The organism is Psychromonas aquimarina ATCC BAA-1526, assembly GCF_000428725.1.
Taxonomy (GTDB): Bacteria; Pseudomonadota; Gammaproteobacteria; order Enterobacterales; family Psychromonadaceae; genus Psychromonas; species Psychromonas aquimarina.
The window spans coordinates 342,590-400,260 of the sequence record NZ_KE386792.1; the positions used below are offsets into that span (position 1 = coordinate 342,590).

47 protein-coding genes (1 of these 47 cut by a window edge) are annotated in these 57,671 nt (G+C 43.7%); 24 read left to right on the forward strand and 23 right to left on the reverse strand.

Annotation, left to right across the window (positions count from 1 at the left end; translation table 11 throughout):
* The 4 genes from sigZ to G337_RS0123095 all read left to right on the forward strand — a co-directional run.
* On the forward strand, positions 1 to 268 hold the final stretch of the coding sequence (gene sigZ, locus G337_RS0123080; protein WP_028865943.1) for an RNA polymerase sigma factor SigZ. Its footprint begins 275 nt before the window's first position; only the last 268 of its 543 coding nucleotides appear in the window; its start codon lies beyond the left edge, outside the window; it ends in the stop codon at positions 266 to 268.
* A gap of 629 nt (positions 269 to 897) precedes the next feature.
* A complete protein-coding gene (locus G337_RS0123085) occupies positions 898 to 2,472 on the forward strand; it encodes an alpha-amylase (protein WP_028865944.1) in 1,575 nt (524 codons plus the stop codon).
* A 743-nt stretch (positions 2,473 to 3,215) separates the two neighbouring features.
* Complete coding sequence (locus tag G337_RS0123090) at positions 3,216 to 4,799, forward strand: alpha-amylase (protein WP_028865945.1); 1,584 nt, start codon at positions 3,216 to 3,218, stop codon at positions 4,797 to 4,799.
* Positions 4,800 to 5,026: 227 nt separating this feature from the next.
* The gene (locus G337_RS0123095; protein WP_028865946.1) at positions 5,027 to 5,917 is read left to right on the forward strand and encodes a YvcK family protein; all 891 of its coding nucleotides are present in this window, start codon (positions 5,027 to 5,029) and stop codon (positions 5,915 to 5,917) included.
* A 141-nt stretch (positions 5,918 to 6,058) separates the two neighbouring features.
* On the opposite strand, the gene G337_RS0123100 is transcribed toward G337_RS0123095, so the two are convergent.
* The 4 genes from G337_RS0123100 to G337_RS0123120 all read right to left on the reverse strand — a co-directional run bounded on the left by G337_RS0123100 (position 6,059) and on the right by G337_RS0123120 (position 9,783).
* A complete protein-coding gene (locus tag G337_RS0123100) occupies positions 6,059 to 6,811 on the reverse strand; it encodes a substrate-binding periplasmic protein (RefSeq protein ID WP_028865947.1) in 753 nt (250 codons plus the stop codon).
* Between the two features lie 77 nt (positions 6,812 to 6,888).
* The gene (locus G337_RS0123105) at positions 6,889 to 7,458 is read right to left on the reverse strand and encodes a VOC family protein (RefSeq protein WP_028865948.1); all 570 of its coding nucleotides are present in this window, start codon (positions 7,456 to 7,458) and stop codon (positions 6,889 to 6,891) included.
* A gap of 159 nt (positions 7,459 to 7,617) precedes the next feature.
* Complete coding sequence (locus tag G337_RS28995; protein ID WP_169719656.1) at positions 7,618 to 8,211, reverse strand: GGDEF domain-containing protein; 594 nt, start codon at positions 8,209 to 8,211, stop codon at positions 7,618 to 7,620.
* 1,314 nt (positions 8,212 to 9,525) lie between these two features.
* Positions 9,526 to 9,783, reverse strand: a complete 258-nt coding sequence (locus G337_RS0123120; protein ID WP_028865949.1) for a DUF2999 domain-containing protein — start codon at positions 9,781 to 9,783, stop codon at positions 9,526 to 9,528.
* A gap of 558 nt (positions 9,784 to 10,341) precedes the next feature.
* Here G337_RS0123120 and G337_RS0123125 point away from each other — a divergent pair.
* The 3 genes from G337_RS0123125 (at position 10,342) to G337_RS0123135 (ending at position 14,470) form a co-directional block, all read left to right on the forward strand.
* On the forward strand, positions 10,342 to 10,875 hold the full coding sequence (locus tag G337_RS0123125; protein WP_028865950.1) for a hypothetical protein: 534 nt from the start codon (positions 10,342 to 10,344) through the stop codon (positions 10,873 to 10,875).
* A 504-nt stretch (positions 10,876 to 11,379) separates the two neighbouring features.
* The gene (locus G337_RS0123130) at positions 11,380 to 13,899 is read left to right on the forward strand and encodes an efflux RND transporter permease subunit (protein ID WP_028865951.1); all 2,520 of its coding nucleotides are present in this window, start codon (positions 11,380 to 11,382) and stop codon (positions 13,897 to 13,899) included.
* A 277-nt stretch (positions 13,900 to 14,176) separates the two neighbouring features.
* Complete coding sequence (locus tag G337_RS0123135; protein WP_028865952.1) at positions 14,177 to 14,470, forward strand: PTS sugar transporter subunit IIB; 294 nt, start codon at positions 14,177 to 14,179, stop codon at positions 14,468 to 14,470.
* 44 nt (positions 14,471 to 14,514) lie between these two features.
* Here the strand turns inward: G337_RS0123135 and G337_RS0123140 are convergent, their stop codons facing one another.
* From G337_RS0123140 to G337_RS0123150, 3 genes are read right to left on the reverse strand one after another with little or no spacing between them, the layout of a single operon-like run.
* Positions 14,515 to 15,156: an HAD family hydrolase gene (locus tag G337_RS0123140; protein WP_028865953.1), complete on the reverse strand. Its 642-nt coding sequence runs from the start codon at positions 15,154 to 15,156 to the stop codon at positions 14,515 to 14,517.
* Positions 15,157 to 15,212: 56 nt separating this feature from the next.
* Positions 15,213 to 15,653 (reverse strand): hypothetical protein, encoded by a 441-nt coding sequence (locus G337_RS0123145; protein ID WP_028865954.1) that lies wholly within the window; start codon positions 15,651 to 15,653, stop codon positions 15,213 to 15,215.
* A gap of 3 nt (positions 15,654 to 15,656) precedes the next feature.
* Positions 15,657 to 15,983: a MafI2 family immunity protein gene (locus tag G337_RS0123150; RefSeq protein ID WP_028865955.1), complete on the reverse strand. Its 327-nt coding sequence runs from the start codon at positions 15,981 to 15,983 to the stop codon at positions 15,657 to 15,659.
* Positions 15,984 to 16,287: 304 nt separating this feature from the next.
* On the opposite strand from G337_RS0123150, the gene G337_RS0123155 reads away from it, so the two are divergent.
* Positions 16,288 to 17,622, forward strand: coding sequence for an ankyrin repeat domain-containing protein (locus G337_RS0123155; protein WP_028865956.1), 1,335 nt, complete (start codon positions 16,288 to 16,290; stop codon positions 17,620 to 17,622).
* A 184-nt stretch (positions 17,623 to 17,806) separates the two neighbouring features.
* On the forward strand, positions 17,807 to 18,154 hold the full coding sequence (locus tag G337_RS0123160) for a hypothetical protein (protein WP_028865957.1): 348 nt from the start codon (positions 17,807 to 17,809) through the stop codon (positions 18,152 to 18,154).
* Between the two features lie 32 nt (positions 18,155 to 18,186).
* Here G337_RS0123160 and G337_RS0123165 read toward each other — a convergent pair whose 3' ends face one another.
* The gene (locus G337_RS0123165) at positions 18,187 to 18,462 is read right to left on the reverse strand and encodes a hypothetical protein (protein WP_028865958.1); all 276 of its coding nucleotides are present in this window, start codon (positions 18,460 to 18,462) and stop codon (positions 18,187 to 18,189) included.
* 400 nt (positions 18,463 to 18,862) lie between these two features.
* Between G337_RS0123165 and G337_RS0123170 the strand changes: the two genes are divergently transcribed.
* Positions 18,863 to 20,224 (forward strand): cation:proton antiporter, encoded by a 1,362-nt coding sequence (locus tag G337_RS0123170; RefSeq protein WP_028865959.1) that lies wholly within the window; start codon positions 18,863 to 18,865, stop codon positions 20,222 to 20,224.
* Between the two features lie 289 nt (positions 20,225 to 20,513).
* Here the strand turns inward: G337_RS0123170 and G337_RS0123175 are convergent, their stop codons facing one another.
* Together G337_RS0123175 and G337_RS0123180 are read right to left on the reverse strand one after the other, a co-directional pair.
* Positions 20,514 to 21,374 carry an SDR family oxidoreductase gene (locus G337_RS0123175; protein WP_028865960.1) on the reverse strand — a complete coding sequence of 287 codons (861 nt, stop codon included), beginning with the start codon at positions 21,372 to 21,374 and terminating at the stop codon, positions 20,514 to 20,516.
* Positions 21,367 to 22,005 carry a hypothetical protein gene (locus G337_RS0123180; protein WP_028865961.1) on the reverse strand — a complete coding sequence of 213 codons (639 nt, stop codon included), beginning with the start codon at positions 22,003 to 22,005 and terminating at the stop codon, positions 21,367 to 21,369. The genes G337_RS0123175 and G337_RS0123180 overlap by 8 nt, the downstream gene beginning before the upstream one ends.
* Positions 22,006 to 22,250: 245 nt before the next feature.
* On the opposite strand from G337_RS0123180, the gene G337_RS0123185 reads away from it, so the two are divergent.
* Entirely contained in the window at positions 22,251 to 22,793 is a 543-nt protein-coding gene (locus G337_RS0123185) for a TetR/AcrR family transcriptional regulator (protein ID WP_028865962.1), read from the forward strand.
* 212 nt (positions 22,794 to 23,005) lie between these two features.
* Here the strand turns inward: G337_RS0123185 and G337_RS0123190 are convergent, their stop codons facing one another.
* Positions 23,006 to 23,482 (reverse strand): Lrp/AsnC family transcriptional regulator, encoded by a 477-nt coding sequence (locus tag G337_RS0123190; protein ID WP_019614232.1) that lies wholly within the window; start codon positions 23,480 to 23,482, stop codon positions 23,006 to 23,008.
* A 247-nt stretch (positions 23,483 to 23,729) separates the two neighbouring features.
* Here G337_RS0123190 and leuA point away from each other — a divergent pair, with 247 nt between their 5' ends.
* Positions 23,730 to 25,469 (forward strand): 2-isopropylmalate synthase, encoded by a 1,740-nt coding sequence (leuA, locus tag G337_RS0123195; RefSeq protein WP_028865963.1) that lies wholly within the window; start codon positions 23,730 to 23,732, stop codon positions 25,467 to 25,469.
* Between the two features lie 71 nt (positions 25,470 to 25,540).
* Here the strand turns inward: leuA and G337_RS27230 are convergent, their stop codons facing one another.
* From G337_RS27230 to rssA, 5 genes are all read right to left on the reverse strand, one after another.
* The gene (locus G337_RS27230; RefSeq protein WP_211235837.1) at positions 25,541 to 26,074 is read right to left on the reverse strand and encodes a hypothetical protein; all 534 of its coding nucleotides are present in this window, start codon (positions 26,072 to 26,074) and stop codon (positions 25,541 to 25,543) included.
* A 442-nt stretch (positions 26,075 to 26,516) separates the two neighbouring features.
* Positions 26,517 to 27,644: a linear amide C-N hydrolase gene (locus G337_RS0123205; RefSeq protein ID WP_051303561.1), complete on the reverse strand. Its 1,128-nt coding sequence runs from the start codon at positions 27,642 to 27,644 to the stop codon at positions 26,517 to 26,519.
* Positions 27,645 to 28,300: 656 nt separating this feature from the next.
* Positions 28,301 to 29,185, reverse strand: a complete 885-nt coding sequence (locus G337_RS0123215) for a LysR family transcriptional regulator (protein WP_028865966.1) — start codon at positions 29,183 to 29,185, stop codon at positions 28,301 to 28,303.
* 281 nt (positions 29,186 to 29,466) lie between these two features.
* Positions 29,467 to 30,408 (reverse strand): hypothetical protein, encoded by a 942-nt coding sequence (locus G337_RS0123220; RefSeq protein WP_028865967.1) that lies wholly within the window; start codon positions 30,406 to 30,408, stop codon positions 29,467 to 29,469.
* Positions 30,409 to 30,647: 239 nt separating this feature from the next.
* Positions 30,648 to 31,553, reverse strand: coding sequence for a patatin-like phospholipase RssA (gene rssA, locus G337_RS0123225; RefSeq protein ID WP_028865968.1), 906 nt, complete (start codon positions 31,551 to 31,553; stop codon positions 30,648 to 30,650).
* A gap of 370 nt (positions 31,554 to 31,923) precedes the next feature.
* Here rssA and dcuC point away from each other — a divergent pair, with 370 nt between their 5' ends.
* Positions 31,924 to 33,291 carry an anaerobic C4-dicarboxylate transporter DcuC gene (dcuC, locus tag G337_RS0123230; protein WP_028865969.1) on the forward strand — a complete coding sequence of 456 codons (1,368 nt, stop codon included), beginning with the start codon at positions 31,924 to 31,926 and terminating at the stop codon, positions 33,289 to 33,291.
* A gap of 85 nt (positions 33,292 to 33,376) precedes the next feature.
* Here dcuC and G337_RS0123235 read toward each other — a convergent pair whose 3' ends face one another.
* A complete protein-coding gene (locus G337_RS0123235) occupies positions 33,377 to 34,210 on the reverse strand; it encodes a substrate-binding periplasmic protein (RefSeq protein ID WP_028865970.1) in 834 nt (277 codons plus the stop codon).
* Positions 34,211 to 34,730: 520 nt separating this feature from the next.
* Between G337_RS0123235 and G337_RS27235 the strand changes: the two genes are divergently transcribed.
* The 3 genes from G337_RS27235 (at position 34,731) to G337_RS0123250 (ending at position 40,003) form a co-directional block, all read left to right on the forward strand.
* Complete coding sequence (locus G337_RS27235; protein WP_051303563.1) at positions 34,731 to 37,244, forward strand: TIM-barrel domain-containing protein; 2,514 nt, start codon at positions 34,731 to 34,733, stop codon at positions 37,242 to 37,244.
* 170 nt (positions 37,245 to 37,414) lie between these two features.
* The gene (locus G337_RS0123245; RefSeq protein ID WP_028865971.1) at positions 37,415 to 38,080 is read left to right on the forward strand and encodes a methylamine utilization protein; all 666 of its coding nucleotides are present in this window, start codon (positions 37,415 to 37,417) and stop codon (positions 38,078 to 38,080) included.
* Positions 38,081 to 38,095: 15 nt separating this feature from the next.
* Entirely contained in the window at positions 38,096 to 40,003 is a 1,908-nt protein-coding gene (locus G337_RS0123250; protein ID WP_028865972.1) for an adenylate/guanylate cyclase domain-containing protein, read from the forward strand.
* A gap of 101 nt (positions 40,004 to 40,104) precedes the next feature.
* Here the strand turns inward: G337_RS0123250 and G337_RS0123255 are convergent, their stop codons facing one another.
* Positions 40,105 to 41,052, reverse strand: a complete 948-nt coding sequence (locus G337_RS0123255; RefSeq protein ID WP_028865973.1) for a DUF535 family protein — start codon at positions 41,050 to 41,052, stop codon at positions 40,105 to 40,107.
* Between the two features lie 549 nt (positions 41,053 to 41,601).
* On the opposite strand from G337_RS0123255, the gene G337_RS0123260 reads away from it, so the two are divergent.
* The 7 genes from G337_RS0123260 to G337_RS0123295 all read left to right on the forward strand — a co-directional run bounded on the left by G337_RS0123260 (position 41,602) and on the right by G337_RS0123295 (position 50,427).
* Complete coding sequence (locus G337_RS0123260) at positions 41,602 to 42,957, forward strand: NCS2 family permease (protein ID WP_037028475.1); 1,356 nt, start codon at positions 41,602 to 41,604, stop codon at positions 42,955 to 42,957.
* Between the two features lie 467 nt (positions 42,958 to 43,424).
* Complete coding sequence (locus G337_RS27240) at positions 43,425 to 45,629, forward strand: bifunctional metallophosphatase/5'-nucleotidase (RefSeq protein WP_051303565.1); 2,205 nt, start codon at positions 43,425 to 43,427, stop codon at positions 45,627 to 45,629.
* 116 nt (positions 45,630 to 45,745) lie between these two features.
* Positions 45,746 to 46,912, forward strand: coding sequence for a YibE/F family protein (locus G337_RS0123270; RefSeq protein ID WP_028865975.1), 1,167 nt, complete (start codon positions 45,746 to 45,748; stop codon positions 46,910 to 46,912).
* 250 nt (positions 46,913 to 47,162) lie between these two features.
* On the forward strand, positions 47,163 to 48,044 hold the full coding sequence (locus tag G337_RS0123275; RefSeq protein WP_028865976.1) for a DUF2167 domain-containing protein: 882 nt from the start codon (positions 47,163 to 47,165) through the stop codon (positions 48,042 to 48,044).
* 193 nt (positions 48,045 to 48,237) lie between these two features.
* The gene (locus G337_RS0123280) at positions 48,238 to 49,095 is read left to right on the forward strand and encodes an aminotransferase class IV (RefSeq protein WP_028865977.1); all 858 of its coding nucleotides are present in this window, start codon (positions 48,238 to 48,240) and stop codon (positions 49,093 to 49,095) included.
* 100 nt (positions 49,096 to 49,195) lie between these two features.
* A complete protein-coding gene (locus G337_RS0123290; protein WP_028865978.1) occupies positions 49,196 to 49,825 on the forward strand; it encodes a LysE family translocator in 630 nt (209 codons plus the stop codon).
* 68 nt (positions 49,826 to 49,893) lie between these two features.
* On the forward strand, positions 49,894 to 50,427 hold the full coding sequence (locus G337_RS0123295) for a dihydrofolate reductase family protein (protein WP_028865979.1): 534 nt from the start codon (positions 49,894 to 49,896) through the stop codon (positions 50,425 to 50,427).
* 23 nt (positions 50,428 to 50,450) lie between these two features.
* Here the strand turns inward: G337_RS0123295 and G337_RS0123300 are convergent, their stop codons facing one another.
* From G337_RS0123300 to G337_RS0123320, 5 genes are all read right to left on the reverse strand, one after another.
* Positions 50,451 to 51,419, reverse strand: coding sequence for an ABC transporter substrate-binding protein (locus G337_RS0123300; RefSeq protein ID WP_028865980.1), 969 nt, complete (start codon positions 51,417 to 51,419; stop codon positions 50,451 to 50,453).
* A gap of 200 nt (positions 51,420 to 51,619) precedes the next feature.
* Complete coding sequence (locus G337_RS0123305) at positions 51,620 to 51,916, reverse strand: hypothetical protein (protein WP_028865981.1); 297 nt, start codon at positions 51,914 to 51,916, stop codon at positions 51,620 to 51,622.
* Positions 51,917 to 52,010: 94 nt separating this feature from the next.
* Positions 52,011 to 52,778, reverse strand: a complete 768-nt coding sequence (locus G337_RS0123310) for a substrate-binding periplasmic protein (RefSeq protein ID WP_028865982.1) — start codon at positions 52,776 to 52,778, stop codon at positions 52,011 to 52,013.
* Positions 52,779 to 53,136: 358 nt separating this feature from the next.
* The gene (locus G337_RS0123315; RefSeq protein ID WP_028865983.1) at positions 53,137 to 54,747 is read right to left on the reverse strand and encodes a glycoside hydrolase family 32 protein; all 1,611 of its coding nucleotides are present in this window, start codon (positions 54,745 to 54,747) and stop codon (positions 53,137 to 53,139) included.
* A 148-nt stretch (positions 54,748 to 54,895) separates the two neighbouring features.
* The gene (locus G337_RS0123320; protein ID WP_028865984.1) at positions 54,896 to 55,885 is read right to left on the reverse strand and encodes a LacI family DNA-binding transcriptional regulator; all 990 of its coding nucleotides are present in this window, start codon (positions 55,883 to 55,885) and stop codon (positions 54,896 to 54,898) included.
* A gap of 245 nt (positions 55,886 to 56,130) precedes the next feature.
* Between G337_RS0123320 and G337_RS0123325 the strand changes: the two genes are divergently transcribed.
* The gene (locus tag G337_RS0123325) at positions 56,131 to 57,588 is read left to right on the forward strand and encodes a sucrose-specific PTS transporter subunit IIBC (RefSeq protein ID WP_037028478.1); all 1,458 of its coding nucleotides are present in this window, start codon (positions 56,131 to 56,133) and stop codon (positions 57,586 to 57,588) included.
* The last annotated feature ends 83 nt before the right edge of the window (positions 57,589 to 57,671 follow it).

Consider the following 57,671-nt stretch of genomic DNA (forward strand, 5'->3'; position numbering starts at 1 on the left):
CCAGCAGCTGTCACTATGCATACTTCCTTTTATAAACGCCCTGCCCGAAGAAGAGGCAAAGCTGCTGACTGCTGTCGAGATCGACGGCCTGTCACAAAAAGCATATGCTGAAAAAATTGGAGTGAAATATTCAACACTCAAATCAAGGGTGCAGAAAAGCCGCCAGATGCTTTATGGGCTGTTCAGCGACTGTTGTGAGTTATCTATTGACCATAAAGGGAATTTGATGGACTTTCAGGCAAAAAGAAAAAACTGCTCCAGTTGTTAACTTTCTACAGCCCCTCCAATAAAGAGATAAATAACCATCTTTAGTAACTGCACTTCCACTTATCTATCTTAAAAAGGCATAAGCTCTGATGCAGTGAATTTCATATAAGCACTAAATCTTCAGCTGCCTAACCCCGTAAGTCAGTGATATTGGTTTTACTTAGAATAAGAGTCTGCCGTTAACTGCACACTTGGAGGCAGAAAAATAGAGCATTCCTGTTGATTACTTTGTCTGCAGTTCATAGGAATGGTTAAGGTATTGTTTGCAAACGAATTAATAGTGGCACGTCCAACAGACGGTTATTTTTCAAGCAGATGTATAGTTTATTAACAAATCAGCAGCAGTTAAAGCCAGCCATGTTATTGAAAAACAAATACAATCTTCCGTCCAGTGCTTTTGACTTCAGCGCAATGTAAACGTTTCCAGCAACAGCCCGCACAAAACACTCGTAAGAGACTGATTATGTTACATTATTTTTCCCGCCACGATCAATGGAAAGATCGAATATTAAGCAGACACCGCTCACATAATAGCCATTCCGATATTGTCTGTCAGTTAGTTTTTGTTCATGATTATTTCGCCGGCTCGTTAATGACAAGTAAAAATTATTCGTAACTTAAGGAAAAGCAATGAAAAAGTTAAACGTCAAAGGAAAATGGATTAAACCGACCATTTTAGCTGCCTTAATCTCAGTATCTGCACCAGCGTTAGCAGCCACAAACGGCACTATGATGCAGTATTTCCACTGGTATAACAGCCAGTCAGACAACCTGTGGACTAAAGTTTCCAGCGAGGCACAGAACCTTTCTGATGTTGGTATTACCGCACTATGGCTGCCGCCGGCATACAAAGCTCATACTGGTGCATCTGATGTAGGTTACGGCGTTTATGATCTCTACGATTTAGGGGAGTTTAACCAGAAAGGGTCTGTGCGTACTAAATACGGTACTAAAGACCAGTACCTGGCGGCTATTAACAGTGCTCATGCTGCGGGCGTACAAATCTACGCTGACGTGGTGCTCAACCATATGATGGGGGCCGATGCGACTGAGTCTGTTCTTTCGGTCAGAGTTGACGGGAGTAACCGCAATACCGAATACTGGAGCGATCTCTATATCGACGCCTGGACTCAGTTTGATTTTAGTGCGCGTAATAATAAATATTCCAGCTTTAAATGGCGCTGGTTCCACTTTGACGGCGTCGACTGGGATGACAACAGCAAAGAGAGCGGGCGAGTCTATAAATTCCGCGGTACAGGCAAAGCATGGGACAGTCAGGTCTCCAGCGAAAACGGCAACTACGACTACCTGATGGGTGCGGACTTGGATATGGATCACCCGGATGTAGTCAACGAGCTGAAAAGCTGGGGCAGATGGTATGCTGACTTCACCGGTGTTGACGGTTTCCGTGTTGATGCTGTGAAACATATTAAGGCAGGCTTCTCCAGAGACTGGATTAACACTGTACGCGCTCATACCGGTAAAGATATGTTTACCGTTGCCGAATACTGGGACTATGATCGAGGTACACTGCAGGGCTACCTGGCAGATTCAGGCTATACCATGTCACTGTTTGATGCGCCGCTGCATATGAACTTCCACACAGCTTCCAAATCGAACGGTAATTACGATATGGGCAGCCTTATGAACGGCACTCTGATGCAGTCTAACCCGACGCATGCAGTTACCCTGGTTGAGAACCACGATACCCAGCCGCTGCAGGCACTGGAGTCTCCGGTTGCAGACTGGTTCAAGCCTCTGGCTTATTCCTTTATCCTGCTGCGTCAGGAAGGTTACCCGAACGTATTCTACCCTGATTACTACGGCGCAACTTATACTGATAAGGGCGGCGACGGTAACAGCTATACTGTTAACCTGAAGTCACACAAAACAACGCTGGATATCCTGCTGAAAGCACGCAGAGACTACGCTTACGGTGTACAGAACAGCTACCTGGATCATTCCGACGTCATCGGCTTTACTCGTGAAGGTGATACTGAACACAATAAAGGTCTGGCTGTGTTGATGAGCGACAACAGCTACGAAGGTTACAAGTGGATGAAAGCCGGCGACGCACATAAAAATGCCTGCTTCACAGACATTACCGGCAGCTACGCTTCATCTGACAAAGTCTGTACTAACAACGACGGCTGGGGTAATTTCAAGACCAAGCCGGGCAGCGTATCAGTCTGGGTTAAAGACTAGTTAACAGCAATAAATAAAAATAATAATAAATAAAAAACTCGGGTGTAACAGCCCGAGTTTTTTTATTTATGCATAAAAATAAGTCTGCTGATAAAGGCTGGAGTAATACCAATCTGGAAAAGTAAATGATCTAAAATTGCGTAGGAAAAATTAATAAGAGCGAGGCGTTTGATTGAGCAATAGCTGGCTATTGGGATTGAAACGACTAAGTCTGTAGTTCTCTATACCCGTTATAAATCAAAATAAGAAGATGTTATTAACGACAGGAAAAGCGCTTACAGGAGTTTCTGATTAAGGCAAACCGCTGCTCATGATGATCCCTGTTTTCCCTGAAACATAACCGGCCTGCAGATTTTTTCGCCTGAAACCTAATAAAAATCACACATAAAAAGTTAAATAGTAACACGTTCAACGGAATAACAAATCAGAGACAGATACTTCGACCTTCATACTAATAATAGAAAACAGGCAGATTATTGAAAAGTAAATATTATTTCCTGCCCTGCATTTTCACTCCAAGATCGTGTAAACGTTTCCAGCAACATCCCGCGCAAAACACTCGTAAGAGGCTGATTATGTTACATTATCCACCTTGTCACGATCAATGAAAAAGATCGATTATTAAGCAGATCCCGCTCACATAACAGCCGTTCCAATATTGTTTGTAAGTTAGTTTTTGTTCATGATTATTTTGCCGGCTCGTTAATGATAAGTTAAAATTATTCGCAACTTAAGGAAAAGCAATGAAAAAGTTAAACATCAAAGGAAAATGGATTAAACCAACCATTTTAGCTACCTTAATCTCAGTATCTGCGCCGGCATTAGCCGCCACGAACGGCACTATGATGCAGTATTTCCACTGGTATAACAGCCAGTCAGATAACCTGTGGACTAAAGTTTCCAGCGAAGCACAGAACCTTTCTGATGTTGGTATTACCGCACTGTGGCTGCCGCCGGCATACAAAGGTCAAGCTGGTGCATGGGACGTAGGTTATGGTGTTTATGATCTCTACGATTTAGGCGAGTTTAACCAGAAAGGTACAATACGTACTAAATACGGCACTAAAGACCAGTACCTGGCGGCCGTTAACAGTGCTCACAATGCGGGTGTAAACATCTACGCTGACGTAGTGCTCAACCATATGATGGGTGCCGATGCTACTGAGTCTGTTACAGCGGTCAGGGTCGATCCGAACAACCGCAACCAGGAGTACTGGGGCGATATCAATATCGACGCCTGGACAGAATTTAACTTTACTGCCCGTAACAATAAATACTCTGATTTTAAATGGCGCTGGTTCCACTTTGACGGCGTGGACTGGGATGACAATACTAAAGAGAACTGCGGCGGAACCTGTGTTTATAAATTCCGCGGCACAGGTAAAGCATGGGATACCCAGGTTGCCAGCGAAAAAGGCAACTACGACTACCTGATGGGCGCAGATCTGGATATGGATCACCAGGATGTGGTCAACGAGCTGAAAAACTGGGGAAGATGGTATGCGGATTTCACCGGTGTTGACGGTTTCCGTGTGGATGCAGTGAAACATATCAAGGCAAGTTTCTCTAAAGACTGGATCAACACAGTGCGTGCTCATACCGGCAAAGAGATGTTTACCGTTGCCGAATACTGGGAGTACGACGTGAACACGCTGAAGGGCTACCTGGCTGATACCGAGTATACCATGTCGCTGTTCGATGCGCCGCTGCATATGAACTTTCATACCGCTTCCAAATCAAACGGTAACTATGATATGGGCAGCCTGATGAACGGCACCCTGATGCAGTCTAACCCGATGAATGCGGTTACTCTGGTTGAGAACCACGATACCCAGCCGCTGCAGGCACTGGAGTCTCCAGTTGCAGACTGGTTCAAACCTCTGGCTTATTCCTTTATCCTGCTGCGTCAGGAAGGTTACCCGAACGTATTCTACGCGGATTACTACGGCGCGACTTATACAGATAAAGGCGGTGACGGCAATGACTACACTATCAACCTGAAATCGCATAAACCGATTCTAGATATCCTGCTGAAGGCACGTAGAGACTATGCTTATGGTGCGCAGAACAGCTACCTGGATAATTCCGACGTAATCGGCTTTACCCGCGAAGGTGATGCTGAACACTGGAAAGGTCTGGCAGTACTGATGACCGACAACAGCTATGAAGGTTACAAATGGATGAAGGCCGGCGACGCACATAAAAATGCCTGCTTTACAGACATTACCGGCAGCTACGCTTCGACTGACAAAGTCTGCACCAACAACGACGGCTGGGGTAATTTCAAGACCAAGCCGGGCAGCGTATCAGTCTGGGTTAAAGACTAGTTAACAGCTAAAATAAGTAAAAATAAAAAGCTCGGGTATAACTGCCCGAGTTTTTATTTGTGTATAAAAAATCAGCCTATCAAGCTCAATGTTACCTCCTCCCAAAAAAATGTGTATCCGCTTGTTTGATAAAAGCCCCAATGTCAGAAAAAACTGCTAGACAAAACCTCTGAAAACAACACTATTGCCCTATAAATTACAGAACTGCGTATTAATAAGAAATCGATATGAATGCATATAAAGATAAAAAAATAGTCGCTGTCGGCGGCGGCCACGGTTTAGGACGAATATTAGCGGCTTTAAAAGGATTCGGCGGCAATGCTACCGGCATTGTCACCACCACAGATAACGGCGGCTCGACAGGACGCATTCGTCACTGTCAGGGCGGCATTGCCTGGGGAGACACACGCAACTGTATTAATCAGCTGATCACTGAGCCGTCGGTTCAGTCAATGATGTTTGAATATCGATTTAAGGGAACAGGCGAGCTTGACGGTCATAATCTCGGCAATCTCATGCTCACTGCGTTAGATAATTTATCGGTTAGGCCCATGGAAGCGATCCAGCTGATCCGCGATATGTTAAAAGTTGAAGTGAATATTGTCCCTATGTCTGAACACCCGTCGGATCTAAAAGCACTTTCATGTGACGGAAACTGGGTGCATGGCGAAACCAGTGTAGATGAAATGCAGCAGGATCTGCAGCGCCTGGATCTCGAGCCGGAGGTGCCTGCAACCAGTGAAGCTATCACTGCGATTAACCAGGCCGACTGCATTGTACTGGGACCGGGCAGTTTCCTAACCAGTATTATGCCGCCGCTGCTGCTGCCTGAAATAGGCCACGCAATACTCAATAACCCGGATGCAAAACTGATTTTTATTGAAAACCTTTCCCCTGAATACGGCCCCGCCGGCAGAATGGATATTAAACAGAAACTTGAATGGTGTGAAAGAGCCTGCCGCGGGCGAAAAATTGACGTGATAATTGGTGACACAGCTCACCCTGAGCTTGAGTCAGAATGGAATTTCTTTAAGGCCGATTTAGCCTCGCCGAATAGAGACTGGCGCCACGATAGAGACAAGCTGATGAGAGCGATTGTCGAGCAGTTTGATAGCTAGGCTTCAGCCGGGCAGCTTACAAATAATTATTGATCTGCGCAGCCCCAAACCAGGGTATGATCCGCTCTACCCTGCTGTTTCTACATTATTAACTGATACCGTTAATCTAGATAATATATTTCACCATTTCAAAGGCGCATTTTAATTAGAGGAGTTAGTGCCGAGATACTTTTGATAGATCTTCTGCAAAGTTCCATCCTCACGCATTTTTCGAATAGCCGCATCAAACTCAGGTAAGAGATAGGTATAGGCAGAATTTTTACCTACGCATAAATGAAACCGGACCGGTTCAAACGGCACAGGAATAGACAGCAAACTGCCCTCATAATCAAATTTATCAATGTAAGAATTGATAGCGTATGTGGCTTCAACAAACAAATCGTAGCGGTTATTTTCCATCAGCTGCAGTACCCGCTCAATGTTAGCCACCCAGTAAATATCCATTTGCCCAAGATTCTGTTTAGCCCAGCCGTTGCCGAGATAAGATACCTGCCTGAAGGGCTCCAGATCGGACAGCTTTTTAATCTGCTGCATCTTTTTCAATTGAGTGTTGTCTTTATGTATCAGTAAAGAAAAATTTACCGGCAGCACGGTTTCCTTACTTATCAGCGTATATTCATGCCGTTCAGTCGTCGGCACGGTAATAAATGCATCTTCACGCAGCTGTCTTACACGCTGCTGAGCACGCGCCCAGGGGAAGCCCTGATGAACAACTTCAATCCCCATCCGCTTGTTAAGTGCTTCAGCTGCAATATCAACAAAAATACCTTTCATGACTCCCTTCTCATTCCAGGAATAAGGCGGGTAACTGTCAAAATAATTTATTTTCATGACTTCTTTAGCAGACACCTGTAGTGGAATCAGTAATATGATTATCAGCAGCAAACCTTTCATCAATCCCCCCTCCAATACAAGTTTTGTCTTTACAGTATAAAGTCGCTCTTAAATTTTTTCATTTGTCTTTTTAAAATTCAAAAATCCTTCTGTTCTTTCTCACTCGCTATCACGGCTTTAATGTCTGCGCCGTGTACTTTGATACAGATATTATCCAGCTTAAATGCAATGGTCGGGTTCGCCAGTCTCTCACCGGCGGCCTGCGGGGAAGAGCGTTTTACCTTAATCGCAGGATTAGCCGCCAGTACAGCTGCAATACTAGGGTTAATTGTATCCAGCGCCTGTTCTAATTCAGTTATCGTTGTCGCATTACCCGGCAGTACTAATTCAATATGTTCCCAGCCCTGCTGCGGGTAAGGTTTGCCGGGAAAAGGCAGTTCAACGCAGTCGATCTGCCAGTCACCAAGCGGCAGGGGGTCATGCAGCGCGATGATATAAATAGGCCGGCCGTTAATAATACTGTCTGAGATAACTTCCCCCTGCTCTTTCCACTGCGCCAGCAGCGCCTGGGCTGCCGCCGCCTCATTCACCCGCAAAGCGGCATGATCACAGACTAACGGCAGGTCTGTTAATCCTAACTGCTGTGCAAAATTTAACACTGCTTCGGAGAAGTCTGGCCACTGAGATTTAAGCTCTTGATACTGCATAGTAATTCCTTGGTGTTATTATTTGCATAATATTAACATAAGCCGACCGGCAAATAAGCGTTTAACAGTAGTTCAGTAATTTACACCATTTAAATCTGAACACTTCGAAATCGAAGACCTGTTAATGATCAGAAGCACCAGAAATGTAACTGAATGCATCTACACATATAACTCATAACGATTCCGTCCATTGTCTTTTGCTGTATATAGTGCGGTATCTGCATTGCGAATAACGGATTCATAGGATGATGTTTCAGTATATTCAGCAACACCAATACTGATTGAAATATTGACAGTTTCATCACCAACATCAAGCTTTTTAAGGTTAACTGATTTAACCAGCTTATCTGCAGCGGCAACGGCATTTTTCAGACTGGTGTTAGGCAGTACGATTATGAATTCTTCACCGCCCCAGCGCCCTACTGTATCGCATTTACGCGTGTTTTTATGCAGAATGTCAGTCACATGAATAAGTCCTTTATCACCAATATCATGCCCATAGGTATCATTGAAATACTTAAAATTATCAATATCAGCTAAAAGAATATGCAGTGAGCGCCTGTCTCGAGAATTCCTGTCTATTTCATGCTGTATAACCTCTTCAATTTTTCGCCTATTGAAAGCCCTGGTCAACGGGTCTGTAACGGCAAGACTTTCAACCTGTAAATAAAGCTTTTTATTAATCATAAGCTGCAGAGAAAAAGTCAGCAGTATGGTACAGAGAATACTTAATACGACTAAAAGATTATCCATTTTGGCTGAATCAAAATAATTCGTCAGGCCGCTCTCTGCTGCTGCGTAACAAAATCTTAATGCCGTTAAAATGGAAAACAGAACAAAAGCGAAACCTGTGCTTAAAGCATGCTTTCTATGTTCAGGCCTTGAAGCAAAGAAAATCAAGTATAAAACATGAAGAAACACGGGGAGCAGCATTCCGTTAAAAATCAGAATGCGAATACGGAAAAAAGGCAGCGAGTATATGCTGAAAACATATAAGCTGCTAAAAATACAAAGGTAAATACAATAAAAAACGCGGTTCAATTTCAAGTCAAGAAATCGTGCTATGCCAAAAAGAAAAAGTACAGCACCTGAAAACATCAGAATATTGGCAGCAGCAACAGATAAAAATACAGGTAAAACACCATAGAAAACTGCTAATGTCATTCCAGCGGACTGAAATACAAAATCGCAGAGCATTAATGACAGGCCTTTAAATCTGCTTTTATTTTGAAACCATGTTAAAGCGAGCATATATGCACATATGTAATTGACGAAAACATAAATCGTAACTGTTGTTGTCATGTCCAGTGCAAGCATACAGAGCCTCATTTTAAGAAATGGTCGAACACAGCTAAAGCTTTCTTACCTTCACAAAGGTACTTTTATAAAAAAACTAATAATTCCAAACAGTACATCGGCTCACTCTTAATATTTGTGATTGACATTAACTTTACAGAAAAGAGTGTGGATTTTTCGATAAAAAAATGCCCTTCATGGAGATCAAGTTGTTGTTAAAATGAAAGTACAATAATGGAAAAGCGATCCATTGTTACGCTAGATTATTGAATGCCTATAAATCACAAAACCACGCCCAACTTATAGATTATTGGCACAGCTTATGCTCGGGTTATAACAAGCACAAAATACTGACGCTCAAATAGCAGGCTTATAAACCTGGGAGGGGACCATGTTGAAATTTGAAATTCTGAAGAAACTAGCGATAGAGTCAAACTTCATTATTATCAAGAGCGGTGCGGCCATCCGAGTCGGAAACTTGAAGACAAAGAAAATCACCTGCTGCAGCAGCATTGAGCAGGTTATCGCTCTTATTGACAGGCAGCACAGGTTATGACGGCTTTCTGAGTACAGGGAATAAAAGCCCTTTACCCAAAAAATGTTAATTTAAACAGAGTGTTTTATGCCTATTTCTAGCGGATTGCCAGGACTGCAGCAGCACAGTTTCTAGAAGAAGAATAAAATGCTCAAAGACACTTTGTGCCTGAAGCGAGGTGACTTTAAGAAAAAAGCCTCAACACAGCGTTGAGACTTTTTAGTCTTTATAAACAGTTAGTTGCTCTCTTGTAGTTTAGCTTTGGCGGCTTCTACTTTTGAAAAATCTAACTTTAACTCTTCAACGGCTTGTTTGATCAAATCCGGGTTGGTCATAACCATCATCATCAGCGGCTGCAGTTTCTCTTGAGGAATACCTAAGCTTTGAATGATGGTCATTGCAGCTAACGGATTCTCCGTTAAGGCTTGAAATACTTCCGTTATTTTCTCATCACTTACATTGTGATCTTTCAGGGTTTGAATAATTGGGTTCATTAGAATTTCTCTTTAATATTGATGCGCTACAATTTACCTTATTCTCACACTGATTGCGATATTATCCCCCGATAAGTTGATGTCACTGCAATGAGAAGTTAGCCTGTAAGGTTATAAAACCTGCAGTATTTGCTCTGTGCTTAGTCGTGATTTTGACAGAGGCTGATTAATCGGAAGCAAGAAGACAGCGGCCTTCATCGCTAACAACATTTTTCTGTTTGATATTTATTTAAGAAGCGCTTTTGGATTCAGCACCCAGCCCCAATTTGTTTACATTAAGAACGTTCTCAATGCACCAGTCAGGAAAACAATTACCGGCATAACACCGAGAGCTGTATTGCAAGGTCATTGATTTTATATTAATGTCGAGTGCATGAGCAAGTTGTTGAAATTTTTGATCTATAAGCAGGCAAATGTACAGAAAAGTTTAAGAACTATTTTTTGTGATAAATTGCCGGTTGAGCTTGTTAATCGTTAGCTGCTGTTAAAATTTTTAGGTCTGGTTAAGTGAGTTTATTAGTCTGCTGACTGGGCGGTGCTGAATATTGGATGTGTTAAATGTTAGAGATTATTGCGTATTTTGTAATACCCGTTTTAGTTATACTTATCGTTGCCTATTTTTATGTAGAAACACAGAGAAGAAAGGTCGAAGAAGAAAATAAGAAAGCCGTTATTTTACGTGTCGCTGCAATGAAAGATAATTTTAAGGCTGATATGAAACGGCTAGTCGAACAAGAAATATTAACCATAAGAGAACAGGAACTAGTCTATCGCATCGCCAATAATTTTTTTGTTTTTCAACCAGTTACTGTTAACAGTCTAGATTATTGTGAACAGCTGCTTAAGAACGTTATCAACGCGATGCCGACTGATGGTCCCGATAGTATTAACTTCGAGCTTGTACAAGGACAAGTTAGCTTATTTGTACGCTCATTACCTGCCTCCGCGAGCGGCCATAACGCGGCCTTTTACCGCAATGAACTTCCTGAGTTAATTAAGCAGCTGGCTGATTCTCAAGAAGGTATGTACGAAACTGAGAGCGAAAATAGTAACGAAGAATCACAGGACCATGTGTCTGCGACAGCAGCTTAGCGAGATGATGACGCCTTTCCCTCAAGAGGTTTACCGCTACTAACCTCAGGCTTAAACGAGCTAGAAAGCTAAGCCGCAAACGCCTTATAAACCACAAGTTTGCGGCTAATATAACTTAGCCGCTACAATGCCCTGTTACGAGTCAGCAAGGTAAACTCACAGTATACTTGGGCCTTTACTAGAAAAACGAAATACTTGAACTCCACCACAACTAATACTATTTAATTAGAAAAACGCTCATGCTCTACTAGGCTGGTATTAAGTAGTCGGGCTGCGTTCGTTTAGTTACGAAACAAAGTAAACTTAACGCCTCATACTAACAAAAAATACTGAGCACAGTGTTTTTTACCTGCGCTGTTTTGACAAATCCAAAGAAATGAGAGAGCAGCGGTGTACTGCTTACTCAAATCAAAAAGAGGGTTTATTCTTTTTATATTTACTCCAAGTCTCCTGTGGACCAAGGAGAGTGATTTCTTATGTTAACCAGGCAGAAGGATCAAATGCATGTTGCTTTCACCGTCAGATAGTTATGATCGTCTGCTGCTTAGCAGGCCCTGGCTGTCCCTATTGATTATCGGCCTGATCGTTGCCTTCTTCGGCTTCCATGCGGGCAAGTTCCGGCTGGACGCCTCCGCCGATTCTCTGGTGCTGGAAAATGATCAAACACTGCAATATTACCACGCGATCAAGGCCCGCTATGGTTCGGACGACTTTCTAATCGTCACCTATACGCCGAATAAGAAGCTGTTCGATAAGACGGTGCTCGCCGATCTGCAGAAATTAAGGGACGGCCTGGGAGCGCTGCCTGGAGTGGACTCTGTGATCAGTATTCTGGATGTACCGCTGATTGACAGCCCGCCGGTGACACTGGACGAACTACGCGATTCAATCCGCACTCTGGAAAAACCGGATACCGACAAAAACCTTGCCCGGCGTGAACTGCTCTCCAGTCCTTTGTATTCTAACCTGTTGATCAGTCCGGACGGCGGGACAACCGCACTGCAGATAAACATGCATTACGATCAGACTTACTATGAACTGCGTGACCGCCGTAACCGGCTGCGTGAAATGCATATTTACGGCGAGCTAAGCGCAGAGCAGTATGATGAACTCGCCTTGGTCAGCCGGCAGTTTAGCGACTACAACAGCGCATCACTCGAACAGCAGAGCAGCTTGATCGCCGCTGTGCGGCATACCATGGCCGAGCACCGCAAAGGGGCGAAGCTGCATTTAGGCGGAGTGCCGATGATCACAGTCGACTCCATTGATTTTATCCGCCACGATCTGTTTACTTTCGGCCTCGGCGTGTTCGTCTTTCTGATCCTGCTGCTCGCCGTGACCTTCGGCAAACTACGCTGGGTGCTGCTGCCGCTGCTTACCTGCTTCTCTTCCGGGGTAGTAATGATCGGCTTTCTCGGATTGAACAACTGGCCGGTGACAGTCGTGTCTGCCAATTTTATTTCGCTGCTGCTGATCATCACATTATCGCTCACCATCCACCTGATTGTCCGCTATCAGGAGCTGCATGCACAGCGGCCGGAAGCCTCGCAGCATAGCCTGGTACTAGAAACAGTGAAGAAAAAAGTGCTGCCCTGCTTTTATACCTCTGCAACAACTATGGTTGCGTTTGCCTCGCTGCTGGTCAGCGATATACGCCCGGTAATCGACTTCGGCTGGATGATGACCATCGGCATGGCAGCCGCCTTTGTGACCGCCTTTACCCTGTTTCCCGCTTCCCTAGTGCTGCTCAAGCCGGGGCGCCCGAGCAGACAGAAAAATATTACCGGCGCGCTCACCGCTTTTCTCGCCGGACGGATCGAGTCCCATGGGAAAATGGTTCTAACGGCCTTTGCCGTATTATTTCTACTTAGCGGCATTGGCATCAGTCTGTTAACCGTGGAAAACCGCTTTATCGATTACTACAAAAAATCGACCGAGATTTATCAGGGTATGGAACTGATCGACCGCAAACTGGGCGGCACCACCCCGCTGGATATAGTGATCGATGCCCCTGCTTCTCTTCCTGAGCAGAATGAACTGCAGCTGGGAGTCGAAGATGCTGCTCTGCTGGAGGAGGTGGATTTTGATATCGAAGATCTGCAAGCGGATCTGCAGGAGGAGACCAGTATCACCGCTCGCAGCTACTGGTTCAATACCGCAAAGCTGAAGGAGATCGCGGCAATCCATAATTATCTCGACGAACTGCCGGAATCCGGCAAGGTAATTTCTCTCGCCACCAGCATGGAAATATTAGAAACTCTGGATTCGACCTCAGCGGCGGACAACTTCTTTCTGTCGGTTCTCTACAAAAGTCTGCCGGATGAGCTCAAGCAGATCATGATTACCCCCTATTTCTCGGAAGACGGAGACCAGATCCGGTTCAGCATGCGCGTATTTGAGTCAGATGCTTCTCTGCAGCGCAACGAACTGTTAAAGAAAATCCGCAGACACCTTACCGGCCAGCTGGGGCTGAGCAATGAGCAAGTGCATCTGACCGGCATGGTAGTACTGTTCAACAACATGCTGCAGAGCCTGTTTCGCTCGCAGATCCTGACCATCGGGGTAGTATTTCTGGCGATCTTCAGCATGTTTATACTGCTGTTCAGGGACCTGAAGATCGCGGCAATTACTCTGGTTCCCAACCTGGCCGCAGCGGCTATGGTGCTGGGCCTGATGGGCTGGTTCGGAATCCCGCTGGATTTGATGACCATCACCATAGCGGCAATATGCATCGGCATCGCGGTGGATGACGCCATTCACTACGTGCATCGTTTTATTGATGAATACCGCAGCCATGGGGACTACTGGACCGCCGTCCGTAACTGTCACGGAAGTATCGGACGCGCCATCTATTACACCTCTATCACTGTGATACTAGGTTTTTCAATTCTTGCGCTGTCCAATTTTATCCCGACGATCTATTTCGGCCTGTTGACCGGCTTTTCGATGCTGGTCGCGCTGCTGGCCAACCTGACACTGCTGCCGCTGCTTCTGGTCAGGTTCAAGCCGCTGGGTCAAGGTTAATCCGCAGGACAAATTGCAGTAAAGATGCGAGAGTTTTGTCTATAGGCGAGCCGTTCTGTATGCCGGAGAACGGCTCCTAGCGGCAGATATTGAAAATCAAGTTCCTATCTTGTGCTCTAAACGTTTTAAGTCACCTATCATTACTGCTCAGCCGCTTATCATTTTCATTCATACAATTTATTAATTGATCATTGTCACAATCTAATTCTTTAACTTATTAGACCGCCGCTGAGATCAAATGCTAATGTGCTCTGTAATTATTTTTAAGGGCGGCGCTATGCTGAAATCACTGATACAAATATTTAAGGGTTTAACCAAAGTAAACGAAAACTTACCTGAGGAGGTGGATAATATTCTCCTTGCTATAGGCGGATTAGAAAATATCACTGATGCTGGAGCCTGTGCTACAAGACTAAGATTAACTTTACTTGACGCCGAAATAGTCAACACAGCAGCGTTGAAAAGAAACGGGGCGATCGAGGTCGTACCCGTCGATAAGAATCACATTCAGATTATCTATGGAATGAAAGCCAACAGTTATTATCAACTGATCGATCAACGCTTAAACTAGTATCGTTCAAGCAGACTGCGATTACTTTACTAGAGCGCTCTTTGTTAAAGGAACTTCTCAACCTCCGCCAGACTGGCGACTACAGCTCTTGCCCGCTCCGCGACATCTGCATCCGGCGGCAGCAGATCAGGAATCATAACAGCATAACAGCCGGCATCCAGCCCGGCCCGCATTCCGTTATTGGAATCTTCCAGCACCAGGCACTCAGCGGCGGCAGTATCGAGCTGTTCGCAGGCCATAGAATAACAGTCCGGAGCCGGTTTGCCGTTTTCTACTTTTTCAGCAGTAATAAGCGCATCAAACAGAGATAAATAACCGCTGCCGGAAAAGTGATGCTCAACCTGCGGCAGAGCAGAGGAGGTAACCAGGGCACATTTAAACTCTCTGCTTTTAAGTCCGGCAAACAATTCTTCGAACCCAGTTTTATAAGCAATACCCTTCTCTATTTCAGCCTCTAACATGACATCCCGCACCAGCCTGAAACGCGCCATATCAAGCTGCTCAGCAAATTTCATCTGCAGCAGACGTTCGCACTCAGCGTCCTGTACACCGATAAACTTTTTATAATACTCATCGGTCAGCTCTAAACCTTGTTCGCTGACTGCATGCTGCCAGCTCTTTTTGTACAGGCCTTCCGTATCAAATATCAGGCCGTCCATATCGAATAGTACTGCTTTAATGTCCATCATATCTCCATTGTTAATAAACTGAATAACATAACTGCTGATAATTGAACTGAATTTTATAGTTTTTTAATGGTCATCTGATATTCACCGTAAGGGTGAGCATAAACTGCGATGCTGAAAAAAGTTTCCATCGCTTCTATTTCAACGATCTGTTCATTATTTTCAGCCGTGCCGGATACCTTGATTCCATGCCCTGAAACAGCAAAACTCGGGTGATCCTCTTTCTCGATCAAAGAAACTGAATATCTGTCACCTGTAAATCCAAGTACATTGATAAAGGTCTGGTGCTCGCCGCCGATTATCCCCTGCAGGCGGCAAGGCTGCGGGTTTCGAGAAAACTCAAGATAGGTATAGTCGCGGCTGACTTCCTCATAACGATGAATAATATGAGAGCGGCAGCCGGGTTCAAACGAAACAAGATCAGACGCCCCCGCAGCAGCTGTCCATAACAAAGCTGCGGCGGTAAATGTAGATAACAAGCTGTTTATTTTATTCATTATTTATACCTCTCGGCGCAGAAACAACAAACGTCCAAGATGCGCCATCTCCTCTTCCTTAGACATAACCAGGTACTCCCCGTCGACCCTTGCATGCCAGTAGAAAATCCCCTGCAGCCTGCTCTCGATCACCTCAAGCGGAGGCCTGTCCTGCTTCATCGCCTGATAACTTTCAAAAATGCAGCGCCAGCGTACCCGCTCGCCCTGCACCTCAGTCGATACGGCTCTCACACCCGGCCCGATTGCCCCGATTAAAAGCTCATCAGCAAAACGAACCAGATCGCCAGGATCCACGAAGCGTCGATGGGGGTTATTCTCTCTGTTTATCATGATGCTTAATTCCGGCCAGACGGTCTGTTCATAAAAAGAAAAAGCATATCAGCTTCAAACGCAGCCGTCCTGTTAAACGTAAGAAATTGAGAAGCGGCAGCAGACCGCAAAGCCGCACTTGTATTGAATTTTAGAGTTTATCACGGCAAATCTTGCAGTCACTTATACCCGTTAATCAAGTCATCAACACATTAAATGACTACAACACAACATTATGATTAATTAGAAAAATTGAATATTGCTTGTACCGGGTGATTAGGCTTTAATAAGAGTTTAAAGTCTAATCAAATCCATAGGACTGCTCATGTCAGAAAACCTTATTGTTGCCTATCACCTGTCTCATTCTGAAGTTCCAGCCGCAGACTCACAGGGACTATTTAAAGCGTTAACGGCAGAGTTTGTTTTTAACCACTGGCAGCCCGGGCAAGTGTATCTGCATCAGGTTAGCTATCCGCAGGGGGCGATAGTTGATTATCGCGAAGACGGCCATCACGACGGTATTTCCAGTTTCAGCTGGGATGAGTTTGTAATGGTTGATAATTTAACTAGTCGACAGTTTTGGCAGCTTGATAATAGAGAGTCATTGTTTTCTCTACTGGAATCTGAGTTTATGACAGATCTGGGCTCATCTATTTTCTGCAGTCGAGATACTCTGCACCGCACTATATTAACCCTTGCTGATATCGAGCTGGCTGTAGACTATATTCGCCGTGCTCAGTTAGATGTGCAAGAGCTGCAGAACTGCCTGACAGAAGAGCACACCCAGCTGCTGAAGGAACTGCTGAAGTCCGGCTTATTCAGTGAAGAGGACTTCTGCCGCGTCCGTCTTGCAGGTATAAACTGGAAAAAACTGACGACAGAGAAAGACAGTTTCAGCGGAGTGACCTTAGAGAGCCAGCTTGGATTAAGTGATACATTCGAGGCACTGCTGCGGAATATTTACCTCGACTCCCCTCCGCCTAAAACAGAGAAGCTAAGGGCAGTTATGGTTTCCTTGTCTCTAATAAAAGGGCTTCCCTGGCTGCATTATATAACAGCGGCTGAAAGAGTTATTTTACCCTGCGGGATAGTACTTATGTTATTACGTCAAAAACAATCAACGAGTATCGAAGCTATCTTCCAGCATCCTGATATTGAGCTTGAGTATGGTAACGCTGAAAATAGTTGTGACTCTTTGATCGATCGTCTGGCTGTTTATCAGCATTTTGATCTGCTCAAATCTCTGCACAACAAACTAGGCGGATTCGATAAGCAGCAGTCTATCCGATGCGCCTCCAGTCTATCGGCAACAGGTTCAAGTAAATTTCAAGTGGCGACTTTTAACATAGTAGAAGATCAGGAAGTCTTGAAGCGGCAGCTGCAGAGCTCTGACAGTTCACTTGAGGATGCAGCCGGCTGCGGCTATCTGCTTTTATGTAAAAAATTACTGGATAGTGAAACCATCAGCCAAGCGGAACTGGATTCAGCCCTATTGTCGGCGGCGGAGCAGGGTTACTGTGAAATTGTAAAGCTTCTGCATAAGCACGGCGGCTCTCTGGAAGCCGGCGGACGCTGGCCTATTAGATACGCCAATAAATTTGGCTATCAGCAGCTGAAAACCTATCTGCTTGAGCAGGGCCAGGAAGACCTTCGTTTTTAGCCCGGCCTGGTTGAGGCTGTATTATCGTAATTACATCTGCCTCTAGTTCAGCGGCTAAAGCAGCGGAAATTCAATGACGAGGCCCTTTACCAATAAAATAAACATTTTTTTGGTAAAGGGCTTTTATTCTTCTTATACTCTCTGTACATACGTTCTAGGTTCGCATTAATTAAGGAGAGCAGGCATGAGCATCCTTTTTACAATTGGACTTGTCGTCACAATTACCTACTTCTTAATTCAGTTTGTCCGACAAGAGGCTGTCGAAGAGTTTTATCAAGCAGCCATTATTGATATTGAAGGCCGCCTGGACTGGGCTCACACCCGCTCATCTTATCCATTTGGTATGAAAGCTCAAATTGATGTATCCAACAAACTTTTACATCAAGCTAAAACATTATGGCGCGGTAACAAATACCATCAGGCCTATCGAGTTGCCCGTCAGTCCCAGGAGGCTATTGACAAAGCGCAGAACATCTACATCTCGGCAGGCGCAAAACGGCGGCTGTCTGCTGATAACACTAACGCAGAATAAAACAGGCAGGATCGACAACTCAGTCATTACATTCAGATTACCTTGATCTGTACTACCTTCATGATATCCACTTCAAAGCCGGCGATAACTTCCACTGCGGGATAATAGGAGAGATCAACTCGTTTACCTTTGAGGTTTCGGTACTTATATTCGCGGCAGTATTTAAACGGGCAGTCGTATCCATCCATCATCAGGGTATTGAGCATACATTCACCGTTAAAGCGCTGAACATGAGAGGTCACCTGCATCAACTTGCAATGAAGCAGCTGACGGTGTTTCTGCTGCATGATTTCAACGGGGGATTTCATTGGTTTTATACTCCTTGAGGCAATTAATAAACTCATCAGTATAGGTGCTTTTTTGAGCAGCGCTGAAATAACACTGGTTATTTTTCAACCGCACGCTGGAGTTAGCCATTTGCTGTATTGTTCTTGTGTAGCTCTTCTATCGCAATTTTGCTGAGTTACGAACTTTGTACAAGATTTAGTGTTTTTCCAGTACCCGCTTTCGGTGCAGGTGAGCCTGAGAAACTGTCTCGTTTTCTCCCCCGAAACAAGATAAACCAGCCGCAAATTCGCGGCCAAATTAATTTAGCTGCTTCAGTTTATTCTTCCTATACTTTGAAGGCATCCACATTAACGAGAACGGATTTCTGGTGAATATTCAGGATCTTGAAACAACTAATAAAAAGATAAAAGAGGTGCCTTAATGGAGCTCGAACGCCTGCAAATACAAATCTTAAGTGTCGGCCTGATACTTCTTTCGGCATTTCTCTGCGGGCGTATTACAAGAAAATTTGAACTAGGTGAAGTTGTAGGACAAATTGTGGGTGGTCTCCTTGTGGGCCCAAGCTTTATTAACTTGTTATTTCAAGGCTTAAGTTCTATAAGCTGGATTGCTGAAAGCTCATTTTATATACCCGTTATTGATCTTTACGATCAAAAATTTATTTTATATAGGGAAGTTGTCGAGAATTTCCATTTTTTTGTATTTCTCTTCCTCGGACTTATCGCTTTTTCACTTGGTGAGGAGCTTGATGTAAAGCACCTTAAGGAAGTCGGTGTAAAAGCCGCTATTATTTGTTTTTCTCAGGCCATACTGACGTGGATACTCTTAACACTGGCTTTCTGGTTAATTTTTGATGTAAAAATAATCATAGCGCTGCTCATCGGCTCCATAGGAATGGCCACGGCACCGGCAATGACCTTCATTATTATGAACAAGTTCGGAATTGGCGGGAAGTTAAGGAGCCTTCTGGCAAATATAGTCGTACTTGACGATATTATTGAGGTTATATTTTTCTCTATTTTCCTTGGTATTGCAGTCACCATTAAACATGGAGAAGAACTTTCTACGGGATTTATTGCCTTAAAAGTACTTGAGGAATTTTTTCTGGCTTTTCTCCTGGGTTTTTTAATCTTTCTCATTTTGAAAATCTTTGTTAGAACAATGTCAATTACCAACAATCACCATTTTGCTGACTCAAACCTCTTTTTTCCTACAATTTTAAATGAACGCCCGTCAGCAAGTATAGAAATATTACTGATTTTAATCAGCGTTATTTCAATAGGCATATCTATTGCAATCAGCCTTGACCTTCCGTTTCTTATCACCGCTGTTTTTGGCGGCTTTTTAATTTCTAATTTTCATTCACACACAATATTTGAATCATTGAGAATTAGAAATGTAATGCCGATCTTTAATATATTCTTTTTTGCAATTATTGGTGCAAGTGTAAAACTTGAGACCTTTTCCACTGATTCCCTGCTTTTTATTGCTGTTTATATTGCAATGAGGTTGACAGGAAAGATCCTTGGAACTTGGGGGGCCTGTAAGGGAACAGGACAGGAGGCGGACATTACAAGCCTGCTTCCAAAACTAATACTGCCTCAGGCCGGAATGGCGGCAGTAGAGACCATGTATGTTGCAACTATACTGAGAGGCCCTGACGGACTCATGGTCTTTAATACCATAGTTCCAGCTATTGTGATATTTGAGCTTTTTGGCGCCATGCTTGCTGAAACTTCACTTAAGAAATGGAAGGAAAAAGCCTTTAATAATCCAAAGTAGACTGCCGGTTAGTGAAGATTCCGGCAGCTGCAGTGTATCAGGCTTTCCGTAAAAGCATTTATTGTTTTCTGTAACAGAAAACCTGCAGGAAAATCCCGCGCTCGCTTTTCCCGACTCAGAGCGTGACTGACACGCTCAAAAACTCCCATTAGCGGGCAAATTAGTTTTTCCATGTGTTAGCCTAGTTGAGCAGAATTAGACAAAAGCGAGCTAGGACAAGAACTCTAGCTCTAGTTATTTGGGCTGCATAGAAGTGCTGTCATTATATACTTTCTCTGTCTGATGCCCGTCATTTTCGGGACAATTCTGAGAAATAGTCTCCGAGTTTATGTGTACCGTATCTTGGAGCAATAGCATCCTGCCCCATGACCGTTAAAAAGAACTCCGCAGGCCCTCCCCATTTTTCTGGGAGCCTTTTTACAACGCTAAGCGCCAAACTTTGCAGCCAGTCAGGTAAACAGGTGGTTTGCTCTTGTTTGTTTTGCACAAAAAAAGCCAGCTTAGCAATATCTTTACCCGATAGTACCTCCGGTCCACCTGCTTCGAGTTCCCGCTCCCCGCTATCTATCGCTTCAAGGCAGAACCTGGCAAGATCTTCCCCGTGAATTGGATTCATTTTCACTTCGCCAGTTCCAAACAAATAGACTCGTCCAGTCTTCGCCGCCTGATAAACTTCTTCTAAATCAGAGAAGAAACCATTTGGCCTTATCACACAAGGTATAAGTTTATCTGAGTCCAGCAGGTGTTGAGCAAAACTCTCCTTGGCTTTTAACAGCCTGACATTTGAATATTTCCCTGCATTAAACGCAGAAACATAAATAAATTTACTAACGCCTGCCCGCTCAGCTTCTTGTAGTAAATTAAGATTTGCTTGGTAATCAACATCTATATAACCTAATCCGTCACGCTGTCTGGTGATACCTAAGCATGAAATTACAACGTCAACCCCATTACAGATACCATTTAACTCGTCTGGTTTGGTTACCTGCGCTTCGATAATTTGGTTTTCTCGAATACCAAGAGAAACCAGCTTGGCTTTATTTCTTACTAATGCCTTGAACTCAACTTGCTCTGTGTGCAGCTGCTTAACAATATGTAAGCCAAGGTAGCCTGTCGAACCAGCAATTAAAATACGAGATTGTTTAGTCACTGGGTTGTCTCTCAATTTGTTCATGCTCTGATCGATATGGCTCTTCTCTTACTCCGTGTGATAGAACCAGCTTAATAATGAAAATAGGTGCAAGCCACTCAAGTCCAGCGGGTGCAGATATGGTTTGTCCAATCATTACCGACAGCATGACGATCAGGAGCGCAACTGGACGATGAAGATACAGTGGTAAAAAGTGAATGAAGATAATTGAAACTATCATAACGCCATACCAGAAAAAGGCATAAGACCAGGCCGCATCAAAACAAAGCGGCACAGCAAATAACTGAAAGTGAATTGCTGGAAATAAAAACTTACTGCCGACTAATTTTCCTAACCAATTGACCTCCAGTTTTTGGTCAGTATGGAGAAAACGTTTCATCGAACCTAGGGAGTTAGTAAGCACACCGCCAACCATATCCAATGCAAGGGCACTTGCGACAACAATTTGAAGAATAGTCCACCCTAAATTCTGCCATGACAGGAAATACAGCACGACAGGTGCAATCAATGCGGCATAGTTCGCAATGGCACTCTCTGCCTTTGTCGAACCAAACCCTGCTGTAAAGCTAAATTTTCCTGTGCATGCCCAGTCAATAGGGGCATTTTTTATCGTTATTTGATCTTTTGACATGATTTACTCCGGTACTTGTTAAATATTCATTAGGTTGCGCTTTTGTCGTATGAAAGTAGGGATTGGTTAGCCGTCTTTCACAACAACAAAAACTTTATAGTCCACTCGGACCAAATAATATTACTCTATATTTTTGCTGTCAACCTTTTTAGTCCACCCGGTCCAAATAATCAAAGCAACATTTTGTAAAGTAGACTTTTTACTAGTGCTAACTTATAGTCCACTCGGACTTTTAAGGAGGAGTTATGCCGAAAATTGTAGATCATGAAGCTTATCGTCAAGAGCTAGCTTTAAAAGCAGTCGATGTATTTTCTGAGCACGGATTTAACGGGCTTGGTATGCGGGGGATTGCTGAAGCGCTGGGGGTATCTAAAAGCGCACTTTATCATTACTTTCCCAGCAAAGAAGAGTTGTTTACCGCTTGTACAGAGTTGGTCTTACAACCTCACAGCCTCTATGGAGTCCCAGAAGGAAGCGATCTTCCAGAGGATAAAGAACAGGCAATTACTGGATTGCTCTCTGCCCTAGACAGCCGGTTTCAAGGCGAAATGGTAGTGTTACTCGATTACGTAAAGAACAGAGACACAAAAGATGTCGCAAACGACACTTTGCTTAGAATGGCAGATAATCAATTTATCTCTGAGTTGACCAAATTAGTCGGCGAGTCTAACGCTAGTCAAGCTTACGCACTTTTGTTTGGTGGTTTGATGTTAAGGCTGTTGAACGGCAAGCAGACTGAAATTGAGGAGATTGCTTCCTGGATATCAGCGCTCTCTGTAAATGAGTAGACTAAATCATCTATTTACGGCGCAAACTTGAAAAGGTGGAGAATTTGATAGGCAGAAAATTTTAGTGCACAGGTTGTCGCTATGATTACATAGTTCAGATTAACGCCAATAAAACACCACGCTCGCTTTTCCCGAAAGCGAGCCGGATAATTTAAATTGTTAAGATCCAAAACCTGCAGAGCCGTACTTAAGCATATTGACCAGCAGAACACTCAATCCAGCGGCAGTTCGGTCTTTTTGACTACCTCTCTTAATACAAAACTAGAATGTACACCGGTAACCCCTTCTAACTTGGTTAAATGCCCGAGTAAAAACTTCTCGTAATGCTCCATATCACGCACCACCACTTTTAACAAAAAATCAGCCGTCTGCCCGGTTACAATCAGACATTCCAGTACCTCAGGTAAAGCGGCAATCGCACGTTCAAAGTTATCAAAACGGTCCGGTGTATGGCGGTCCATTGAAATACCAATCATGGCAGTTAATTTTAAGCCTAGTACCGCGGGCTTCAATAAAGTGACATGTTTGTCGATTAGTCCTGATTCCTCCAGACGTTTAACACGGCGTGAACAGGGTGTTGGTGATAAACCAACACTGTCGGCTAACTCTAGGTTACTGATACGCGCATTCCCCTGCATCAGCTTAAGAATTTTCTTGTCAGTACGGTCTAATTTGATTACTTCCTGCATACTATTTTACCTATATGGTCATTTTCACTAACAATAGCACATTACCTAGTGAGTTGTTGCATAAACAGGTTGAATTTAGAGTTACTTTGCAACCACTCTCTACGCCGTTCGTTCTATAGTTAACACATGGATAGCGAGCGAAGTTTCTAACCGGAAACGGGCGGTAATACCCTTACAATGGTGCACCAACTCGCTAATTCATTCCTCTAAACATCTCCGCTGCTGAAGCTCTAAAAGGAAATGACTCGTGTCTAATATCTCTAACATCCACGCTAGTTTTAATCATAAAAAATACCGCGCCTATGCTCCAGTTCAAAAAGCGGACAGACGCTGGCCTAATCAAATTATTGAAGCAGCGCCTCAGTGGTGCAGTGTTGATCTGCGCGATGGTAATCAAGCTCTGATTGAACCTATGAGTCCAAGCCAGAAGCTGGATATGTTTAAACTGTTAGTAGATGTGGGGTTTAAAGAGATCGAAGTCGGTTTTCCCGCGGCATCGGCACCTGATTTTGATTTTGTGCGCCAGCTGATTGAACAGGATTTAATTCCAGACGATGTCACTATCCAGGTATTAACCCAGGCACGCAAGCCTTTAATAGCGCGTAGCTTTGAAGCTTTAAAAGGCGCCAGAAAAGCCATTGTGCATTTATATAATTCAACCTCAACGGTACAGCGCGAGCAGGTATTTAAAAAATCGCGCGATGAAATTAAAGCAATTGCTGTACAGGGCGCACAATGGGTGCGTGATTTTGCGATTGCTCAGCCCGAAACAAGCTGGTCATTTCAATATTCACCCGAGAGTTTTACCGGCACCGAAATGGATTATGCCCTGGAGGTTTGTGATGCCGTTATTAATGTCTGGCAGCCGACACCTGAAAACAAGGTGATTATCAATTTACCCGCGACGGTTGAGGCATCAACGCCTAATGTCTACGCAGACCAGATTGAATGGATGTGTGACAATATCAGCTCTCGTCAGTCAGTGACCATCAGTTTACATACTCACAACGACCGCGGCTGCGGCGTAGCTGCCGCTGAACTGGGCGTACTGGCCGGTGCGGATCGTATCGAAGGCACATTACTGGGCAACGGCGAGCGTACCGGTAATATGGATATCGTTACTATGGCAATGAATATATATAGTCAAGGCATTGATCCGGAACTAAATTTTGCTGATATGGACCGTATTATTGCAACCGTTGAGCGCTGCACGCAGTTAGCAGTACACCCACGTCATGCCTACGCAGGTGAATTAGTTTTTGCCGCTTTCTCCGGCAGCCATCAGGATGCAATTAATAAATGTATGGCGATTGATGCGGCGAAGCGGATCCATGATCCGCAGGCACACTGGCAGGTTGCTTATCTGCCGATCGACCCGCGTGATTTAGGGCGAACTTATCAGCAGGTTATTCGTATCAACAGCCAGTCCGGCAAAGGCGGCGTGGCCTACGTACTAGAACAGGACTACGGTATTCAAATGCCGCGCTGGATGCAGGTCGACTTTAGTCCGCATGTGCAGCAGCATGCCGAAAATAGTGAAAGTGAAGTTTCATCGACTATTATTCACGATATTTTTTCCAATACTTATTTAGCACCGCAGCAAAGCGCAAGTATCAACAGCTACAGCCTTAACCGTCAAGGTAATAAAGATATGCTGCAGGCACAAATAGCCTCTGTTAACGGCTCAGTGACAATTGACGGTCAAGGTAAAGGTGTACTGGATGCTTTTGTCAGAGGTTTAAGTGAATCAATCGAAACTGAGATTGTATTAATCGACTATAACGAGCACGCCCTTCCAAGCAGAAAAGGGGCTGAAAATGAACAGGCCGAAGCGATGGCTTATGTTCAGCTAAGCATTCAAGGCGCGCGTTACTGCGCAGCGGCTAAATGCGATGATATAGTCAGCGCTTCTCTGCAGGCAGTACTTAACGCTGTTAGTCGAAGCGGAGCCGGTATAAAGCAGCACAGCAGTTTAAAATTAGCCTAGTGTAGACTGGTTAAAATGAATTATTACGTGTTTATTTTCTGCCCTGTCTGGGCGGAAAACAAACACAATCTCTAAATATCATCGTCATCAACCTCGATTTCAAGCTGGTCTTTAGACTCTTCCACTACAGCCGCTAACTCAAGATCTTCAAACATATCAATTAACAGCTCATGAGCATTACCTCTCATTGCATCTAATGACGCACTGAAAGTTACCAGGCCGGCGGCCGTTTTTATCTGCTCGTTTGGTATGCTGTCTGTGCCCTTATTCGCGGTTCTCATAAAATACTGCATATTTCCCACATCCCCGTCCATTAGAGAGTAAAGAGAACGGTAACAGTGTACTAATAACAGGCTAAGTTCACCTGCTTTAGATTTAGGATCTATACCGCAGCGGGAGATGCTGGCAAAATCTTGACCGATAATCTCTTCTGTAACTTCTTTAGGGAGGCCAAGGCTCTCAGCAGCGTTTAATACAGACTTAGCCAGTACTGTTTGAACGTTGGTATTTTTATGCTTACCGCACATGACTTCAGCTGTTTCGTTTGTCATGCCCTGCATATCAACGACAAAGTGCTCCGGACGTTCAATCTCGTTTTGTGACATATTAACCTCCGTTTCCTGCTTTAATTATAGCTGTATTCAAGGATCTGCCCGTATGGATTAATTACAGGAGTACCGGATAGTGCAGGATAAAACAGAAGAGGTATTAACGTCAGCAAGCCCCCTTAGAAATATGAATGGGGTAGAAAATTAAGCGGATATAAAGCAGAGACAGCTTCGTTCATTTCCGAAGGTGTCTCTGCTAACGCGAATGTCAAGCTTACATAACCTGCCGAGCAGAAACTCTAACTAACCTGAGCTCGGGATAATGGGCATTAAAGAACATTAAATTAACCTTATAATTCACAGTGTTAGATTCAATGCCGAAATTTTTGTTCCTATCAAGGCAAGTTTGTAAAGTAATAGCAGGCTATTACAAGCAAACTTAACGCAGAGAGGGACGAAAAGAGCGGTATTGAGGAATGTCGCTTATCCCGAATTCAGGTTAACTAGCTGGTGTAATATTTTCGATCTCTTGAGCTTTGTTTTTGTCTAAAACAAGATGCCTGATCCCGTCTTCATTATCAGAGAAATCAATTTTATTAAGATCGACCATTCTCACCTTACGGTTGTTCTGGGTGTGATAATAATATTTAAGATTTTTACTGTCAGCAGCCGTTGTCCAGATAGTTGAACTTCTCATCCCTTTTAACAACTCAGGATCAGCATCCGGGCCTTCTGCAGCGCCCAGCGGCAGGTTAAAGTTATCCATAATGCGGAACACTTCATATATAGTTTCATCACCGTCTGAAGTATTCCTCGCAGTTTGAGTAAACGCTGTAGCACGAACAAAACGAGAAGGAGGCGTAAAATCACCAGGCATGCTAAGGAAACCACTTCCCGCTCCAATAGGTGAAAAGTCTAAGTTTTCCAGTTGCTTGGTTGGCAGTGAAACTGCTGACAAATTAATATAGTTACGCAGGTTTGTCATATGCCAGTCAAAGGCCGGGCTATTTGTCAGTACCCGCAGCGGGTTATCAAAAATGGTTAATTCCCCTTTCAAATATTCAACGACAATCGCTTTGCCGCTCGGTTCAATCACTGAAAGGTGAATTGGTGCGGCAATATTACCCAGAGCAGGCTCTGGAATTGGTACAACTCTAATATCCTCTAGTCCTTTACTTACTGCATCGACAGTTGAAAACATAGTAAGAACATAATTAGCTAATTCCAGTGGTCCCACAGAACGATCAGCGGAATCAGGCTCATACTCTTGATACTCCGCAAAACCAGGATGGTATAGCACCCCCACAACCAGGCCTTTTTCATTCATTCCGTCGGTTAAATAATCCTTTTCCAAGGCATCCAGTGCAACGGCTCCGTATCGCGCTTTCCATTTGAGCCCCGCTTTACCATCAGGCGTATGTGCCGTAAATTCATGGCCTCGTGGAACGATTGCAACTCTCGAATTCAGATCAAAAGCTCCCCACTCCATCGTTCTGCCGTATACCACCGCACCATCATCTGCCTTTAATGCAATGCTGGTACAGGCAAGTGCTGTACTGGTGCTGAAAGCAGGGATAAGTAATCCTATCAGCCCTATTTTTTTTACAGTTCTTTTTACAATATTCATAAAACTTTTCCTCTATAGATAAAATAATTTATCAGGTTGCATTATAGGAACTCAATACCGCATAAAACTAAGCTGCATCATATATTTACAGCAGGTATCAAACTTAATATCACGACCAGACTGGCGCACATCAACAAGCCGCACCTTAATTGCGATTTTTTGTTTTAATAAAACTCTGCCGTATCAAAAGAATAAATCCAGCAGCTCCAACGCTGTTTACAGCGATCCCTGCATATCGCCAGAACTCTGAGGGCCAGTTATCTGCTGTCAGAGTGACTGCAGAATAAACAGCAAAAAATGCCGACGTTACAGCAAGTAAAGAAAGGGCACAGTAGCTTCTCTGAAAACCTCTATTTAACGATGTCCACATTCCTGACCAGGTCAGTACGAGAATTACAATCAAAAGTAATGATGCTGTTGGACCAATTGACTGATATCCCAGACTAATTTGTATTACACCTATCAGATTCCAGATAATGCATAACAGTAAATGCGCTGCCTGAACCTTATAAGCGGGCTGATATAAACTTAATAACATATGTACTCCCTCCAGATGGGCCACTCTAATTTAGCCTGCGTATGGAAGCAAAACACAATCTGTTATTTAAGGGGGGATTTTCCCCCGCTAAAACGGGGTGAAATAACTTTATCGTTTATCAGGAGAGGTTCGCCAGTAATGACTGAATATTATCTATCAGCCAGCGCTTAGCTTTACCTGTTGTCTGACCATGATGCCAGACGAGAATACGCCTGACGATGAGAGGATCTGTAGTATCAATATGAACAGGAAAAAAATGCTCTGACTCGGGGGGAATGTCATCCTTCGTTCCCAATGTCCAGGAGTTTTTCTGCCCGATTATCTGCAGCGCACACTCTCGGGAAAATACCCGGCGCATATTTTCAAATCTGTCGCTGCGAAATATTCTTTCCAGATCCGGATACACCAGAAGTGGTATTTCTCGCAGTTCATTGTGTTTAATCAGACTCGTTTTTACTTTAGGGTCCTTGCTGTTTATCAATCCGATTAGCTCTACATTATCAATGTGCAACACATGAAAATCTTCTGGAAGATTGTGGTTTTTAAATAACCGGATGTTCAGATCGGTTTCACCTTCTGCAAGAGCTGCATCTAACTCTAATGTTGGAAGCCGTTTCCAGTGAAGCCGTAATGAAGGAAAAATAAGAGCGATTTGAGCATCAATACCAGCAAGCTCTCTGGTAGAAGTAAAGCTGTCTATGCCAATAGTCAGCTCCGACTCTAAATTGGCAGACAGGTTACTGCTGAACTGACAGAAGGACTGATAATTCTCCAGCAGGGTTCGTGCTCTTCTGTATAAAGCATCCCCTTCCGGGGTGATGGATATAGCACGTCCGTTTCGCTCAAAAAGTGTAATACCAAGGTCAATCTCCAGATTTGAAACAGCCTGCCCTATAGAGCTGCGATCACGCCCGAGATGTCGTCCCGCAGCTGTAAAAGAGCCCTTTTCAACAACAGTGGTAAAGTAGTATAAATGTTCAATATTCGGGGATACCATAGCCATACCCGGCACCTTTGCATGGAGATAATTTATTTGTTTATAGCAGAGTAAGATCAACATGTATAGCTTAGGAAATTATCGAACATTGTTGACTTTCAGATCACTTATCACGGCAGTTGTCGAGCCATGTAAAATCGAGAGTACAGGGATATTACAAAATAAAACAGAGGAGTCATTAACGTCTTAGAAATATGAATTAAACGAAAATTAATTAGATAAAAAGGCTTCATATACACTCTCTTACACTCTCTGTTTATATAACAAAACAGAGAGTGCGTTTAAGTTTATTTCCCTGGATACCAGAATACTGACTTGCCGCTTGCGGTACGCCCGGAATACATTCCTCCGCTGGATAATGTGCCTCGAGAGCCGTAGGATGAACCGTAGCCGTGAGTGACAGAACCGCTGGACTGCTGCTGTTGTGCTGCTTGTATAGCATTGACAATATTAACAATGGCATAGCCGCCGACCGGACCGAGATTTCCCTGAGCATCCAGCCAGTAATTACCTTTATAGGTAACACCAAACAGCTGCTGCAGGCCGCGCTGATCCATGGGATGAATCTCGCGCCCATTGATAAAAATACCTGTTCCCCCTTTGGAAATATCAGCCGGCATCGGTCCGGGAAGATCCAGACCAGCCAGAATAAATCCAGTTGTCGGCCCGCCTTCCACTCCCCAGGCTCCACAAATATTATCATACCAGTAACGCCCGCTCTGGATGCGGGTTTGATATGCGGATTCCAGTGCATTTCTCTTATCAGGCGAGAGTTTTTTCCGGTTTATGTAAACAGCCCCGCTGTCACTCTGCTGTGCGGTCCCCCCCTGCTGTGAATAATAATCCGGACCGGCTGGCGCTTCCCCGCCGGCCCGGGATTGTCCCTTAGGTCTGAAGACAATTGATTCTCCATCTTCATCGGTGAAAACAAATGAACCGTCTGCCCGCGAAACCGCAGTAAATTGATATACATCGCCATAATCATTGATGGTGCCGACCAGAAACTTTCCTGATTTATTTGCCGTCAGCGGCATTATTTCACCGTCAACACTCATTGTTCCATGGTAGTAGCCGTTCACCGGTGCATTCATTTTTATAGAATAATTATCATCATCGGCATATGCGGCAAATTCTCCGACAAACGGATCTGCAGCGGCTGCTGTGACAAAAAACAGGCTCATAAATAAAATAACTATAAATGAACTTACTCTTGAATTAACCCAAAACATAATTCAGCCCTCCTTTGTTTTAAATTGAAGAGGCGTTTTTTTTGAGTATAGGGTGAATAAAAAGCCTTTGCCCTGAGATTTGATCCTTTTTAAGTCATTCCGTCCAGAGCGGCAGTACTAGTCAAAGGATCAAATTCCTGCTCAAAACATACGAGCACTGCACACCTTGTTCAGGGCTGGATCGGAACAAAATGTTTGTTTTTAATATTCGCACAAACTAACTTGTTGTTCTGGCTTTTCTAATCCAGCCCGAGCTGATATTTAATCTGCTCCTCCACACGTTTTACACTGGCACGGCCTTCCGCAATTAATTCACTGCCGCGATGGTACTCCATTATTCCAAAGTCACTCAATCTGGGCTCAATAATAATTTCCGGAGGTTCTGCAATCAATTTTGAGCGCGTAAGCCTGTCCTGCATAATTGCCAGAGAGCCTGTTATCGCTCCCAGCATACTGGGCGGTTTAGGTTGGGAATCATTATAGATATCTATACTAAACCACTGATTAATTACGCTTTTACTTTTTTCAAAAAAATCATTGGTTTTTTCCTGGTTCTGCTGCAGAGCACTGCTGTTCTGCTCATATAAATGCGGCCGGTAATCCGAGTTTAAATTCACACCGATAACAAAGTCGGCTCCAAGATGACGGCATAAAGAGACAGGAACGGGATTAACCAGCGCACCGTCCACCAGCCAGCGCTGTTTACTCTTATGCCATACCGCTGGAAATAATGCCGGTATTGCACATGAGGCGCGTACGGCTTCAATCACGTCACCACTGGTAAACCATACTTCTTTACCACTATACAGATCAGTCGCCACAACACCCAAAGGCTTGTTTAACTGCTCAAATGTCGACGGCGAAAAATGCTGCTCCAGCTGTTTAAATACCCTTTCACCGCTGACTAGTCCTCCTCGATTTAAACCAACTCCCATCAGTCCCGCAACCTGCCATTCGGTGAAGCCGCCGACCCACTCTTTTAATTCACTTAGTTTGTTATTGGCATAAGCAGCGCCGACATAGGAGCCGATTGAGCAGCCGGCTACAACATCAATTTTTAAGCCTAAATCATTCAATGCCTCAATCACGCCGATATGCGCCCAGCCGCGTGCAGAGCCGCTTCCTAATGCCACTCCTATCTTCATAAAAAAGTCACCTCAGTCATTAAGACATATAGAGAAAGTGTAGCGGATTAGTAAAACAATCCCGCTTTTACAGCCTTCCAGGCAAAATTTTTTCATCGTTTTGTGTGCCTAAGCAGCATTGACCGCAGCTTTACAACCCTGAGCTTAATTGGCTTTATCAGCCAAAACTAAACAGAAATTTATAGCTGAAGAATGCCAGAAAGAGCATTTAATGGTCGTGCTTTGACGGATAAAACAGCAGACAAAACATGTCCGCCAAATTACTAGGAATAAGTTACTTGCAGATCACATAATATTGAATCAATTCATTTGATTTATTACATAAAAATCAACACCATATGAAATCCAACAATAATAATAAGGTTTTTTTATGTTAGAGCTATTTATCGGCCTGGTGGTCACAATAGTTGTCGGTTACTTCATCGTTAAAGAGTATAAACCTGCAGGAGTTCTGCTCAGTGCAGGTATGCTTCTATTAATCATCACAGGTTTTATGGGGCATACGGTTTTACCGGAAAATGTCGCAAGCACGGGTAACTCTTTCTTGGATACACTGGAATTTGTGAAATACATGCTGCAGTACCGCGGCGGCGGTTTAGGTATGCAGATCATGCTGTTATGTGGTTTTGCAACCTACATGACGCATATCGGCGCCAACAATGTGGTGGTGAAACAATTCTCCCATCCGCTGGCATTTATTAAATCTCCCTACGTATTATTAGTAGCAGCTTACATCGTTGCCTGCTTAATGTCCTTGGCAGTAAGCTCTGCAACGGGTCTGGGTGTGCTGTTAATGGCCACTTTATTCCCGATGATGACCGCGATGGGCATATCCCGTCCGGCAGCTGTAGCAGTATGTGCATCACCAGCGGCGATTATACTTTCTCCCACATCGGGTGACGTGGTTATCGCGGCTGAAAAATCGGGTATACCGCTGCATGTATTCTCTGTGGAAACGGTACTGCCGGTATCAATCAGTGCAATTATCGTTATGGCGGCTGCCGCCTTCTTCTGGAATAAGTATTTAGATAAAAAAGAAAATACCCCCATGGAGAAACTGGATGTCTCTCATATAAAAATAACGGCACCGGCTTATTACTCTATCCTGCCGTTCCTGCCGATCGTCGGTGTTTTTGTTTTCAATGGTAAAACCATTCCCGGCCTGGAACTAGATATCTACACTATCGTTGTTCTGTCGATATTTATAGGCGTGATGGTTGAATACTTTACTAGACGCTTTAACGGTAAAGAAACGCTCGAAGGTTTAGAAGTGTGTTACGAAGGCATGGCAGATGCTTTTAAAGGCGTGGTAATGCTGCTGATCGGAGCGGGGGTGTTTGCACAGGGGTTAATGTCAATCGGAGCAATTGATAACCTGATCGGTCTGGCTGAAGCCGCAGGCGCAGGCGGTTTCGCATTAATGATTCTGCTGACCTTAATAACGGTTGTCGCGGCTATCGCAACAGGCTCAGGTAACGCGCCGTTTTATGCTTTTGTAGAACTCGCCCCGACACTTGCGGCTAAATTAGGCCTAAGCCCGGCTTACCTTATTATTCCAATGCTCCAGGCATCAAATTTGGGCCGTACCATTTCACCGGTCTCGGGCGTGATTGTGGCAACCTCGGGTATGGCTAAAATCAGTCCCTTTGAAGTGGTTAAACGTACTTCCGTTCCAGTATTGTTCGGTTTGATCACAGTAGTTTTAGGGACTATGCTGCTGGTGCCTATGTACGCTTAATAAAAAATGTAATACCGCGGCTGCAGGGCAATCCTGCGGCCGCTGTGCTTTATTCAATCAAAGATTCGACACCTGCCTGACTGAACTAATCACTTGATTTTGAGGTGTTGTAGGATTTAACCAGCGCCTTATATTGTGCTGAAGCACGTATATCACCAACGGCATTCCAGATACACTCAGTCAACTGTGTATGTTTACCATAAAAGTCTTTAGAAAACATAAGGTAGCCGTATTTTGATTTGATCGCAGGCTGCAGTATTTCAATCTGCCGGGCAAAAAGCGGCTCACGATTAATGACTGCTTTAACATTGCCTTCAATAGTAGCCATGCCGTCCACCCGCCTGGCAGTCAGCATCTGCAGCATATGCTGCTCATTATTCAACTCTACGGGCTGCAGGCCGAGATTTTTTACTATATCAACACCCGCAGAGCCGCGTTCTACAGCAATTTTTTTGCCCGATCCGCTTATCTTTTTTCCATCCCACTTTAAATCGCTCATCTTATGAATAAACAACAGGTAGGAGTAACCTCTTATAGCCCGATAGGTATCGGGTTTTCCGTCTTTCATGGGATAAGCGCCGTAGACAGCCCGCTCTGTTTTATAGCTGGAAGAAAATGCGGCATCTGCACCGCCGTGCTCAACAAGATGAAGCGCCCTCTTCCATGGAACTAAGGTAAATTTAATATCAGCATGGCATAACTTCCCCGCCTGCAGCAGCAGTTCGGCGCGATAACCTGGTCTATCGCTTAATCTTCCAATATTTTCATCATAAAAAAGCGGGCCTGCAGCTGATCCTGCAGCTGGTGTTGTAGCAATAACAATTGTTATATTGCTATTGTCTTTTACATTACTTGATAACAGCATAATCAGCAGTACGGAGCAAACTATGCTGACTATAATGCGTTTTAATCCTTTCATTAATCAATCCCTTTTCCTGCTGAGTCATAGGAAAACCCGAGAAAGGCAGAACAGCCGAACTTTTCAGCAGAATTCAATATCAGCCGCATTAAACTTAGAAATGCAGCATGTATTTCAGTATAGATCTCAAAGGATAAGCTGCTTTGCTGTTCTTATAGGTAAATTCAGAAAAAAGGCGCAGATAATATTGTCAGCGTTTACATGGTGTAAAAACTCCTTTCTGCATTCCTGCAACTCGCTATAAACAAAGTCTTTTATCTCATCCGAAACAGTGCTGAAAAATTATTAGCAGGCGCATTACTTGGACAGCAGAGTAAGCTTCCTCTATAAAGCCAAGTACACCAGCCAGAGTAAACGTTTACCCTCATTAAGGCACCTTAAACAAGAACAAAGCCAGCTCACAACTCTCTTTAAAAACATAATGATAGAGCCAAATATGCTTGAACCACAGAAGCAAAAACATTATCTTTTCGGCGTATAACATTCAATAAATAAACAAAATTTTAACAGGGACTGGGTCATGCGTATTTTTGTATTATTTTTAACCATATTATTCAGCAGCCAGAGCTGGGCAGATATTCAATGGCTGGCTAATGAACAGACATATAAACTCAATGGTGCGGCTTTATTCAAGCTGCGTAAACAGTTAAGCAAAGAAGAGCAGAATAGCCTTAAAACGCTGCGTAATGTTGTCTTTAATAACCGTGCTGAATTTGAACATGCGTTGGAGACGGCGATAGGCAAACAGCATGCCATGGCGGAAACATTAACCGGCAAAGCCGAGATGCCGGCGGTCAGCTACGGTATTGAAGGCAGAAACCCGCTGCTGAGCCTGGTTATCAGTGACGGTGATTATCAGCAGGATGAAAATACATTTACTCAACAAAGCTGGCTGCAGTTACCAGAGATCAATAAAACGCAGCAGCTGAAAGCCTCTTTCCGTAACCAGTGTATGCAGGTTACATCAAAAAACGTACAGCTGTTTGAGTTATGCTCAGGCTCGCAGAACGGTGAAAGCAAAAGCGCTTATCTGAAAACCGATGCAGATTCGATACTTGGTCTGGGACAAGAGTTTGTTAATCCGGGTGTTACTACGGCAAACCGCATAGGCGATACTAGAAACGGTAAAAACACCATGAGCGGATTCAACCGCGGCTACAATGGTAATACCCTGTTCCCGATTGCCTATTTCGATTTTCCTGAAAGCGCACATAAACAGCCTTTTGCACTTATTCTCGATAACCGCTACCCGCAAAGCTGGGATTTTAGTGAAGCGCCTTATAAGCTCAGCGTAGAAGGCGGTGATTTTAAAGTTCACGTGCTTACCGGTAAAACCCTTGCCGACATTCGCCGCAGCTATATGTTAATGGCCGGTACTCCTCTGCTTCCGCCTAAATCAGCATTTGGTTTATGGGTTTCAGAATACGGTTATGAAAACTGGGCAGAGCTTGATGATAAAATTGCAACACTAAAGAAAAACAACTTTCCGGTCAGCGGTGCAGTACTGGATCTGCAGTGGTTCGGCGGCATTACCGAAGATGCGGACAGCCAGATGGGCAGCCTCACCTGGGATCTGAAAAACTTTCCTAAGCCGGTAGATAAAATCGCGGCCTACAAGAAAGCTGATATTGATATGATAGTGATCGAAGAATCCTATATCAGCAAGGGCCTGGATGAATACAAGGAGCTGGATAAACGCGGTTTTCTTGCTCATGACAATAAGGGAAACAGCCTGGATGTAACCGAGGAAGGTGCATGGTGGGGACATGGCGGCATGATGGACTGGAGCAATAAGGAAGGCCGGGATTTCTGGCATGACTACCGCCGTCAGGCTCTGGTTGATGCAGGTGTGACCGGTCACTGGACCGACCTTGGTGAGCCGGAAATGCATAATCCTGATTTCAAATACAGTGACGGACTGGATCATGAGATGATTCATAATTCATTTAACATGATCTGGCTGCAGAGCATTTATGACGGTTATCAGCGTAATAATCCTGAAAAACGTCCGTTTATGATGTCCCGCTCGGGCGGCATAGGTATGCAGGCATTAGGTGCTGTTATCTGGTCCGGCGATATCGGCAGCGATTATGCGTCTCTGGCGGCGCAGATGCCGCAGCAGACACATATGATGTGGTCCGGTTTAGATTATTACGGCTCTGATATCGGCGGTTTCCACCGTAAAGCACTGCTCAATTCAGATATGGAGCAGACTAAAGAGCAGGCCATGGACGAACTGTATACGCAGTGGTTTGCCTATTCAAGCCTTTATGAAGTACCGGTACGAGCACACACAGAAAACCTGTGTAACTGCAAAGAAACAACGCCGGACCGTATCGGTGATATGGACAGTAACCGCGCCAGCATCAAGCTGCGCTATCAACTGCTGCCGTATTATTATTCATTAGCTTACCGTGCTTATTCACAGGCAGAACCGCTTTTCCCGTCTCTGGAGTACTACTACCCTGATGATCAGCAGGCTAAAAACCTAGGTCAGATTAAAATGATCGGTCCGTTTCTAGTTGGTTCATCCGTCGCAGAGCAGGGACAGAAAGACAGCTCGACTTACCTGCCTAAAGGTACCTGGTTTGACTTCCGCTCAGGAAAACGCGTTGTTTCTCAAGGAGAGTGGTTTAAACAGGATCTGTATATTAATAACATTCTCACTCTGCCGTTATTTGCTAAACAAGGTGCACTGATTCCGCAAAGCACCAATAAAGATAACAGCTTAAAAATATTCGGCTTTGGTCAGCAGCAGTTTACCTGGTATGACGATGACGGCGCGAGCAGTGCTTACCAGCAGGGCAAGTACCAGCAGATTCAGATGCACAGCAGAAATAAACAAGTACAGCTTTCCCGCGTTGCGGGCAGTAAATTAACCATTGATACTATCAACTGGATATTACCTTCAGACCAGAAAGTTAAAAGGGTTAGTTCAAACTTAGGCGGCCTGAAATTTGTGCAGCAGGGTACACAGCTGCACATCAAACTTCCTGAGTTCGATAAAGAGCTTAACCTGGAGTTAAAGTTCTAAGCTGGAAAAACACAGATAAATCAAAGGACCGCCCGCGAGGCGGTCTTTTTTTGTCAGCGTATATCCCGCCCTATTCTTGTCATTACATATCAAGCACCTGACAACTCATTCTTAATCAGTCAATCTGGCCTATACTCGACAGGTCTCCAGTGAATTTTTTAGGAGGGTAAATGTTTTTTTACCGCTGCCTGCCGCTGCTAAGCAGGATGTTAACTGTTTTTATCTGCTTGACTGTCGGCGGCCCGGCGGCGGCGGCAGTATTAAAGATTCAGGCGATTAATCAACAGAGCAGACCCGTGGAAAATGCGGTTATTACTGCGACGCCGTTATTTTCTAAAGCTGAAACAGTTAAACAGACAAAAGTCATTGATCAGATTAATAAAGAATATATCCCCCGCGTTGTCATCATCAGCAAAGGCTCATCAGTCAAGTTTCCCAATAAAGATAATATAAGGCATCATGTTTATTCATTTTCCAAAGCTAAACAGTTTGAACTGCCGCTTTATAAAGGCAGTACAGCACCGCCGGTCGAATTTAACCGCGCAGGTACAGTTACTTTAGGCTGCAACATTCACGACTGGATGCGCGGCTACGTTTATATCAGTGAGACACCTTTTACAGCGTTAACCGACAGCAAAGGTAGAGCTTCCATCAAGGATCTGACGGAAGAAACCTACCGGGTTGATATCTGGCATCCGCGCTTGAAAACAGCACTTATCTCCCGTGAGATTAAACTGCAGCAGGACTCTATTGAAACAATAAAAATCAGACTGCAGCTCAAACAGTTAATCAAGAAAAGAAAAAAAAGCAAACCCCGCTATACGCCCTCCGGCTAACCATAAGACGGCATTATGATAGTATTTAAACGCTTTCAAACCCGTCTGATCGTCTTTTTTGTTGCGCTGCTGGCGCTGCTGCAGCTGCTCGTCTTTACGGCCGTTAATGACGCGAATATTCGTAATGCCAAGCTGGTTATTAAAGAAAATCTACAACTCGGTGCAAGTGTATTTAACCGGCTGCTTGAAGAAAGAACACGCAATCTGTTCCAGCATGCCAGACTGATCTCTTCGGATTATGCTTTTAAACCGGCATTTTATTCTGGTGATCGACCTACAATTTTATCCGCCCTGGAAAATCACTTACAGCGTATTGAAGATGCCGACATTATGTTACTGGTTGATTTAGATTTAAAAATTATCGCCGATACCCGCAGCCCGGATCTAAAAAAAGAAACCGTTGCCTGGCCGGAGCTGATTGAACAGGCAGAGCAGAATGATTATGCCGAAGCGACCGGGGTCGTTCTGATCGATAATCTGCCTTTTCAGATAATTGTAGTGCCCTATCTTTCCCCCGATATTAATGCCTGGATATTATTAGGTTTTGCTATCGATCAGCAGGTTGCCGATGATCTGAAAATGATGATCAACAGTGAAATTTCATTCTTTGTTTCCTCTGACAGCAGGCACTGGGAGCTCACTAGAAGCACACTTGATAAAGATAAAACCAGCGCCTTAAAACACAAAAACCGGCTGCAGGAACTGTCTTTTAATCAGGGGCAGACTTTCACTCTGGAGAGCGAAGAATATATCGTTTTATATACCCGGCTGGCAGAAAATAAAACCGTTATCGCCATGCTGCAGCGTTCGCTGGATCAGGCATTAAAACCTTACTTAAGGCTCAAACAGACATTACAGATATTAATGCTGTTAGGACTGCTGCTGTCTTTGTTCGGCGCTTTATTTATTGCCAGAAAAGTAACCAAACCGGTTAAGGCCTTAACACTCAGTGTGCAGAAGATTGAACAGGGTGATTACCGCACAAAAATAATCACTGGGCAGAAAGATGAAATAGGCCAGCTGGCCGGCTCCTTTAACCAGATGGCAAAAGGACTCGAAGAAAAAGAAAAAGTCAGAAACCTGCTGGGAAAAGTTGTCTCTAAAGAAGTTGCAGAGGAGCTTCTGTGCAGAAAAATAGAGTTAGGCGGCGAAGAAAAACTGGCGACCGTATTATTTTCCGATATTCGAGACTTTACCAGCCTTTGTGAGGGTGCCGCGGCACAGGAAATATTAGCCATGTTAAATGTTTATTTAACCGAAATGAGTTCGGTTATTGAATTTAATCATGGGGTTATTGATAAATATATAGGTGACGCCATTATGGCTCTTTTTGGTGTCCCCGTTAACCATGGTAATGACGCGCATAATGCAGTTGCCACGGCAATGGCAATGAATCAGGTGCTGCAGAAACTAAATAAAGATAAATTCGGCAAAGCGATAAAAATAGGTATTGGTTTAAATACCGGCCGGGTAGTTGCAGGTAATATGGGCTCTCCCGACCGCCTTAATTACACCGTTATCGGTGATGATGTTAATCTGGCTTCAAGGCTTGAAGGTCTGACTAAATTTTATGATTTACCTGTCTTAGTCAGCGAATCAACCCGGAATGCCGCTGACAGCTTTGTTTATCAGGAGATTGACCGGGTCCGGGTAAAGGGTAAACAGAATGCAGTCGCGATCTTCAGACCTGTTGCTCTGTTGTCACAAATCAGCCAGTCACAGTGGCTCGAAATTGAAATATGCAGTGTTATGTTAAGCGCTTACCGAGCTCAAAATTGGAAAAAAGCACAGGAGCAGCTGGATCAATTAGAATTAATCAAAGACAGCGAATTTTGTCGGATATACCGACAGCGGATTCAGATTTTTCAAACAACGCAGCCCCCTGATAACTGGGATTTTACTTTTGAGTTTACAGAAAAATAAATACAAGCCGTACTTTTCAGCACAGACATTAAATTATCTGTACTGTCCACATCATAACAACCAAAACTAAGAACAAAGGCTCCTGAAACCGCCCGGCCTCATTAATCACAGTGTGTGAGCAGTGTAATTTTTTGTTCTAACTCTTCTAACCATAGATAACGGCGGCGATGCTGAGCACGCCGGGTACGCTTAATCTCTTTAATCGCCCGTAATTTCATAGATGTCGGCAGCGTCATCATGGTATCGTTAAAATGCCTGCCGTCATGCTCCTGCCACAAAGCATCGTAATCGAACTTTATTCTGCAGAACTTCTTACGGTATTTTCGACAATTGTAAACATGCGCATGGCTTTTTAAAGCGTATATTTCCTCACTTCCCAGTGCCTTAGCAATAAGCTTCATCACTGTAATAAGCAGCGGTTTGGGCCTTAATCCGTGTGCAGCTTTTGTTAAATCACGAACAACAGCCATCGGATCTTCAATACTAGGTTCCGGGCCTTGAATTGCTGTCATAATCATTGAACACTGCAACAGGCAGCCGCTAAGGACAAAAGCACAGCTGTATACACGCTGCCCCGATCGGTTTATCACCGACAATGTCAACTCCCCTTCACGGCGAAATGTCGGCTCAAATTTAATGACTAGAGAAAATTCATCATCTAGATCAGTAATTAACAGCCCTTCTTCTAAATAAGCAGGCTGAATCCAGTGGGCAAGACGCAGCCTTAATAACTGATAATGGTTAGTCATTATCTCAATACGCTGCTGAGGCGTTGAAACAACTGAAAAATAAGGCCTAAGATGTTTAACCAGCTGTTCCGGGTAACGGGAGACAAATAACTCTAACTGCTGTTCCTGATAAAGTTCAAGTAGATGACGGGTGCTTTTCTTGTGCACTTTCATGCGCAGCCGGCATTTTAACCGGTTTTTTAGACTGTCGGGATAAGCATAAGAAGCAATAGCTTTATAGGGAGCTGAAGAATTAAAAATGGACTGTGAGATAACCTTTGTAGTAACTGAATGACTGTTTTCGTTATTTAATAACAGCATAGTAAAATGATCCTACGGGATTAAAAGATAGTCATATTTGACTGTTTTGGACTTTGTTTTAGAGCAGCTGATTATAGGTTAGCGAGGTATTTTTTTGTGTATGTCTTGGTATCTGTTTGTACGGATTTGTATGAGTGCAGGGCCTTTATTGTTGAATTTACACAAAAAATAATTCCGACTGTATTCTAGAAGCGAAATACGCTTCAGTGCGGCAGAGAAGCACAACTGCAGAAGCAGATCTTTTATCCGCAGTAAAAAACACGTCAGTTCACATTTCACAGAGTTATGATGAAAACATGATTTTTACATAAATATATTTCAATCCTTAACGAATTGCCCCATAATCCCGCCCGTTCACAAATGTGAATAAATAACAGGTATTCATTACCTAATTTTAACCCGGGTTATTTAATAATTTGTCAGCTCAGAACTTTCCACTTTTCTGCTGAGCAGACCGTTGTTTATTAAACGACCAGTCATCTTTATCTGTCTTCCTGAACATAATCAGGAGATATCTTGAAGGTGATGAAAAAAAAGTGAGTTATCCCCATGGAAACGGCTAGTCAATCTACACCTAATACAGAATCAATCAAAACCTCCGCTTTTGCATCCTTAATGGAAAAGCTGTTCAAATTAAAAGCCCACAATACTAATATAAAAACTGAAGTAACTGCCGGTATCACAACGTTTGTGACCATGGCTTACATCCTTTTTGTCAATCCGGATATCATGTCCATTGCCGGTATGGACTACCAGGCAGTATTTGTTGCTACGGCATTAAGTGCGGCCATAGGCTGTATCTTTATGGGCCTTTATGCAAACTGGCCTGTTGGTTTAGCACCGGGTATGGGGCTGAATGCCTTCTTTACCTTTGCTGTTGTAAAAGGGATGGAATATTCCTGGCAGGTCGCACTAGGCGCGGTATTTATCTCCAGTGTGGTTTTTGTCATTATGAGTGTGACTAAATTACGCAGCTGGATCATTGACAGTATTCCAACAAGCCTGCGTTATGCTATGACCGCTGGTGTAGGTCTGTTTCTAGGTATTATCGGCTTAAAAGCCGCCGGTATTATTACAGCCAGTCCGGCGACATTAGTTACCATGGGTGACTTTCATGATCCTAAGGTGGTATTAGGCGCATTAAGCTTCATCATCATTGCCGTACTGGCATCGCGTAAAGTATTCGGCTCAGTACTGATCGGCATTATTATTATTACTGCTGTCAGCTCCCTAATGGGATTAGTTGCACTGCCGGAACAGGTGGTGTCTTTACCAACAGGCTTATCAAAAACATTTATGCAGATGGATGTGATGGGTGCACTTGATGTTTCTATGGTCAGTATTATTTTAGCTTTCCTGTTTGTGAATATGTTTGATACTGCCGGTACGATGATCGGTGTTGCTGACAGTGCTAATTTTTATAACAAAGACGGTAAAATTAAAAATCTCAATAAAGCGCTTACTGCCGACAGTGTTGCCAGTGTTGCCGGTGCGATGATCGGTTGTCCTCCAGTAACCAGCTATGTTGAAAGTAATGCCGGTATTGCAGAAGGCGGACGTACGGGTTTAACCGCAGTTGTTGTCGGCCTGTTATTCCTAGCTGCCATGTTCTTTGCGCCGATAGCACAAATAGTTCCTGGTTATGCAACTGCAGGTGCTTTGATTTATGTTGCTTTCTTAATGGTCGGCAGCTTAAGCAAGGTAAACTGGGATGAGTTTACCGACTACGTGCCGGCAGCTATCACAGCAATTATGATGCCGCTTACTTACTCAATTGCAGACGGCATTATTTTAGGTTTCTTATCATTTGCCATTATCAAACATGCTACCGGACGCTCTAAAGACGTTTCTTTCGGTATGAACGTACTGGCTGTTGTGTTTATTGCTAAACTTGCATTTATATAAACATCAAATAAGCCTGTTAACTGCAGCCCTGCGCTGCTTTTAAAACTTATAACGGGTATATATCACCAGGCATATGAAGTGCATCTTCATATGCCTGGGTGTACCTCACTCACCATCACATCAGCAATGTCTTTAAAATCAAAATGTTACCAACCAACCAAGTGAAACAGCCCCCATTCTAGCGCTAAGTCTTGTTAAACCTTAAACACCTCCAATATTTTTACAACCGGATCGTCTGACAGTTAAAACAAATGACACTCACTGCTCATATGATTAATGGAAACGCTGCCATTTAATCAGTTATGCGAGGGTTATCACAAACAAGCAGTTATGATTCAATACCATGTGTGAAACCTATCACGGCACAATTGTTACACTTCCTTACAATTGTCTGCGTTAAATAACCTTAGTTAAAAAAGGTTAATAATATTTTCTCTGTATTTATAATTAATAAGATGGAATTTATAATGAAATTAATAAACCGCAGTGTGCTGTGTTTAGCTGTTCTTACCGCGTTGGGCGGATGTTCAACTGACGAAAAAATTGTCACTAACGAAAAAATCGTCGTTGAAGAAACCGTAATAGAAAAAATCGTCACTACCGACAATGGTTATGCACCGGTTGTAACCGAAGGTAAAACACTGAGCAACACACCTGATATTATCGTTAAAAGTGAAAATGTTGTTGATGATGGTGATGAAATTACCATCAGCATAGGGGCAACATCGGATCTTCACGGGCGAATTTTCGGTTATGATTATGCGTTAGATGCCGAAGATTCCGATGCAGGTTTAACCCGAATTGCGACTCTGCTGGAAGCAGAAAAAGCAGCTAATCCAAATATAATCCTGCTTGATATCGGTGACACGGTGCAGGGTAACTCAGCACAGCTGTTTAATGATGACCCGACTCACCCTGTAGTAGCAACACTGAATGCATTAGACTTTGACCTATGGGTTCCAGGCAACCATGAATTTAACTTTGAACGCTCTTTTGTTGATCGTAATCTGAAACATTTTAACGGCGCAGTCGTTTCTAATAATATCAAATGGGAATCAAACGATGCCAACTATATTCGTGCCTTCCAGGTATTTGAAGTAGACGGCGCAAAAGTAGCGATTGTCGGTTTGTCTCCATCAAATATCCCGAACTGGGAAGCATCAGCTCCAAGCCATTTTTCCGGTCTAAAGTTTGATGAAGAGCTGGCCTCTACCCGCACCGCTGTTGATGAGCTGATCAATAAACACAGCCCGGATGTTATTATCGGTGCTTTCCATATCGGACGCAGCGCAGAAGGCGGCGCCGGAGTACATAAAATTGCCGCAGAAATGGCCGATAAATTCGATGTCATCTTAGCCGGTCATGAACATGCAACCTACATCGAAAGCGTAGCTAAAGGCGACGCTGCCGAAGGTACTGATATTTCAACCGACGGTAAAGGCGCCAGCGAAGATAAAACACTTGCCGGTACAACATACAATGAATCTAACCGCGCCCAGAGCGTGAAGATCATGGAACCGGGCAAATGGGGTTCAGCACTAGCCAGAGCTGATATTAAACTGAAGAAAAATGCAGACAAATGGGAGATGGTTGATACCACTCTGGCAAATATCAGCTCTAAAAATGTCACTCAAGATCCGGGCTTAAGCGCACAGTTTAAGTATGTTGATGATATGGCTAAAACTGATGCTCAGGAAGTGATCGGTAAAGTTTCCGGTGTATTTACACCCGGCGGCGGCGGCGGTGAAGCAACCGGCGAAGACTACAACAATGAAGTCGGCCGTTTATATTCAACCATTCATACCGCTAAAGTTGTTGATACACCGCTGATGGACTTTATCAATCAGATTCAACTGCAGAAATCAGGAGCAACTATTTCAGCGGCTTCTTTATTCTCCGACAGCTCGAATCTGCTTGACGGTCAGGATTACGCCAAAAAAGACTCTACTAACTTGTACAAGTACGATAATACGCTGATCGCTATTAACATGACGGGTGCAAACCTGAAACGTTATATGGAATGGTCCTACGCTTATTTTAACGGTTATCAAGATGGTGACCTGACTGTATCGTTCAAAAAAGGCGCTAAAGCTTATATGTACGATCAGTTCGACGGCGCCATTAACTTTGTTGTGGACTTGACCGGTGAGCCGCTGACCATGGATGATACTTACACGGTTACCAATGAAGGCAGCCGTATCGAAATCTCTGATATCGACGGTAAAGCGTTTGATAAAGACGCAGTTTATAAAGTGGCACTGAACAGTTACCGCTGGGGCTCGAATATCAAGAAATTCGGCTGGGCATCTGCCGAGGATGTTTTCTACGATTCAGTGAACGAGCAGGTTTACGCTATCCGTGACATGCTGACTGCAGAAGTTATCAGCAAAAACGGTGTTACTGCATCAGAATTCAGTAACCCTAACTGGGAATTTAAACAATACCAGGCAGATGGTGCTATCACTGCGCTGCGCAGCGACGGCGGTGCGGGAGAAGCTCTATGGAACCAGCTGGTTAACAAAGAAATCTGTATTAACATTGACATGGACAACCCTAAATATCCAGGGATTGTACAAGCAGTGAATGTTAATGACAGCAGTTCATACTTCGCAAATCCAAACAAAGATTCAGCGGTTCCGCTGGAAGTGTACCAAGGTTGTGTCGTCGAGTAAGCGGCGTTTAATCAAAGTCCGCCTGTGCGGGCTTTGATTTTTTTTATACCCGCAGAGTCTGACAGATAATTCTGTCAGGCTCTGCCTTATTGTTTTTCAACTAAGTAACCAATGCTATGCTTCGAACCTACCGATTTGCTATATTTATCACCCTTATTTCCACTCTGATATTTCAGTTTTCTCCTAGTCTGAGTGAATCATTCCGCCCGCAGTCCCCGCTTAAACAGGAATTCGTGGAAGCGCAGGTGGTCAGTATTATCTCCAGCAATCTGGCGCCGGATGCCAGAGTCCCGTCGATTAAAACCGGCAAGCAGATATTTACCGCCACAATTTTAGAAGGTCAGCAGCAGGGGAAAACGGTCGAGGTGAGCAACCCGCTCAGCCGTCAGCATAATGTTCTGGTCGAGGAAGGTGATCATTTCATTATGATGGTCCGGGAAACGGTTAACGGTGATGTCTACTGGGCTTATAATCACAAACGTTCAACCGCCATCTACTGGATGTGCCTGGCTTTTTTACTGCTGCTGTTATCCTTCGGCAGAAAAGAGGGTTTGAACTCTGTTGTTTCTTTATATTTCACCGCCGCATTAATTGTCGGCGTACTGATCCCGTCGATATTTGCCGGATGGAATCCAGTGCTGATCACCATAGCACTGATGGGATTAAAGATTGTGGTTAACTTTATTCTAGTCTCCGGTTATAACAAAAAGAGCTTCTGTGCCATGGCCGGCACCCTGCTGGGGGTGATAGCTGCCGGAATTATGGCCCAGGTGTTCGGTGAATTTGCGAACTTGTCCGGCATATATCTGGATAAAGGTGAAGATGTGATCTATCTGGCAACCCAGCCGATTCAGATCCGCTGGTTAATGTTTGTCGCTATTATGGTCTCCGCACTTGGCGCGGTGATGGATGTCGCCATCTCTATTGCTTCTGCTTATAACGAACTGCGGGCGGCCGACCCTAAACTCAGCCCGAAACAGCTTATGCAGTCGAGCATGAATATAGGCCGTGATATTATGGGGACTATGACTAATACACTGATTCTGGCATTTGCAGGCAGCTCACTAACCACCATCATGATGGTCTGGGGACTGGATATGCCGCTGACCCAGTTTCTCAATACGCCGGTCATTGCATTAAGTATTATTCATGCATTAGCCGGCAGCGTCGGCATCGTATTAACCATTCCGATCACCGCCTGGCTGGCTCGTTACATGCTCAATTCCGATGAACTGCCGCAAAGCACACAAAGTGTCTCAGCTGCTGAGCAGAGCGTTTTATAAGATAACAATTCAACTGCACAACCTGCCTTTCTGTTATCACAGCTAAAAGGCAGTGTTTCTCTTTTTACTATCCCGCTTTTCCAGCATGCTTTTGTCCCCTGCCTCTTTCCCATGAAACTAAAAATATTTTTACAAAAATGATATTTTTATCACCTACATCAAATCATGTTGACATGAATCATCAGAAAAATACAATACGGCCGTTACAATGATTTTTTTATCACTAAAAATAGATCAAAAAGGAACTTTGATGAATATTAAACACCTGCTTCTTTCACTGTTATTAATAACGCCGCTTGCTGTTTGTGCCGGCACGGGAAACGAGCTTAGCGAAGAGGAGCAATACACTGCATGGGCAGATGGAATATTAGACTCTCTTAACCCTCAGACTGGAGAAATTAAACTGCCGGGAGCAGCGGCTGTATTAAATGTTCCCGATGATTTTTATTATTTAAGTCCGGCCGATGCCGATAAAATACTCGTTGATGTCTGGGGTAACCCGCCTCAAAAAAACAATCTCGGCATGTTATTTCCAGCTGGCATAACCCCATTTGATATGGAGTCATGGGCAGTCACCATCGAATACGAAGAAGACGGTTATGTTTCCGATAAAGACGCTAATAAGATTGATTATGCCGATCTGTTAGAACAGATGCAGTCTGATACAGCCGATGCCAGTAAAGAACGTATTAACCAGGGCTATGAAGAAGTTGAACTGATAGGATGGGCTTCAGCACCTTTTTATGATGCGCAGAGCCACAAACTGCACTGGGCTAAAGAAATCAGGTTCGGCAATGCTCCTGTTAATACACTTAATTACAACATAAGAGTATTAGGCAGAAAAGGCGTACTGGTGCTTAATTTTATTGCGCAAATTGACCAGAAACAGCTTATTGAATCGAAGTTAGACACAGTTCTAGCACTCGCTGAATTTGAAGCGAATGCCAAATATGAAAATTTTGACCCGCAGGTTGATCAGATGGCGGCCTACGGTCTGGGTGCGCTGGTTGCCGGAAAAGTGCTGGCAAAAACCGGATTTTTAGCCATGGGCCTGATCTTCTTTAAAAAATTCGGCATCTTTTTAGCCGCAGCTGCTGGTGTATTTATTAAGAAAATTTTCCAACGCCGCTAACTACAGCGATTTCTCGGACTCTCATCAAGTCCGAGAAAAACACTTCCCGCCTACACTTTAACTATTTGAAAAATCAACGGATAAACACTTTATCTGGCGCAGAACAATTATCAAAAATGCGAAGCAGCTTAAGCATCTGCTCAGCTCTTCCTATACAATCAAAATAATCAGACGGTTATTCAAAAGGTTATTTATGAGCATTGTATTTTTAAACGGCGAGTATCTGCCGATGCAGGAAGCTAAAATTTCACCGATGGACCGCGGTTTTTTATTTGGAGACGGTATTTACGAAGTGATCCCCTCTTACGATGGGAAACTGGTCGGTTTTGCGCCGCATATCCAGCGCTTAAATGAGGGGCTGCAGTTAATCGGCATAAACTGCAGACGAGAGCAGAGAGAATGGCGGGAAATTTGTGAGAGACTTATTGAAAAAAACAGCGGTCTCAATCTAGGCATTTATCTGCATATAAGCCGCGGCGCCGATACTAAGCGCTTCCATGCTTACCCTGAAGATCTACCCGCCACTATTTATGCATTTGCCTTTGAGATCCCGGCGGCGAACATCGCAGACAAAAGTAAAGCGAAAGCTTATAAGGTATCAACCACAGAAGATCTGCGCTGGCAGCGCTGTAATATAAAATCAACGGCGCTTTTAGGTAATGTGATGCATTTTCAGCACGGCTTCAGCCGCGGCTGCAATGAAACCATACTGTTTAATAACAATAATGAAATGACCGAAGGCAGTGCATGCAACGCATATATAGTTAAAAACAGTGTGGTCATTACTCCGCCTCTGGATAATCAGATACTGCCCGGCATTACACGCTTTATGCTGCTTGATATTCTTTCCCGCCACAGCAGTATTAAAGTCGAAGAACGCATTGTCACTATGGATGAAGTCTTTGATGCAGATGAAGTCTGGTTAACAAGCTCAAGTAAAGAGATTGCACCGGTTGTTGAAATTGACGGCAAAACCGTGGGTAACGGTCAAATAGGCGATCTATGGCTGACGGCACAGACTTTATACAGTGCACATAAAGCAGATTATTAGACCCGGCTGTTGAACACTTAATGCTGCCGGGTTATATTTTCAGCTGGCACTGCCTGTGCCTGCATGCGGCTGCGCATGATATCTTACTGGAGTTTAGAGAGTGACTATAGATACCCTGACTGCCTTCGCCGGCATCGTTTTTTTACTAGCAGTTATTCCCGGCCCAAACGCACTGCTTATTTTGTACACCTCTTTAGCACAGGGTAAACGCCTTGCCTTTGTCAATATATTAGGTGTAGGTTTTGGTTTTCTTGTCCATGCTTTTGTATCGGCACAAGGGTTAAGCCTGCTGCTGGCACAATCATCTCTGGCTTTTCATATTTTTAAGTGGTTTGGTGTCGCTTATTTATTATGGCTGGGGCTGACTAATATTAGAAACGGTTTACAGATATCGAATCTGAAATTAAAAACCGATCCGGGCGGCATTAACCCGTCTCTGGCCGGCAGTTTCTACAAAGGACTGCTCACTAATCTACTCAACCCCAAAATTGTACTGTTTTATCTGTCGATTTTTCCTCAGTTTGTTTCTCCGCAGCATATATTAGAACAAAGCCTGATTTTAGGTCTGGTTCAGGCGCTGGTTGTTGCCGGCTGGTTTTTAGTGGTGATCCTGTTTGCAGCGAAGCTGAAAACACTGCTGACCACAGCTAAAATATCTAAGTGGCTGAATTATATAAGCGGTGGACTTTTTATCGGTTTCGGTACAACGCTGGCCGCTGCAAGGTTATAATCATTTTTATTTAAAGAGGGTTTGTAACTTTCCAGCCCTCTTTTCTATTTACTTTCAGCTGGAATATTATGACAAATATTGTGTATATCGCCTGCAGTTTAGACGGCTATATTGCTGGCAAAAACGGCACACTCGACTGGCTTGACTGCGCGCCTAATCCAGAGAATTCTGACTTTGGTTTTGCCGATTTTATGCAGGATATTGATGCTCTGGTGATGGGACGAAATACCTTTGATACAGTGGCCGCTTTTGCAGGCCCCTGGCCGTACACTAAACCGGTTTTTGTATTAAGTACTTCAATGAGCAGTATCCCCGAGGGTTATCAGGATAAAATACAGCTGCTTAACGGCCCCTTACGTGAAGTACTCGAGGATTTAGATAATAAAGGGTTTAACAATTTATATATCGACGGCGGTAAAACTATTCAAAACTTCTTAAACGAAGACTTAATTGATAAGATGATTATTACAACAATTCCCGTTTTGCTAGGCGGTGGTACTTCATTATTTGCACAACTCCGCAGCCCGCTGTTTTTTACCCATGTAAAAACCGAGATTTTATTAAAGGCTATGGTGAAAAATACATACTCTAGAAAACGTTAACAGCAGATTCACTGTATCTATATTTACTTTTCGCAGCTGACTGGTATCCAGCTTTGCCAGAGCTTTTGATAACTGTCAATCCACTGCTTAGCCGCTTCGTCATAGGTCATATTATTCGCATCTATAAAGGCAGCTATTTCAGAAAGCATTTCATTATTAAAATTTATATTTTTTAAAGTGTTGAAAGCGCATGGCCAGTCATCAGGAAAATTGACAGATGTTACTTTTTTTAACCATCCATCTGTAGGATTACCGCAGTCCCACAACCATTTTTGACTCAGTCCCCATTCTGGAATGGTTTCACATGCAGGCGTATATTCGGGAAACTCTATAAATTTTCCATCATAGCGGGCATCAACCCAGTTAGGAGTCCAGTTAAATAATACAATCGGCTTCTTCTGAGCAGCTGCTTTTTCTAATTCAACCCATAATTCATCACCATGTTTTACTCTAATAATTTCAAAATCTAAGCTTAGCGCTCTAACTCTAACCTTATCACGTTTTTCCCATGGACCTCCAAGATAGCGCCCTTTGGGGGTTGTTTCCGGCGTTGCGAATAACTCAGCACAGTTATTTAATGCTTTCCAGTCAGGCAGACCTGGGCACTGCTGTTCAACATAACTTGGATACCACCATTCCTCTCTAGTTTTAGCATCATGATTTCCTGCATCAATAATGCGTTTTTCTTCGAGCAGCTGGTTAACTTTAACAGCCATGGTTCCTTCCCAAGCCTCAACCTGCACATGTAATTTTTCGGATTTCAATCTAAACCACTGATCATTAGATTTAGACGCTATATATTCAACCTTGTATCCAAGTGTTCGGAATATCTCACCAGTTATTTTTGCTAGAACAATTTGGCTCGACCAGTTATTAATAATAATTTTGATCGGTTTCTGATTCTTACTGGCGGCTAAAGCCTGTGACGAGTTACTGAAAACAACAACTAATATGAAGGTCATAATGATGGTCTTAATTTTAAATCCCTCCATATCTCACTCCATTGACAGGTGTTTAAAGTTAACGCTAAAGACTGACTTCAATGTATTTAAACCTATTGAAACAATAGGCTTAAATACAATCACAACTAATTATAGTTCTCGAAAATGAGCAGAAGGCAAAAAAACAAAAGCAAAATCTCATTTGCTTTAAAAAACTTTACGGGATGAATTAAAGAATGAAAATCGACAGATCAATTCCGGAGTGAAGCGGCCTCTTTTGCCACTAACCCGTTGCGCACTAAACCGCGACGGACATTTTTACATAATTTTGCAAAGCGGGATATTTCCCCCAGATCAGGCAGCTCTCCCCGATCAATAACCGACTCCCAATGCATAATTTCGGTTTCCACTAACTCCAGTAATTTTTTAGGGCAGCCGACGCAGCTGGTGCCGCATATCTGCCTGTCAGGATCATCAAAGGGGAAGTCATCTTTAACCATTTCAATAATATTCAGCATGGCTGTTTTACGATCAGGTTTTTTACTCATATTTATTCTTACATTAAAAAAGAGCAGATATTGTAACGTATTTTTTAAACAGCAAAATAAATAAGATCAGTGCAGTTAAGAAGTATCTCCACAGTTATTCCTCTTGATAGGGGGATTTTTTAAGATAAAGATCGGCCATTTCTTTGAACTTTCCAGAACGTTTAATGGCCTCTAATGCGCTGTTCCACTTTTTGACCTCCTGATCAGCAATATTTTTAGACAGAGCAAGATAAACATTTCCTGAAAGTACCACTACCGAAGTCTGTCGGACATGCTGAGAGCGGATATTTGTCTGCATTAATTTATCTTCAATGGTATCGTTCGATGTGATCGCTAAATCGACTCTATGGAGTTTTAACATTTTAAAACAGTTAGCATAATCTGAATTTCTACTGAGTTTAGTAAAATGCATTTTAGACAGCAGTGAATCATGGACCGAGCCGTTTAATACGCAGACTCTAAGATTTTTAGCATCCTCAAGTTTTTTTATACCGGTAGGCCGGCTTCGCCATTCATAAAAGTAATCCTGTGCCTGTGATATAGGGCCAACCCATTTCACTGTATTTTCTCTGGCGGCGGTTCGCTGCACAGCAAAAAAGAACACATTGTCCTCTTTCTGGACATTGTGTAAACCACGCTTAAAAGAAACTTCGCGCATTTTATTCTCATGGTGCAGGGCACTTGTCAGCTCATTGATAACTTCAACGTAAAAACTTCTTTTCCCCTGATGTGGTTTTCCCTTGCAAATAAAGTTTTCACATTCTACCTGCCCGGATAAATTATGAGTGAATATAGTTATATGGTCTGCGGCTGCGGGCGGTAGATAAAACAACAGCAGAATAATTGATATACTTAACCTCATTCCCCTTCCTTATCCGCGTATCAATAACACAGTTGAATTTATCCTGAATACAGGCAGCGGCCTTGCTGTCAGACGAAATATTCTTTAAAAGCAGATAAAATAGATCTTAATACACAATATGAAAATAACATCAAAAAAGGCAGTTAATAATCACAGTTGTGACTCAACTAAATATTTAACAGCCTTAGCCGAGGCCAGGTTAAACGAACAGCGCACTTAGCTGGTTTTAGGGGGATTTACAAATTTGAGCATTGCTGGGGCAAGAAGGAAATAGACAGCAGCATTCAAGCAGAAAAAGATAAAATGCAGCAGTTGCGGCCGCATATTTTACAAAACAGCGGCCGCTATTCTTTGTACTTTAGTATAACCAGCAGTCGACTATATCAACCAGCCCTTCCCGGCTGAATCTGGTGGCATCGGGCGCGCTGAAAATACGTGCCGACATAACCGCTTCACCGTTATTAATGAATATTTCCAGCGAAGAGTTATCGGATAAAATCTGTAACTGTACCGAGTCTGAATCAGTCAGGACTAATTCACGCAGCTTGTCACCTTCACGGTTCAGAGTATTAGATCTGTCTAAAAACAAAGTATTAACGGCTTTATCTAAACGAATTTCACAGTATCCCTGCTCCCATTGGTGTAAACGCAGCGAGCTTCCCCAGGCCATTGATACTTTCAACTCAAAGGTTTTACTTTCTAAATCAAAAGACTTTGCCTGCGGCGGTACACTAAGCGGTTTTAAGCGTAACTTCTGCAGCTCTTTAAGCGGCTTTTGTATCAGCCTGCCGTTTTCATAGGTCAATTCACGAAGCGCCGTTAACTGGTGTATCCAACCGTTATCTGAGCTGGGGTGATCAACTTCATCGGGCAGGCCCATCCAGGCAGACATAATTCTGCGTCCATCCGGTGTCTGCAGAGACTGCGGTGCATAAAAATCAAAGCCATGGTCTAAATTCTGAAAATCAGATAACAACACCTGACCGTTTTTAGAAAATTTCGCTTTAACAATACCGTTATGATGCGCAACGGTATGGCTTGGGCTGTCCGATTCAATGCCCTGCGGGCCGACAACAATAAAATCCTGATTGTTTAAATTGAAGAAATCCGGGCATTCCCACATATAACCGAAGTCACCTAACTCATCGCCGCACAGAGTAAGAAATGTCCAGTTTTTAAGATCCTCTGACTGGTAAACAGCCAGGCGCCCTATGTTGTCTTCACGCTGCACACCCAGCAGCATTAACCAGTGATCGTTATGACGAATAATTTTAGGATCGCGGCAGTGGGCAGTCACACCCGGCGGCAGATCAGGAACCACCGGCCCGTGTTTAGTAAAATTAATACCGTCTTCTGAAGTGGCTAAACACTGCGTAGTATGTCTGTCTCTCTGCTTATCAATACGCACATTACCCGTATAGAAAAGCATTAACTGCTCATCGTGACTGAGTGCATGACCGGAGAAAACACCATGGCTGTCAAACCAGTCTGACGGTGTTAAAGCAACAGGCTGGCGTTCCCAGTTAATTAAATCTTTGCTGGTTAAATGTGCCCAGTACTTATCTTTATGCACACAGGCATAGGGATACCACTGGTAAAACAGGTGATACAGACCCTGGTGATAAATAAAACCATTGGGATCATTTAATAACCCCTGCGGAGGAGAGATATGCCAGGCGGGACGAAACTCACACTCAACTTCCTGAGTATAAGGAGCACTGTCCAGCAGCTGCTGCTGAGTAAGCAGCCGGCCTGCCTGTAATAACTGCAGTTCTAATTCTTTTTTATCTGCAGCGATATTTTTACTATAGGTAAGCTGCTTGAGAGCTTCATTGTAAGTTTGCTGTTTTGCCTGAGCGGATAACAGATCGACATCCCGAACCTCCACAATAATACGAGAATCCGGGTTCAGAACACGGACCACATTACTAATACCACCACACTCTTCAATAATTGATAATAACGACATACTTCACCTGCAACAGCCAATAAAAAACGGGAACGTTCCCAAGATATGTAAAAGCGGCTGACTTTGCAATAGCCGCGAGAAAATAACAGCACTAATATTGAGTGAGGGCAGTCAAAAAGTGATCTAAGTAGTATTCTTCCGGTGCAGCTCAGCAGCTTTGACGAGAGATATTTTCAAAGCTCATCACCAGTTTACTAACGTCCGCCTGCTTATTTTCAATTAAATCCAGCAGTACCTGAGCTGATTTTTTCCCCGATAAATCAAAGGCATAGTTAAATGTTGATAAACTAGGAGTACACACCTGGCCAAGCTCATCATTACCGACGCCAAGCACTTTGATATCTTTACCTGGTATTTTATTCGCTTCCGAGATGGCCTTCATCGCGCCGATTGCTATTCGGTCTGTCGCACAAAACAAACCGTCTAGCTGCGGCCAGTCCGTTAACAGCTGCTTTGTCTGCTGATAGCCGGACTCAATAGTAAATTCGCCACGGCTGTGGAACAAAGCAGAGATCTGCTTCGAGTGCTGCAGCGACTGTGTCAGCCCCTGAAAACGACACTGATCAACCGCAATATCCTGGCTGTTTACACCGATAAAACCAATATTTGATGCCCCGGCTTCAACAAGTCTCATGCCGGCACTAAAGCCGACCCCGACATCATCATGGATAATACTCGGAATATTAAACAAAGAGCCGTCCTGACCGATTAACACAACCGGTACAGTAGACTGCTTTATTGCTTTTACCAGTGCCTTGTCTAGATGCGTTGCATAAAGCAGTATTCCTTCAACACGCTTCTGATTAAAACGCTTTATATATTCAATCTCTTTTTCATTATCCTGCTGGCTGTTTGCCAGTAAAACATGCTTGCCCGCCTGCTCAATCACTGAGCTTAAACCGTCCAGTCCTTTGGCAGTAGCATTGGAAGACATACGCGGCACAATCACGCCGATCAGGTTGGTTTTCTGTAATTTAAGATCTCTGGCAACCTGGTTAGCAACATAGCCGCATTCATCAATGGCTTTCTGCACCTTTTCTTTGGTACTTGCTTTTACACCGTATTCATTATTAATCACGCGGGAGACCGTAGATTTCGATACTCCTGATAATTTTGCTACTTCATGCAGTCCTGCCATGAGCTGTTTCCTAGTTATTGGGAATGTTTGCAGTAATCATAACAAAACTCACCATCTCAATGATGAAAAGATCGCACCGCCAGGTCATTTATCACACAAAAAGAAGATGCAAATCACACTTACCCCATAATGCGCTTGAAGAAATGAAATAATTGTTTAAAACTTATTTCTGCAAACGTTCCCAAAGAATGCCGAATATCATTTTTGCAGCTAAAGGAATAGATACGTTCACTAGGAGAGAAGTTATGAATTATCCAAAAGTCGCCAGCCAGCTAATCGATATGCTTGGTGGTAAAACTAATATTAAAGCACTGGCCCATTGTGCTACCCGGTTACGTCTGGCAGTGGAAGATGAGTCTCTGATTAATGAGAAAGGCATAGAGGATCTTGAAGGTGTTAAAGGCCAGTTTAAAGTTGCCGGTCAGTACCAGATTATTTTCGGCTCCGGTATTGTTAACCAGGTTTATGCGCAGATGGCCAAACTAACCGGCCTGGAAGAGATGAGTACCAAAGACGTAGCTTCTGCCGGAACGGAAAAACAGAACATTGTGCAGCAGGCGGTAAAAGGTCTGTCAGATATCTTTGTACCGATTATTCCCGCGATTGTTGCCGGTGGTCTGTTAATGGGTCTGTTTAATGTATTAGTGGCACCGGGATTATTTATTGACGGCAAATCACTGGTTGATGCTAACCCGGGATTAGCCGACTTAGCAGCTATGATTAATACCTTTGCTAATGCGCCTTTTGTTTATCTGCCTATCTTATTAGCATTTTCAGCCAGTAAAAAATTCGGCGGTAACCCGTTCTTAGGTGCAGCATTAGGTATGTTGATGGTACATCCAGATCTGCTTAACGGCTGGGGATTCGGCGGCGCTGCTGTTTCTGGCAATATCCCGGTGTGGAACATTCTCGGTTTTGAAATCCAGAAAGTAGGTTATCAGGGCTCAGTGTTGCCGGTATTAGTCGCAGCATTTATTTTAGCGAAAGTTGAAAATGGTCTGCGTAAGTTTATTCCGTCTGTATTAGATAATCTGCTGACCCCGCTGCTGGCTATTTTTATCACAGGTGTGATTACCTTTACCATAGTCGGTCCGTTCACCCGTGATATCGGCTTTCTATTAGGTGACGGTTTAAACTGGTTATACGATTCTGCAGGTTTTATCGGCGGCGCACTGTTTGGTTTTATCTATGCGCCTTTTGTAATTACCGGTATGCACCATAGCTTTATCGCTATTGAAATACAGCTGCTGGCAGATATTGCAGTGACCGGCGGTACGTTTATCTTCCCTATTGCGGCTATGTCTAATATTGCTCAAGGCGGCGCGGCATTAGCGGTTGGGTTTACCACCAAAGATATTAAAACTAAAGGTATTGCTATTCCATCAGGCGTAACTGCGCTACTGGGGATTACTGAGCCGGCTATGTTTGGTGTTAACTTAAAAATGCGCTATCCATTCATTGCGGCTATTATCGCAGCGGCATCTTCAAGCGCATTTATCACCCTGTTTAATGTAAAAGCTGGAGCATTAGGTGCGGCGGGTCTGCCGGGTATTATCTCAATTCGTCCTGAAGATGTAATGCCTTACGTATTCGGCATGCTGATTTCATTCGCAGTGGCATTTGCACTAACCATAGTATTAGGTGCCCGCGATAAAGCGAAAAAAGAAAAACAGGTAAAAGAGATGCAGCAAGCTTCAGCATAATCTCAATTATTATAATAACCAGACCAGTAATGCAGATTACTGGTTTTTTTGCATATATACCCAAGCCACTTGAAGGTGCAGGA

What these genes read in the sequence shown, in the direction of transcription:
- G337_RS0123085 (WP_028865944.1), top strand. Translation starts at nt 898, where the DNA reads ATGAAAAAGTTAAACGTCAAAGGAAAATGGATTAAACCGACCATTTTA.
- G337_RS0123090 (WP_028865945.1), top strand. Translation starts at nt 3,216, where the DNA reads ATGAAAAAGTTAAACATCAAAGGAAAATGGATTAAACCAACCATTTTA.
- G337_RS0123095 (WP_028865946.1), top strand. Translation starts at nt 5,027, where the DNA reads ATGAATGCATATAAAGATAAAAAAATAGTCGCTGTCGGCGGCGGCCAC.
- G337_RS0123100 (WP_028865947.1), bottom strand. Translation starts at nt 6,811, where the DNA reads ATGAAAGGTTTGCTGCTGATAATCATATTACTGATTCCACTACAGGTG.
- G337_RS0123105 (WP_028865948.1), bottom strand. Translation starts at nt 7,458, where the DNA reads ATGCAGTATCAAGAGCTTAAATCTCAGTGGCCAGACTTCTCCGAAGCA.
- G337_RS28995 (WP_169719656.1), bottom strand. Translation starts at nt 8,211, where the DNA reads ATGGATAATCTTTTAGTCGTATTAAGTATTCTCTGTACCATACTGCTG.
- G337_RS0123120 (WP_028865949.1), bottom strand. Translation starts at nt 9,783, where the DNA reads ATGAACCCAATTATTCAAACCCTGAAAGATCACAATGTAAGTGATGAG.
- G337_RS0123125 (WP_028865950.1), top strand. Translation starts at nt 10,342, where the DNA reads ATGTTAGAGATTATTGCGTATTTTGTAATACCCGTTTTAGTTATACTT.
- G337_RS0123130 (WP_028865951.1), top strand. Translation starts at nt 11,380, where the DNA reads ATGTTGCTTTCACCGTCAGATAGTTATGATCGTCTGCTGCTTAGCAGG.
- G337_RS0123135 (WP_028865952.1), top strand. Translation starts at nt 14,177, where the DNA reads ATGCTGAAATCACTGATACAAATATTTAAGGGTTTAACCAAAGTAAAC.
- G337_RS0123140 (WP_028865953.1), bottom strand. Translation starts at nt 15,156, where the DNA reads ATGGACATTAAAGCAGTACTATTCGATATGGACGGCCTGATATTTGAT.
- G337_RS0123145 (WP_028865954.1), bottom strand. Translation starts at nt 15,653, where the DNA reads ATGAATAAAATAAACAGCTTGTTATCTACATTTACCGCCGCAGCTTTG.
- G337_RS0123150 (WP_028865955.1), bottom strand. Translation starts at nt 15,983, where the DNA reads ATGATAAACAGAGAGAATAACCCCCATCGACGCTTCGTGGATCCTGGC.
- G337_RS0123155 (WP_028865956.1), top strand. Translation starts at nt 16,288, where the DNA reads ATGTCAGAAAACCTTATTGTTGCCTATCACCTGTCTCATTCTGAAGTT.
- G337_RS0123160 (WP_028865957.1), top strand. Translation starts at nt 17,807, where the DNA reads ATGAGCATCCTTTTTACAATTGGACTTGTCGTCACAATTACCTACTTC.
- G337_RS0123165 (WP_028865958.1), bottom strand. Translation starts at nt 18,462, where the DNA reads ATGAAATCCCCCGTTGAAATCATGCAGCAGAAACACCGTCAGCTGCTT.
- G337_RS0123170 (WP_028865959.1), top strand. Translation starts at nt 18,863, where the DNA reads ATGGAGCTCGAACGCCTGCAAATACAAATCTTAAGTGTCGGCCTGATA.
- G337_RS0123180 (WP_028865961.1), bottom strand. Translation starts at nt 22,005, where the DNA reads ATGTCAAAAGATCAAATAACGATAAAAAATGCCCCTATTGACTGGGCA.
- G337_RS0123185 (WP_028865962.1), top strand. Translation starts at nt 22,251, where the DNA reads ATGCCGAAAATTGTAGATCATGAAGCTTATCGTCAAGAGCTAGCTTTA.
- G337_RS0123190 (WP_019614232.1), bottom strand. Translation starts at nt 23,482, where the DNA reads ATGCAGGAAGTAATCAAATTAGACCGTACTGACAAGAAAATTCTTAAG.
- G337_RS27230 (WP_211235837.1), bottom strand. Translation starts at nt 26,074, where the DNA reads ATGTCACAAAACGAGATTGAACGTCCGGAGCACTTTGTCGTTGATATG.
- G337_RS0123205 (WP_051303561.1), bottom strand. Translation starts at nt 27,644, where the DNA reads ATGAATATTGTAAAAAGAACTGTAAAAAAAATAGGGCTGATAGGATTA.
- G337_RS0123215 (WP_028865966.1), bottom strand. Translation starts at nt 29,185, where the DNA reads ATGGCTATGGTATCCCCGAATATTGAACATTTATACTACTTTACCACT.
- G337_RS0123220 (WP_028865967.1), bottom strand. Translation starts at nt 30,408, where the DNA reads ATGTTTTGGGTTAATTCAAGAGTAAGTTCATTTATAGTTATTTTATTT.
- rssA (WP_028865968.1), bottom strand. Translation starts at nt 31,553, where the DNA reads ATGAAGATAGGAGTGGCATTAGGAAGCGGCTCTGCACGCGGCTGGGCG.
- dcuC (WP_028865969.1), top strand. Translation starts at nt 31,924, where the DNA reads ATGTTAGAGCTATTTATCGGCCTGGTGGTCACAATAGTTGTCGGTTAC.
- G337_RS0123235 (WP_028865970.1), bottom strand. Translation starts at nt 34,210, where the DNA reads ATGAAAGGATTAAAACGCATTATAGTCAGCATAGTTTGCTCCGTACTG.
- G337_RS27235 (WP_051303563.1), top strand. Translation starts at nt 34,731, where the DNA reads ATGCGTATTTTTGTATTATTTTTAACCATATTATTCAGCAGCCAGAGC.
- G337_RS0123245 (WP_028865971.1), top strand. Translation starts at nt 37,415, where the DNA reads ATGTTTTTTTACCGCTGCCTGCCGCTGCTAAGCAGGATGTTAACTGTT.
- G337_RS0123250 (WP_028865972.1), top strand. Translation starts at nt 38,096, where the DNA reads ATGATAGTATTTAAACGCTTTCAAACCCGTCTGATCGTCTTTTTTGTT.
- G337_RS0123255 (WP_028865973.1), bottom strand. Translation starts at nt 41,052, where the DNA reads ATGCTGTTATTAAATAACGAAAACAGTCATTCAGTTACTACAAAGGTT.
- G337_RS0123260 (WP_037028475.1), top strand. Translation starts at nt 41,602, where the DNA reads ATGGAAACGGCTAGTCAATCTACACCTAATACAGAATCAATCAAAACC.
- G337_RS27240 (WP_051303565.1), top strand. Translation starts at nt 43,425, where the DNA reads ATGAAATTAATAAACCGCAGTGTGCTGTGTTTAGCTGTTCTTACCGCG.
- G337_RS0123270 (WP_028865975.1), top strand. Translation starts at nt 45,746, where the DNA reads ATGCTTCGAACCTACCGATTTGCTATATTTATCACCCTTATTTCCACT.
- G337_RS0123275 (WP_028865976.1), top strand. Translation starts at nt 47,163, where the DNA reads ATGAATATTAAACACCTGCTTCTTTCACTGTTATTAATAACGCCGCTT.
- G337_RS0123280 (WP_028865977.1), top strand. Translation starts at nt 48,238, where the DNA reads ATGAGCATTGTATTTTTAAACGGCGAGTATCTGCCGATGCAGGAAGCT.
- G337_RS0123295 (WP_028865979.1), top strand. Translation starts at nt 49,894, where the DNA reads ATGACAAATATTGTGTATATCGCCTGCAGTTTAGACGGCTATATTGCT.
- G337_RS0123300 (WP_028865980.1), bottom strand. Translation starts at nt 51,419, where the DNA reads ATGGAGGGATTTAAAATTAAGACCATCATTATGACCTTCATATTAGTT.
- G337_RS0123305 (WP_028865981.1), bottom strand. Translation starts at nt 51,916, where the DNA reads ATGAGTAAAAAACCTGATCGTAAAACAGCCATGCTGAATATTATTGAA.
- G337_RS0123310 (WP_028865982.1), bottom strand. Translation starts at nt 52,778, where the DNA reads ATGAGGTTAAGTATATCAATTATTCTGCTGTTGTTTTATCTACCGCCC.
- G337_RS0123315 (WP_028865983.1), bottom strand. Translation starts at nt 54,747, where the DNA reads ATGTCGTTATTATCAATTATTGAAGAGTGTGGTGGTATTAGTAATGTG.
- G337_RS0123320 (WP_028865984.1), bottom strand. Translation starts at nt 55,885, where the DNA reads ATGGCAGGACTGCATGAAGTAGCAAAATTATCAGGAGTATCGAAATCT.
- G337_RS0123325 (WP_037028478.1), top strand. Translation starts at nt 56,131, where the DNA reads ATGAATTATCCAAAAGTCGCCAGCCAGCTAATCGATATGCTTGGTGGT.